Below are 56,941 nucleotides of genomic sequence, written 5' to 3'. Positions count from 1 at the left end.
TGCGGAACCGGTGTCCCGCAGCTACTCGATCTCCTCGGCGCCGACCGAGCCGTGGACATTCTCGATCACCATCAAACGGGATCCCCAGGGGAAGGTCTCGCAGTGGGCGCACGCGAACATCAGGCCCGGCACGACGCTGGACATGCTCGGGCCGGTCGGTGCCTTCCACCTCGCCGACTACGATCGCCGGGCCCGTCTCCTGCTCTTGGCGGCCGGAGCCGGCATCACCCCGCTGATGTCGATGATCCGCACCGTGCATTCGCTGCCCGGCCAGGCCGATGTCGTCCTCGTCTACCATGGTGCGGCACCGGACTCCTTCGCCTTCTCCGACGAGCTCGACTTCCTCGCCACGGTGGACTTCCGGATCAAGGTCGTCTACTGCCTCGGCGATCGGGAGTGCGACGAGGAGTGGCCGGGTCGGACCGGTCGGCTGTCGGCATCGCTGCTCGATGACCTCGTCCCCGACGCGAACGGCCGGCAGGTCTTCGCCTGCGGCCCGGAGGGGTATCTCAACTCGGCGACCGACCTGCTGCGCGCCGTCGGAGTCGATGACACCTCGGTGTTCATGGAGTTCTTCTCCGGCGACCGCGAGATCCGGGCCGAATACGCCGAAGAGGTCGCCATCGCCGGTGAGATCGCCGAGGAGATCGCGGCGTCGACCGAGGAATACTACGAGTCCCAGCCGGCCGCGCTTGACATGTACGAGCCCGAGTACGACGCCGACGGTCCGATCGAAGCCACGGGTGCGCCGATCGAAGCCGTCGATGCCGAGGCGGTCGTGCCCGACGAGGAGCCGAGCCCCGCCTCGGCGACGGATTCGAACGAAGATGACGAAACCGCCGTCGTCGACCCCGCCGTCCTGCCTACTGTGGGGGAGGGGGAGCACACGATGTCGTTCGTGCGCTCGGGTCTCAACGTCCGCATCGGGGATGAGGAGACCGTGCTCCAGGCCGCGCGGAAGGCGGGAGTGAAGATTCCCGCGAACTGTCAGGAGGGCATGTGCGGCTCCTGCAAGTCCATCAAGCTCGACGGTGACGTCGAGATGAATCATCAGGGCGGCATCCGCGCCAGAGAGATCGACGCGGGCAAGTTCCTGCCGTGCTGCTCGACGGCGAAGTCCGACCTCGTCATCGACGCCTGAACCGGTCGGTTCGGGCACAGTCGCCGAGTGAGTCGAAGGAGACCACATGACACAGCAGAAGGACATCGATGGCATCGACCCCGTCCGCCCCGATGTCTCCGCTCGCCGAATCGGTGAGGGGAGCATCTCGGTCGACGAAGCTCCACTGAACCGACTCGTCATCGTCGTGGCGATCGCGGCTTTCGGTGGTATCTTCATCGACGGCTACATCCTCGGCGTCATCGGCGGAGCGGTCGGTCCGGCGGCGGCCGAACTGGAGCTCTCGGCACTCGGCCAGGGGCTCATTGCGGCCAGCGCACTCATCGGCATCTTCATCAGCGGACTGTTCTTCGGGCGCATCGCCGACCGTTACGGACGCAAACGGGTGTTCTTCTGGAACCTCGTCGGCTTCGTCCTCGTCTCACTGGCTCAACTCTTCGTCGTCGGCACGTGGGATCTCGTGGCGATGCGGCTGCTGCTCGGTCTGCTCATCGGCGTCGAGTATGCGGTCGGCACGGCACTGCTCGCGGAGTTCACTCCGCGTCGTCACCGCAGCGTCCTGCTCGGCTCGATTGCCGCCTTCTGGTTCATCGGCTTCATCTCAGCCTTCGTCGTCGCCCACCTCTCGAGCCCCGACTCCTGGCGTCTGCTGTTGGCAAGCAGCGCGCTGCCGGCGTTCGTGGTGCTCATCGTGCGGATGGCACTGCCCGAGTCTCCGCGGTGGCTGCAGGCGCAGGGGCGCACGGAGGAAGCACAGGCGATCATCTCCGCGCACTATGGGCCGCAGTACGCGCTGCCACCTGCCCCCGCAGAGGTCGTCAAGACTCGGCTGCGCGACTTCTTCGCTGAGAACGACACCCGCACCATCGTGTATTCCGGACTGTTCTGGTTCTGTCAGGTGGGACCGTTGTTCGCGATCTTCACGTTCATCGTTCCTGTCCTCGGCGACCTCGGCCTGAATAACGGATTCTCGACGGATCTGCTCATGAACGGGCTCCAGCTCCTCGGCGCCGGTGTGGGACTGTGGCTTCTGTGGCTGCTGCCACGCCGCACCTTCGTGAACTGGACCTTCGCTCTCATGGTGGTTCTGCTCGTCTTCCTCGGCGGGTGGACGGAACTGCCGCCGCTGGTGACTCTCATGGTCTTCGGAGCCTTCGTGCTCATCATCACCGCTTCGAACAGCATCCAGTACGTCTACCCGCCGGAGATGTTCGTGACTCGCTTCCGCAGCACCGGCGTCGGCTATGCCGCGGCATTCAGCCGTGTCGGGGCCGCTGGAGCCACTTATCTCTTCCCGGTCACGCTCGACCACCTCGGGGTATCGAGCACCCTGCTCATCGCGGCGATCTTCCCACTCATCGGGTTCATCGCTTCGATCTTCTGGGCACCGGAAACCAAATACTCCGCATTGGACGCCTGAGCGCTGCTCGAGAGCCCACTGCGACATCACCCTCCACCACCCTCACCAACAAGGAGTACTCTGTGCCGAACGCATCACCACGAGTCGTCATCATCGGAGCCGGCATCGTCGGCGCCAATCTCGCCGACGAACTCGCGCAGTTGGGCTGGACCAATACGCTCGTCGTCGAGCAGGGCCCGCTGGCGATTCCCGGCGGATCGACCTCGCACGCGCCGGGACTCGTCTTCTCCTCGAACCCCTCGAAGTCGATGACTGAGTTCGCGCAGTACACGATCGAGAAACTCACGTCTCTCACCGGCCCCGACGGTCGCGGCTCGTTCCTGCCCGTCGGCGGACTCGAGGTCGCCACGACCGGAGAGCGGCTGCAGGATCTGCACCGACGGGCCGGTTGGAATCGGTCCTACGGCGTCGAAGCCCATGTCATCGACGCAGATGAGTGCGCGAAGCTCTTCCCCATGCTCGACCGGGAGATGGTCCTCGGAGGGCTGCTCACCCCCGGCGACGGACTCGCTCTGGCCGCGAAGGGCACCCAGCTCGTCATTGACCGCGCCCGAGCCGCAGGAGTCGAATTCCGCGACCGGACCACGGTCACCGACATCGAAACGACCGGCGGCAGGGTCAGCGCAGTCATCGCCGGTGAGGATCGGATTCCTGCCGACATCGTCGTCTCCTGCGCCGGTTTCTGGGGCCCGAAGATCGGGGAGATGGTCGGAACGACGATTCCCCTGCTGCCCTTGGGCCACCAGTTCGCGTGGACGACCGAGGTGCCGTCCCTCGTGGGGAAGAACGAGCTGCCGGCCGGAGCTCAGGCTCCGATCCTGCGCTACCAGGACAAAGACCTCTACTTCCGCGAATGGGGCGAGCGGATCGGCATCGGCTCCTATGCCCACCGGCCGATGCCCGTCGACCTCGACACTCTGCGCACCTACTCGCCCGAGGAGATCACGGAGGAGGTCATGCCCTCGAGCCTCGACTTCACCCCGGAGGACTTCGTCCGCGAATGGGAGGCCAGCCAGGAGCTGCTGCCGGAGCTCGCGCAGACACAGGTCCAGCGCGGCTTCAACGGCATCTTCTCCTTCACCCCCGACGGCGGATCGCTCGTGGGCCAGTCGCGGGAGGTCGACGGGTTCTTCGTCGCCGAGGCGGTCTGGGTCACCCATGGTGCCGGCATCGCGAAGGCCGTGGCCGAACTCATCGCCCTCGGACGCTCGAACACCGACCTGTCCGGCATCGACCTCAACCGCTTCGAGGACGCGCTGACGACACCCGAGTACGTCAGCGAGACCTCGCAGCAGAACTTCGTCGAAATCTACGACGTCATCCACCCGCTGCAGCCGCGCGTATCACCGCGTGACCTGCGGCTCAGCCCGTTCAACGAACAGCAGAAGGCCCTCGGCGCGTTCTTCCTCGAGACGAACGGGTGGGAGCGCCCGCACTGGTACGAAGCCAATGCCGCTCTGCTGAACGAGCTGCCGGAGGAGTGGAAGGCACCGCCGCGGGACGAATGGGCCGACAGGTTCCACTCGCCGATCGCAGCGGTCGAAGCCTGGAAGACGCGGACGAATGTCGCCATGTACGACATGACCGCGCTCAAGCGCTTCGAGGTCAAAGGCCCGGGCGCCGGCGAGCTGCTCCACGGACTGACGACCTCGTCGATGCTGCGCAAACCCGGCGCCGTCAGCTACACCCTGCTGCTCGACGAGGCCGGCGGCATCACGAGCGACATCACCGTCGCGATCCTCGACGAAGAGACCTACCAGGTGGGAGCGAACTCGAACATCGACTTCGCCTCCATCACCCGGGCGGCCAAGCACCAGAGCGCGGCCGACCCGAGCAAGTGGGCCACCGTGCGAGAGACGACCCCGGGCACCTGCTGCATCGGACTGTGGGGACCGCTCGCCCGCGAAGTCATCTCTGAGGTCAGCGACGACGACCTCAGCAACGACGGACTCAAGTACTTCCGCACCAAGCAGATCACCCTCGGCGGCATCCCCGTCACAGCGATGCGCCTGTCCTATGTGGGAGAGCTGGGATGGGAGCTCTACACCTCCGCTGACCTGGGGCATCGCCTGTGGGACGTACTGTGGGAAGCCGGTCGGGACTACGGCCTCATCGCCGCAGGACGCGAGGCCTTCAACTCGCTGCGCCTGGAGAAGGGGTTCCGGTCCTTCGGCTCCGATATGACCAGCGAACACGAACCGATGCAGGCAGGACTCGGCTTCGCGGTCAAGGCTTCGAAGACCGATGACTTCCGCGGAAAGGCCGCCCTCGCGGACCGGGCTGCGGCGGCCACGCAGAAGCTGACATGCCTGACGCTCGATCGGCGCGAGGACGTCGTGCTGGGCAGTGAGCCCGTGTACCTGATGGCGAGCTCCGCGGGGACGGCCGATGCGGAGGTGGGCACCGCCTCGGCGACGGGGCGGACGCCTGCCTCGACGGGCGGTGCGGACGGCTATGTCACCTCGGCGGCCTATGGGTACTCGATCGGGAAGTCGATCGCCTACGCCTGGCTGCCGAACACACTGAGCGTCGGGGACGGCGTCGAGATCGAGTACCTCGGGCGCCGTCTGCCGGCCACCGTCACGGCCGAACCCATCTTCGACCCGGAGATGACGCGCCTCAAAGGTTAGGTGGGCAGGCACTCCGGCTGCAGGGGCCGGAATTCATCGAAAAACGCATTGAGTGTCGAGAAACGGGTGTGCGCACGCGTGTCTCGGCACTCCGCGCGTGTCTCGGCGGGCACGTGCTGAGCTGCGGCGGCGAGGGGAGACGGAGGGACTGCCACGACACCGATGTTCCATATCGTGGATTTTCTTTGACCATCTGATGGGACCGGGAAAGTATGAGGGACAGTGCTCGTCCCGCAGAGCCCGGTACCCGAAGGAGTGTCCATGTCAACGCCTGCAATCATCGGCTGGTCCCACGGCAGGTTCGGCCGGTCCGAGTCACCGCTGCCGCAGATGATGGCCGACGTCGCCCGTGATGCCATCGCCGATGCTGGCCTCGAGCCGACCGATATCGACGTCATCCACGTCGGCGTATTCAACAACGGACTCTCCCGCCAGGGCTTCGAAGCCGCACTGCCGGGCACCGTGTTCCCCGAACTCGCCCGCATCCCGGCCCACCGGCACGAGAACGCCTGTGCCACCGGATCCGCCGCGATCTTCGCCGCCCACGACACGATCGCCGCCGGCCGCCACCGCACCGCGCTGGTCATCGGCGCCGAACGCATGACCCAGGCCTCGGGCCACGACGTCAACGAAGTGCTGCTCAGCGCGAGTTTTCGCGAAGAGGAAGAGCACCTGAAGTCCTTCGCCGGAGTATTCGGCGAGATCGCCCGACAATACTTCGACCGCTATGGCGATCATTCCGAGGCCCTGGCGAAGATCGCCGCGAAGAACCACGCCAACGGCGCACAGAACCCATTGGCCCACATGCAGAAGGACCTCGGCTTCGACTTCTGCAACACCGTCGGTGCCACCAACCCCTACGTCGCCGAACCCCTGCGCCGCACCGACTGCTCGATGGTCTCCGACGGTGCCGTCGCCCTGGTCATGGGCGCCGAGGAGGTCGCCGCCTCCGCCCCGCAGGCCGTGACCTGGCGCGGAATGGGCAACGCCAACGACGTGATGCCGCTGTCACAGCGTGATCCGCTGGAGATGGCCGGCGCCCGCGCGGCCATGGACCAAGCGCTGCAGTCCGCCGGCATCAGCATCGATGCCCTCGACCTCCTTGAGACCCACGACTGCTTCACAATCGCCGAACTCCTCGAATACGAAGCCTTCGGACTCGCCGCCCCAGGTCAGGGCCACACCCTCCTCGACGAAGGTGCGACCGCCATCGACGGCCGCCTGCCCGTCAACCCCTCCGGCGGGCTCAAAGCCAAGGGGCACCCCATCGGCGCCACCGGAGTGTCCATGCACGCCCTGGCCGCCGCCCAGCTGACCGGCCGCTCGCCCGGCATCCAGATCGAGGACCCGGAACTCGCGGGAGTCTTCAACATGGGCGGCGCCGCCGTGTCGAACTTCGCCTCCGTGCTCGAGCGCGTTCGCTGATGCGCACAATCTCCCAGACCTCCCCGGCCAAGGACTTCACGCCCACACCTCGGCGCGGGGTCAACGTCTCCCACTTCCTCACACAGACCGCCCGACGCCTGCCCGAGCGGCTTGCCGTCGTCGACGACGATCACGGGCAGCGCTGGACCTGGGCCGAACTCGACGCCCGCGCCGAGGCGCTCGCCGCCGCCCTCCAAGCAGGCGGGGTCGGCCGTCGCGACACCGTCCTCCTGCTCTCGGCCAACCACGCCGAGGTGATCCAGTCCTTCTGGGGGATCCTCCGTGCCGGAGGCGTCATCGCCCCACCGAACGCGGCCTTGTCGACCGAGGAGCTGCTGGGCATCAGCGCCGAGGTGGCCCCCGCCGCCGTCATCGCCGACCGTGCCCACTCCGACTTCGTCACCGCGCTGGTGGCCGAAGGCTTCACCGGCCCCGTCCTGTGGATCGGCGAGCTGCCCTCATCGAGCGGACCACTTCGCGCCGAGGGGACCGGCTCCAACGAGTCCTCTCGACGCGAAGCGGTCCGCTCGGCGCACGCCCCCGCGGCCGTCGACTCCACCGTCGACGAAGACGACCCCTGCTGGTACTTCTTCACCTCCGGATCGACCGGCCGGCCCAAGGCCGCGACGTTCACGCACCGCCACCTCGGCGCGGTGCTGGCGAACCATCGCTGCGACCTCTTCCCCAACGAGGACGAGACCGGAGCTTCCCTCGTGCTCGCGCCGCTGTCGCACGGGGCGGGCATCCACATGCTCGCGCAGGTCTTCGGCGGCACCCCGTCGATCATCCACCCTGGCGGCAAGCCCAGCCAGGAGTCGCTGTGGCCGGCCATCGACGCCTACGGCATCACGAACGCCTTCACCGTGCCGACGATCCTCAACCGCATCGTTGCCGGCTGCCCGGCCGGACGCGGACCCGAGGACCACACCTTGGAGCGCATCATCTACGCCGGTGCCCCGATGCTCGCCGCCGACCAGGCACGTGCTCTCGAGCGTCTCGGCCCCTATCTCGTCCAGTACTTCGGGCTCGCCGAGGTGACCGGAGCGATCACGGTCCTCGGTCCCGACGACCACGGCCGGATCCCCGTCGACTCCGCTGGCATCGGCACCTGCGGGCGTGCCCGCACCGGAGTCGAGATCATCATCCTGAACGACACAGGCGCGGAACTGCCCGTCGGCGTTCAGGGCGAAGTCTGCGTGGCCGGGCCGACCGTGTGCGCCGGCTACCTCGGCCGTCCCGATGCGAACGCCGAATCCTTCGCAGGAGGCGTCTTCCACACCGGCGACATCGGCTACCTCGACGCGGCCGGCTACCTGTTCCTCACCGGCCGGAAGTCGGATATGTACATCTCCGGGGGATCGAACGTCTATCCGCGTGAGATCGAAGAACTCCTCCTCACCGACACCGAGGTGGCCCAAGCCGTCGTCGTCGGCGTGCCCGATCCGCAGTGGGGAGAGATCGGCGTGGCCGTCATCGAACGGACGGTCCCCGCCGCTGCCGATGACCTGGAGGAACGACTGGATCGGCTGTGCCGATCAAGGCTCGCCGCATACAAAGTGCCCAAGGAGATCCACTTCGTCGAGACCATGCCGGTCACGGCGTACGGCAAGCTCGCCCGCAAGGAGATCAAGGCCGAATATTCGCAGGGACGGGGCAGCGCACGATGAACACGGCAGGCAGGCTGGCGGGCACGACGATCATGGCGATCGGGTGCGGCACCCCGGACGGGGAGGTCAACAACGGCTTCGCCGCAGCGATCGCGTTCCTGCGCGAGGGTGCGCGCGTGTGCATCGTCGACCGCGATCCGAACGCCCTCGACCAGGCACAGCGCGCCCTCGCCGAGGCGGCCGCCCGGCCCGAGACCGACCGCGGTGGCCACGGCGGGCAGGGCCGCCTCGGCGGGGTCGATCTGGAATCCCACCTGACCACGGCCGTCGCCGATGTCGCCGACGAGGACTCCCTGGCCGCGGCCTTCGCCCACTGCGCCGAGCGCCTCGGCGGACCGTCCGTGCTCCACTTCAACGTCGGCGTCGTCGTCAACGGGGGAGTCGACGAACTTCCCAGCGAGGGTTTCCGCCGGGCACTCGACATCAACCTCACCGGCGCGTTCACCGCGATCAAACACGCGCTGCCGCACATGCGTGCCGCGGGCACCGGGTCGATCATCACGGTGTCCTCGATCGGCGGGATGCGCTACATGGGGTATGACTACCCGGCGTATGCGGCCTCGAAGGCCGGGCTCATCGAACTGACGAAAGTCGTCGGCGCGCAGTACGCGGGCGAGGACATCCGCGCGAACTCGATCGCCCCGGGCCTCATCGAAACCCCGCTCATCCACCGTTCGATCACGGGCCACTACGACTCGGTCGAGGACATGCTCGCCGCCCGGCACGCGCAGTCGCCGACGGGGGCGATGGGCCGGCCCGAAGACGTCGCGGATCTCGCGGTGTTCCTCGCCTCGGACGAATCGGCCTACATCAATTCCACGCTCATCCCCGTCGACGGGGGACTGACCCACTGGGCGGGGATGCCGAAGCGGTGACCGGCGGGGCCGCCTCGGGGCAGCAGCGCGCCGAGAGACCACGAATGTGACAGGGAAATAGGGAGATGAAGGAGGCAATGGTGCCGAGAACACGGACGACGAGAACCATGCTCGTGTGGTCCGCCGTGCTGATGGTGTGCGCCCTGCTGCTGGCGGGGTGCGGAACGAACTTCGGCACCACGGACGACGGCAAGCAGCGCTACCGGTGGAAGATGACGGTGACGACCGGGTCGACCTCGACGTGGTACCTCGCGGCGGAGAAGTTCGCGAAGGATCTCGAGGCGGAGACCGACGGGCGGATCACCATGAAGGTCTTCGGCAATGAACGGCTCTCCGCCGGTGAAGCCACCGCCGGTGTCGAACAGCTCATGGACGGGGCGAAGGACTTCTCCTACAACTCGCCGATCATCTACGCCGGCGTCGACCCGCGCTTCGGTGCCGTGACCGCGCCGTTCATCTTCGACACCGTCGAGGACGGGCAGAAGGCGCTCGCCGGCGAAGGCGGGGACGTCTACGGCGATTACCTCGCCGAACGCGGAGTGCACCTGCTCGGCTTCGGCGAATCCGGGATGCGGCAGCTGACGAACACGCACCGGCCCATCCACACCCCCGAGGACATGCGGGGCATGAAGTTCCGCATTCCCGGCTTCGGCATGTACACCGACCTCTACCGGCAGATCGGGGCGAACCCGACGACGATGCCCTTCGGCGAGGTCTTCACCGCCCTGCAGCAGGGAGCGATCGACGGGCAGGAGAACCCGATCGACGTCATCTACTCGGCGAACCTGCAGGAGGTCCAGCCGTACCTGACACTGTGGAACTACTCCTACGATCCGCTCATCCTCGGCGTGAACAAGGACCTCTTCGACTCCCTGACGCCGGAGGATCAGAAGCTTGTCACCCGCCTCGCCGGTGACGCCAACGAGTTCCAGATCGAGAAGAACCGCGACGGCGAAGAGAAGCTCATCGCAGAACTCAAGGACTCCGGCATGGAGGTCAACGAACTCAGCGATGAGGAGAAGGACGCCTTCCGCACGAAGCTGAGTCCGATCTACAGCGAATACCGCAAGGTCTGGGGACCGGACATGGCCCAGGCGTTCATTCCGAAAGGACTGTGAGATGAGAGCCATCAGATTCTTCGAGGACTGGGTCGTCATCGCCTCGTTCATGGTGATCGTCCTCGTCACCTTCGTCAACGTCCTCTCCCGTTACATCTTCAAGGCCTCACTGGCCTTCTCCGAGGAGATCACCATCAACCTCCTCGTCGTGCTCACGATGATGGGAGCCGTCGTCGGGATCCGCCTCGGCGCGCATCTCGGGTTCACCTACCTCGTCGAGCACGCGAAGGGCCAGGTCCGCCGCTTCCTGCTCATCGCCGGCACCGTGCTCATCGTCGCCTTCCTCGCCGTGCTGCTGATCTGGGGCGGCGAGATGACGATCGCGCAGGGTCTGCGCGGCCGGGCCACCCCGTCGCTGGGGATCCCGCAATGGCTGTTCACCCTGTCCATCCCGCTGGCCGGTGCGCTCGGAGTGCTGCGCAGCATCCAAGCCCTGCGGACGGCTCTGCATGAGGACACCTCCGCCGAGGCGGTCATCGAGCGCCTCGCCGTCGAAGCCGCCCCGGTCATCGACGCTGACGAATTCCAGGGAGGCCGGAAATGATCACGCTCCTGCTCTTCGGCAGCTTCTTCCTCTTCCTCGGCCTCGGGATCCCGGTGGCCTTCTCCCTCGGCCTGGCCGCCGTCGTCACCCTCGTGACCACCGACGGCATTCAGGTCCTCGATGTCGTGCCCTCGGTGATGTTCCCGTCGATGAGTTCGGGCACGCTGCTGGCGATCCCGTTCTTCATCCTCGCCGGCATCGTCATGCAGTACACGGGCATCTCGCAGCGGCTCGTCGACCTTGCGTTCCTCATCTTCGGCCGCCTGCGCCACGGCCTGGCCGCGGTGACGATCATCTCCGCGTTCTTCTTCTCCGCGATCTCCGGATCAGGGCCTGCCACCGTGGCGGCGATCGGTGCGATCCTCATCCCGGCGCTCGTGCGCAACGGGTACCAGAAGAAGCACGCGGTCTCCCTCGTCGCGGCCTCCGGATCGATGGGCATCGTCGTGCCGCCGTCGATCGCGTTCATCATCTTCGCCGTCGTCGCCGCCGAGTTCGGATCGATCTCGATCTCCCGGCTCTTCATCGCCGGCATCGTGCCCGGCATCATCATGGCTCTCGCCTTCTTCATCGCCGCCCTGTTCGTGCCCCGGGTGCGTGAACTGGCCGGCCTGCCGGTGAAGGCGAAGACCGACACCGAGGCGGCCGCCGGGTCCGGTGCGACCGGACCGGCAACCGGCGCCTCCACGTCGGCAAATGCTGCGTCCGGGTCGGCGAACGGTGCGTCCGGAACCGGCGGTTCGGGTGACAGCGCGGCAGGGTCGAAGACGCAGCTGCTGACGACGAACGGGAAGGCCGCCTCGGCGAGTTCCGGGGTCTCCGGTTCAGGACCGGTCGGGTCTGGGGACCCGACTGCCACGGTCGATCCCGAGGGCGGGTTCGGGGAGATCCTCACCGCTCTGGTCAAGGCGATCCCCGGTCTGCTCATCCCGGTGATCATCCTCGGCGGGATCTACGGCGGCATCTTCACCCCCACCGAGGCGGGAGCCGTCGCATCCGTGTACGCGCTCATCGTCGGGGTGTTCGTCTACCGGGAACTGACCTGGAAGGACATGCCGAAGGTGTTCCTCGAATCCGGGGTCTCGACCGCGGTCATCATGTTCATCGTCGGCGTGGCCAGCCTGTTCTCCTACGTCATCACCGTCGAAGGGGTGGCCGATCGGATCTCGTCCGCGGTGCTGTCGGTGACGGACAACAAGTACCTCATCCTCGCGGCGATCACGATCATCCTGCTCATCGTCGGCGCCTTCGTCGACGCGATCAGCGCGTTCTACCTGTTCATCCCGATCCTCGTGCCGATCCTCATCGGCGTCGGTGTGGATATGACGACGATCGGTGTGTTCATGACCGTCAACCTCGCCATCGGTCTATTCACCCCGCCGGTGGGACTCAACCTCTACGTGGGCGCGGGCATCGGGAAGATCAAGCTCGAGGAAGTGGTGCGCGGGATCGTGCCGTTCCTCATCTGCGCGATCATCGCCCTGCTGCTCATCACCTACATCCCGGCGCTGTCGAACTGGCTGCCCGATCTGCTCGGGGTCGGGTAGACGGGGCTGCCGCCGCGGCATCGGCGCCTTCGGGTGCCGGTGCCGGGTGAGTTCGACCGGGCGCCGGACGGCGCTTCACTCAATTCTTCTCAAAGGAGAGTCATGGAACCGTATCTGCTCACGAACAAGACCGCGCTGGTCACGGGTGCCGCCCAGGGCATCGGTCTGGCCATTGCCACGGCGTTGGCCGACAGGGGCGCCTCGGTCGGTATCGTCGACCTCAAGGGTGCCGAGGATGCGGCGGCGGGCCTGGCGCAGACGTACCCCGAGCAGCGGTTCGCCGCGTTCTCCCTCGATGTCCGTGACGTCGACGAGGTGACCGCCGCGGTGGGGTCGTTCGTCGAGACCTTCGGCTGCCTCGACATCCTCGTCAACAACGCGGGCACGGCCGCGCGCATCGGCATCGACGAGATCACCGCCGAACAGTGGCAGCGCGACATCGAGACCAACCTCGGCGGGACGTTCAATTTCATCAAGGCCGCCGTCCACCCGCACATGGCCGAGGCCGGTTGCGGGTCGATCATCAACATCTCCTCGATCTCGGGCATCAACGGCGGAGCGGTCTCCGACGGGGAGGCCGGTGCCCGGTCCGGCCCTGCCTATGCGGCGAGCAAGGGCGGGATCATCGCCCTGACGAAGTGGGTGGCCAAGGAATACGGCCGGCAGGGCATCCGCTGCAATTCGGTGGCGCCCGGCCCGGTCGAGTCCGCGCTCACTGTCGGGCAGACGTACGACACCTCGGGGCAGGCGCTCGACCGCATGGGTCAGCCGAATGAGATCGCCGAGGCGGTCGCCTACCTCGCCACCGACGGTGCCGCGTTCACGACCGGACAGATCCTGCGTGTGGACGGTGGGGCCGTGATGTCGTGAGCTGAGTCTGAGCCTCTGCGGGGACGCCCCGGTGTACGAAGGTGCCGGGGCGCCTTTATGAGCTGGTCAGCGGGTGCGTTTCAGGCCGTGCGGCGAACGAAGAGTTCGAAGGTCACGGCCACGGGATTGGCGCCGGGTTCGAGGGTGCCTCGGGTGACCTGGCCCGCGACGTCGACGACTTCTCCGGTGAGGACGACCTGCGGGGCTGCGTCCTGCGCGCCGGTCGGGCTCGACCCGAGTGAGGTCGCCGTGGTTGAAATCGCCCCGGTCGAGGTCGCTCCGGTCACGGTGCCGCTCAGGTGCGTGAACTCGACGGCTGGCCACGGAGCAGAGCCGTCGACGAAGACCGCTCCGGTCGTGCTTCCGAGGCTCGCGGTCACCTCGGCGGAGTCGAAGCCGGCGCTCCGGCAGACGGCGAGCACCGCCTCGTCGAGGATCTCACCGGGACGAATGCGCGAGACCACGGCATCGGGTGGGCCCGGGGTCAGGCGGTCCGACTCGGATGGAGTCGGTGCGGCCGTCGGGCTGGGGGAGGCCGGTTCGTCCGGGTGAGGAGCGAAGGCGGAGAACCCGGTTTCGGCATCGACATCGCTGATCAGCCGGGCATCGGGCAGCGCGAACACGCGGACCCGCAGACCCTCCGGCCCGGCAAGGGTGCCCGGCAGCAAGTGGCCGCCCTTGATTGTGCCGTCGGCTTGTGTCCACGAGGCATGGATGTGGCAGAAAGGTGTGCCGTCGCGGAACCCGACGGTGGCGGCGGCATGGGCCAGCCGCGCGGGGTGGTCGACTGTGAAGGCTTCGGTGAAGGACATCGGGTGCGCGGCGTCGGGGCCGTAGGCGGGGTGGACGAAGGCGATGGGCCCGAACTGACCGGACACGAACTCGGCGGTGAGACCCTCGACGGCGAAGTCGGCCAGCGCCTGCTCGAGGGCGGCGAAGACATCTGTGCCTTCGGTGAGGTCGATGATGTGCTCCGTGAATCGGGTGGGCACGGAGACGATGCGCGGGTGCTGAGGCGGCCCGGCGTGGACGACGGCGGTTCCCGGTGTCTGGAGGGGAAAGGTCGGCTGCGGCAGATTCCGCGTCTCGGCTCCGTTGCTCATGTCTCGATTATCGTCGGCGGCGCTCGCCGGTGTCGCCGAGGATCCATCTTGTGGAACAACAGGACGTCGCGGCCGCGCTGAGGAGGCGCGAGGGATGATCAGGCGTTCGATGGGACGGTGGCGGCCGCCTCGGCGTGAGCGCGCTTCTGACCGCGGTGGCCGATGATGGTTGCGATGGCGATCATGACGGCGACGAGGGCGATGCCGATCCACTGATTGAGCGCCAGCGTCGCGGCTCCGGCGAGGGCGCCGACGAGAATGAGGATGACGGCCAGCAGGCGCCGGACCCAGCGGACGCTGCTGCCGCCGGCCAAACGGGAATCGGAGGCGAGCCCGACGATCGTCGAGGTCACGACGACGGTGGTGACGTCGGCGATCTTCATCTTCCTCGCCGCCGCGGCCTGCGCGCCCATGAGAGCCGAGAGCGCGGAGGTGAAGATCGTGCCGGCGAGGCCGATCTCGGGATCGGGTACGAGGCCGACGTAGAGCGAGAGGCCCGCGCAGCCAGCGGCGACGATGCCGAAGATCAGCGTCGTCCGGCGGTGCCAGGCTTCGCCGATGTCGCCGAGGATCCGGCCGGACAGGGCGGCGCCGATCATGAAGAAGACGAGTGCGAGGGCGGGGCGCAGAACCGGAACGTCTTCGGCGCCGGCCAGGCCCATGCCGAGGATGACGACGTTGCCGGTCATGTTTCCGGTGAAGACCTTGTCGAAGCCGAGGTAGCCGATGGCATCGACCATGCCGGTCGAGAAGGTCAGCAACAGAAGCATGGCCAGGTCGAGTCGACGTGTCATAGGTGCCCTTTCGGTCATTTTGTATACAAAACGATAAGCAGTGCCGCAATTGTGTGCAACTATGAAGAGGGCAAGCAGTTCCGTCCAGCCCTCGAGAACTCTCCGAAGGATCCGATCGATGCCATTCACGCCTCCCGCTGAATTCACCACTCGCCCGACCCTCGAAGGTCACTTCGGCATGGCCGCCTCGACGCATTGGCTCGCCACCGCCGCGTCACAGGCTGTACTCGAGCGAGGTGGGAACGCGTTCGATGCCGCGGTGGCGGGTGCCTTTCTGCTTCATGTCGTCGAACCGCATCTCAACGGCCCTGCCGGAGACATGACCGGAATCTTCGCGACCGCCGCGGATCCCGGTGCTCCGCAGGTCATGATGGGCCAGGGGCCAGCTCCTGCGGCGGCCACGATCGAGCACTACCGCGGCGAGGGGCTCGACATGGTCCCCGGTGCCGGTGCGCTTGCGGCAGCAGTTCCCGGCGCAGTCGATTCCTGGCTCAACCTGCTCGAACACCATGGCACCTGGGAACTGGCCGAGGCCCTCGAGTTCGCGATCGACTATGCCGACAACGGTCATCCGATCCTCGAGCGAGCGGCGGGCACCATCGCCAAGGTCCGCGAACTCTTCACCGAGCACTGGCCGACATCGGCGGCCCTGTGGATGCCCCGAGGAGAGGTCCCCGAGGCCGGCGAAACGGTGTGCAATCACGCCTATGCTGATGTGCTGCGCAGACTCATCGCTGCCGGTGAGGCAGCGGATTCGCGGGAAGAGCGGATCCGTGCGGCACGACGGGAGTGGAAGTCCGGCTTCGTCGCCGAGGCGATTGCGGAGTTCATCGTCACCCCGCACCGCCATTCGACGGGCGGCGATCATGCGGGAGTCATGACGGTCGAGGACATCGCCGGCTTCGATGCCCACTTCGAACCGCCGGTGACCATCGAGTTCCGGGGATTCGAGATCGCGAAGATCGGTGCGTGGGGCCAAGGTCCTGTGCTGCTCCAGGCGCTGAAGATCCTCGACGGCTTCGATGACGAGCGCCTCGACCCGTCGAACGAACTCGGAGCGCACACGATCCTCGAAGCGCTCAAGCTGGCGATGGCTGACCGTGATACCTATTACGGCGACGGCGATGTCGACCTCGACTGGCTGCTCAGCGACGAGTACGCCGCATCTCGTCGGAGGCTCATCACCGATGTCGCATCACCCGAGTTCCGGCCCGGCGAGACCCGGGCAGGCCAGCGCTCGGCGTTCACGCCTCCGCTCCTCCTCGAAGGCGCCGATCGCGAAGAGCTCATCAGAGCAGGCATCGGTGAGCCCACGGTGCAGAAGAACGGTGTGAACAACGGAGACACCTGCCACATCGACGTCGTCGACCGATGGGGCAACATGATCTCGGCGACACCGTCGGGCGGCTGGCTGCAGTCCTCACCGACCATCCCGCAGCTCGGATTCTGCCTCGGAACCCGTCTGCAGATGACGTGGCTCGATGAGAAGGCGCCATCGGCGCTGGCGCCCGGCAAGCGCCCGCGGACGACTCTGACCCCGACGCTGATCTCGAAGGACGGCGATCCTGTCATCGCACTCGGATCTCCGGGCGGCGACCAGCAGGAACAGTGGCAGCTTCTCCTGATCCTGCGTCTGCTCGTCGGCGGCTACGAAGCGCAGCAGGCCATTGACGCACCGGCCCTGCACACCACATCGTTGGCGGCCTCATTCTGGCCGCGCACCTGGGTCCCGGGTGGCGCCGTGGTCGAGGACCGCCTCGGCGAGGATGTCATCAACGGGTTGATCGCCCGTGGACACGTTGTGACACGGGCGGGGGACTGGGAGTTGGGGCGGCTGTCCTGCGTGACCCGCGATCCCGGGACCGGACGAATCACTGCTGGAGCGAATCCGCGTGGCGCACAGGGATACGCGGCGGGCAGATAGGGCGGCCGCGAGGTGAGGTCCTGCAGCTGCCGCGGGCCTGAGACGATGGTGATGTGTTGGACTGCAGAAGGACAGAGCGATGAGTACCGCGGAATGGGGCAGAGTCGATGGCTGAGGATACGAGTCACAGTCGTGCGGATGCCTCCGGGGTCTCGAGCAGTCTTGCCGTCGGGGCGCAGATCCGCAGCGACATCATCAGGGGAGTGCACTCTCCCGGTGCCAAACTTCGGGAAGTGGCGTTGGCCAAGCAATACGCGGTCTCGCGGATCCCGATCCGGGAGGCGCTGCGCGCGTTGGAGGCCGAGGGGCTCGTCGAATCCCGCGCCTACAGCGGTTCGATGGTCGCGCCCTCACCGGTCGAGGACGCCGACGACCTGTTCGAGATCCGCATCGTGCTCGAGGCTGCGACCGCCAAGCGTGCGGCGAGACGAGTGGCCGAACTCGGAGCCGAGGACGCGCCGGACAACCAGTGGCAGCGGCTGCGTGAGGAGATCGATGAGATCCTCGCAACCGGCGATATCGTCATCCGGCAACAGCGCTTTGACGACCTCGCCGCACTGAATACGCGGTTCCACTTCGCCGTCGCGGGCCTCAGCGGCAGTCTGTCCCTCATCAGCCTTCTGCGTCAGATCTCGGGCAAGATCGAGTGGCTGTATTCTCTCAACCTCATGCGCCGAGGGCCTCAGGCCTGGCCCGAACACCGGGAGATCATCGCGGCCATCGACGCCGGCCAGGAGGAGAAGGCGGCCGAGGTCATGGCACGCCACGTCCGCCGCAGTCGGGATTCCTACTTCGCCATGATGTCCGAACTCCCCAGCGCTACCTGACGGCGGCGCAGCAACTTCGCGCGAGGTTGCTGCGCCGCCGTCAGGTGGCAATTGGGTCAGGATTCGCCAAGAAGCCTGTCGAGCTTGTTGTAGCCCTCGACAATGCCGTGCTCCATGCCCGAGGCGACCATGCCGTCACGGGACTCGAGTGAATCGAAGACCGACGTCGCGGTCAGTCGCGTCCGCTCGTCGCCGAGGTCGGTCAGAGTGAGGATCTCGAGGTTGACCGCATCCGGGAAGCCTTCGAAGGTGAAGGTCTGGACGATGCGTTCGTTCTCCCGCACCTCGTGGAACGAGCCGAAGAACGCGTACTCGCCGCGATCATCGGTCGACACGTAGCTCCAGTTTCCGCCCGTACGAGGATTCCATTCGCGGATCGTGTTCGTGATCGTGTCCGGCCCGCACCACTGGACGAAGAGCTCGGGGTCGATATGGGCCCGGAACACCTGATCCGGGGTGGCCGCGAAATCGCGGGTGATCGACACGGTCTGCACCCCCTCGGGGACGTCGAGCTTGAGCGTCGAATAGTCGGCTGCGGTGTCGCTGGTGGTCGTCATGTCATGCTCCTTTGCGTGATTTTCCGTGGGATGAAGTGTCCTCGGACCGCTTCGCCGAGGCGGCGCTCGCATCCGAGTCGCGCGTTGCCTCGTCCGCGTCCATCTGTGCGAGGACGGCATCGAGACGTTGATAGCGGTCTTCTGCCTGCTGGCGGTATCTTTCGATCCACTTCGTCATCAGATCGAACACGTTGTCTTCGAGGTGGACCGGTCTGCGCTGGGCTTCACGGGTGCGGGAGACCAGTCCGGAGTCCTCGAGCACCTTGAGATGTTTCGACACGGCCTGCACGCTCATGTCGTAGGGTTCGGCGAGCTCATTCACCGTCGCGTTCGCAACACTGAGCCGTGCCACCATGTCCCGCCGAGTCGGGTCGGCCAGCGCTGCAAAGATCTTGGACAGCTGATCGGCCATGGAACCCCCGTGCATCGACGTCGAAATCAGTATTCAACCAAGTGGTTGATTTAAGGGTACCGCCGTCCGGCACAGTATTCAACCGTTTCATTGAATAAGGAATCGGTTGCCGCGGGTTCCCGCTGTCACCTGGACTGATGCAGTCAACGGTGGGGCCGCCTCGGTGGTCGTCGACTGATTTCGTACCGAAGATTTCCCGCGGGTATTGAACCTTCCGGCGAAGTCTGTCGTATTGTCACAATAGCGGCGAGCCGGAAACGCATCTGCCGGATGTGCGGCCGGGTTCGTCGGCGGTCGTACTGACAAGGATGTCTGGAGAAGATGATGCCCACCCTGCGACAGCAGCTGTTTCGGATCAAACCGGTGCCTCGGCAGAAGGAAGATGTCGAGACCGACCTCAAGCGCACGATCGGACTGTTCTCACTGACGATGGTCGGCGTCGGCTCGACGATCGGCACCGGCATCTTCTTCATCCTCTCCGAATCCGTGCCCGTGGCGGGGCCGGCCGTGATCTGGTCGTTCGTCATCGCCGGAGTCGTCGCCGGCCTCGCCGTCATCTGCTACGCCGAGCTCGCCGGGTCCGTTCCCGTCTCCGGATCCTCCTACTCCTATGCCTATGCGACGCTGGGCGAACTGCCGGCGATGGGCGTGGCCGCCTGTCTGCTCCTCGAATACGGCGTCGCCGGAGCCGCCGTCGCCGTCGGCTGGTCGCAGTACGTCAACCAGCTGCTGTTCAATCTCTTCGGCTTCCAGATCCCGCACGCTCTGGCCTACGCGCCCGAGGAGGGCGGCATCGTCAACCTCCCGGCGATCCTCCTGCTCGCGATGTGCTGCTTCCTGCTGGTCCGCGGCACCGGCGAATCCATCGTCGTCAACGCGATCATGGTGTGCCTGAAGATCGGCGTCCTCATCTTCTTCGTCTGCGTCGGCGTCACCGGTTGGAACACTGACAACTTCTCCGACTTCGCTCCCTTCGGCATCTCCGGGGTCGTCGCCGGGTCCGGACTGATCTTCTTCAGCTACGTCGGCATGGACGCCGTCGCCACGGCCGGAGATGAGACGAAGAACCCGAAGAAGACGATGCCCCGGGCCCTCATCTCCGCTCTCATCATCGTCACCAGCGTCTACGTCCTCGTCGCCGTCGCCGCCCTCTCCGCCCAGCCGTGGGAGAAGTTCGAGGGCCAGACGGCAGGCCTGTCGGCCATCCTCGAGGGCATCGTCGGTTCCCAATGGCCGGGCACCGTCGTCGCCGCCGGTGCAGTGATCTCGATCTTCTCCGTCACTCTCGTGTCGATCTACGGCCAATCGCGGATCCTGTTCACGATGGCCGGCGACGGCATGATGCCCAAGCTCTTCCGTGAGGTCAATCCCCGCACCCTCACCCCGGTCAAGGGCACGATCGTCGTCACCGTCGTCATCGCGATCCTCGCCGGGTTCATCCCGCTCAACTTCCTTGCTGAGATGACCTCGATCGGCACCCTCGTCGCCTTCGTCGTCGTGTCCCTGGCCGTGATCATCCTCCGCGTGCGCGAACCCAACCTCGAACGCGGTTTCAAGGTCCCGTTCTATCCAGTGCTGCCGGTGCTCTCGATCATCGGCTGCTTCTGGATCATCTCGAGCCTGCAGCTGATCACCATCGTCGTCTTCGTCATCTGGACCGGACTCATCCTCTGCCTCTACCTCATCTTCGGCCGCAAATCCTCCGTCCTCGGTCGTCAGCTCGCCGAGGCGGGACCCGCCACCTCTGACTCCGCAGGAGGAGACAAATGAGCATCGTTGTCGGCATCGCCCCAGGTCAGGACAATCGCGCGGCGGTCGAGCTCGGCATCGTCCTCGCCCGCACCTACGGTCACCGGATCGTTGCAACCGCGATCAACTCCGCCGCCTTCCCGATGGCGCCCGTGCACTTCGAGGGACAGTACGAGAAGAAATACCGCAAGATCGCCGAGGCGGCCCTCGACGAGGCGCGAGCGCTCATTCCCGGCGACATCGAGTCCGAGGTCGTCCTCCACACCGCGCGGTCATCCCGGCGTGGTCTGCTCGAGATGTGTGAGACGGCCGATGCGTACCGGCTCGTCATCGGCCCCTCCGCCGACGGTGAGCCCGGCCGGATCGGTCTCGGCTCGGTGTCGAATGGGCTGCTCCACAGTGCCCGACTGCCGGTGGCGCTGGCTCCGGCGGACTTCCGTGCCCCGGAGGGGGCGCGGCTGGAGCGGATCACGGCCGCGTATTCCGGGTCGACCACCTCGGCGAATCTCATCCTCGGTGCCGCGATGGTCTCCGCGCAGTCGGATGTGCCTTTCCGCATCGCCTCCTTCGCTCCGCGCTCGCGGGTGGTCGCGACCGCCGGGGTCGGCTTCGATATGGAGTCGAGTGTCGTCGACGAGTGGACGAAGGTCGTCCGGCGCGACACCGACAGGATCCTGTGTTCGATCGATCAGCTGCACATCAAGCCTGGTGAGACCGATGTCGTTGTGGGCACTGGCCGGGATTGGGCTGCGGCGCTGACCGCCGTCGAGTGGAAGCATCCGGAGCTGATGATGCTCGGGTCGTCCGGGCTGGGCGCGCTCAAACGGGTGTCTTTGGGCAGCCATGCGATGCGGATCCTGCAGAACTCCCCGGTGCCGATCGTCGTCGTGCCCCGCCGCGCGAAGGCCGACTACATCCGCCAGCAGACCGTCTGAGGGCTGCATTCGCAGCGGCACGGCGCCGAGGGTGTCCAATACTTGAACGGTTCCAATGTAGCGCGTCCGGTTTCGTTAGCGTGGCCGCAGGTCACAATGACGTGGCCGACACAGAGTAGAGAGGAACCGCATGGAACTGCTGCGCCTGGGACCGATCGGCCACGAGATTCCGGTGGTCGGCAGCGACGGAGTCTGCTTCGACCTCCGCCCACTGACTGACGACATCGACCCGAACTTCTTCGCCTCCGACGGCATCGAACGCGTCCGCGCCGCGCTCGACTCCGGTGAGCTCGCACCGTTGGCCGGTGCCGAGGAGATGCGCATCGGCGCACCTCTGACCAAGCCATCGTCCATCGTGTGCGTCGGCATGAACTACGCCGCGCACGCCCGAGAGGCCGGCGCCGAGCCGCCCGAGCGTCCCGTCATCTTCTTCAAGATGCCCTCGACGATCTCCGGGCCCAATGACCCCATCGAGCTCCCACTGTATGCGAAGAAGGCCGACTGGGAGGTCGAACTGGGGGTCGTCATCGGTTCCCGGGCCTTCCGGGTCGCCTCGGCGGAGGAGGCCTATTCCCACGTGGCCGGCTACGTGCTCGCCAACGATCTGTCCGAGCGTCGCCTGCAGATCGAGGAATCCGGCGGTCAGTGGTCGAAGGGGAAGAACCTGCCCGGCTTCACTCCGCTCGGTCCATGGATCAGGCCCGCCACCGAGGTGGACCCCGGGGACCTGCGACTGCGCAGCTGGGTCAACGGCGAGGCGAGGCAGGATTCGACGACTGCCGACCTCATCTTCTCCGTCGGGGACATCATCCACCAGCTCAGCCAGGCGATGGTCTTCGAGCCCGGTGACCTCATCCTCACCGGCACTCCGCAGGGCGTGGCGATGTCCGGACAGTACCCGTTCCTGGCCGATGGAGACACGGTCGAGCTTGAGCTCGAAGGTCTCGGTCGGCACCGTCAGGTCGTGACCGTCACGGGCTGAGCCTCAGTCTGCCCAGTCTTCCCAGTCCTCGGGAAGATCGTCCCAGTACGTGTCGCGGTCGGCGACGGTGCGCTGCCGCCTCCGCGAGATGAGGTATCTCGGGTCGCCGAGGACGACTTGGGGTTCATCGAGCTCGAAACCGGCGGCGCGCAACATCTTCTCGGCATGCGCCTTCGGCGAGGTCGAGACGCCGAGGTGGCGCTGCAGCTCTCCAATCGTCATGTCGCTCTCGCTGCCCCATTGGCTCGAGAAGAGGTTGTTGTCCTTCCCGACGATCCAGAACAGTGCCGCGAGCAGACTCCGGTCGGCGATGCGACGGCGGAAGATCGCGGGGTCGCCTCGTCCGATCGTTGTGAGGAACCGCAGTGCGGCCGTCGCGAGCTCCGGCTCGTCGAACACCTCGTCCGCGATCCGCCAGATCTCCGGCACCAACGAGTTGAGGCGGTCGACAACGTCTTCGGCCACGCCGCCAGTGTCGAGGCCTTCGGCGGGCAGCGGCTCCTCGGTCAGTGCCTTCAGAGCCTCGATGCCGCCGACCGCTTCGGCTCCGCTGCCGACGAAGATCTCGGCCAGCTTCGAAGCGTGATCGCTGAGGAAGGACTCGTCTGCGATCACGTCGTCGAAGTCCGAGGAGAAGATTGAGTCGTCGTTGTCTCTGCCGGTGAGGAGCCGTGTGAAGAGGTCCATCGTGCTTTCGCCGCCGAGGTGGTCCCCGCGGACTCGGGCCGTGTATTCCTCTCGGTTGTCCTCGATCGCGGTAAGAGCATTGTCCGTGAAAGAGCGATCGACTCCGCTGCGATCGTTGGCATAGCGGACGAGCGCGGCCAGGGCGCTCGGCATGGTGAGCAGATTGTCCTCGGGCGCCATCACTTTGCGCGGGTAGAGGTCGCACATGAGACGCTCGACGAAAGTGCCTGACCACCTCAGCGGATCATTGTTGCCGTAGTTGCATTGGAAGTCGAAGAGCAGGTGGGCGTGCTCGATCTCCTCTTCGGTCAGTTCTTCAGCGAAGCGTGAGGCGCGGAAGTCCTTGACGAGTTCATCGATCTCCTCCGGTTCCCACATTCTGATCTCGTAACCGGTGCCGCTGTCGGGAAGCTTCCGCAGCATCCATTCGAGCAGCGGTCGGGTGCCCGGCCAGCTTTCGGTCTCAATCGGTGGAAGCATGTGGGTGCTCATCTCCAGGGCCTCACTCAGCCTGGCGGCGGCATCGGGCAGGCTGAGGGTGACGACGTCGACGGGTGCCGGAAGGTCGGTGCGGCTGAACTCGACAAGACTCGACAGAGGTCCAGCGGCGAGGTAGGCGTCTTCGAGATAGGGTGAGCCGGTGCGATCCACGGCGACAGCCAGAGTGGCTGATCGGCCGGCCGTGGAGATTTCGAGCAGGATCGTCTCTTCGATCTTCACCGGCGACACGAGGGCAGCGGCGCGGAAGGGCCTGATCTCATCGGCGCGGCGGATCCATTCCGGCAGGCGTTTGGTGTTCGGGGTCGGGAGCATTTTGGCGATCCGACGGCCGAAGAGCATATCGTCGAGCATCTGCGCCCAGATCCTCACCAGCGGTTCGGTCTCTTCGGGTGTTGCCTCGAGCATCTGCAGGGCGAGCTCCGAAATCGGGGGCAGCTCTTCTGCCTCCTCGTCATCGTCGTCGTCCGGGCCGAAGGCGGCCAGCATGGTGCTGGCGATGTCGAGCAGCATGACCGGACTCTCGCTGTGGGAGGCCTCCTCGAGCAGGTCGAGAAGCTCGGGCTCGTCAGCGTGAGAGGGATCGAATGAACCGGGTGGAGGAGTCATGGGCTCTACGCTACTGCGTGTGTTCTCTGGCGCACAGTCGTGGGGCGTGGGACTGCGCCGACAGCGTGTATTCGAGATGGCCGGCGCCAGCTTCTGCAGATGGTTGGTGGGGTCGGGCAAGGCCGCAATCGTGGCACCATGGAGAGGATCAGCCACGACGAAGGAGCATCGCAATGAGCACGCGCCGACTTCCCCTCACCGGTGTGCGAGTCCTCGAACTCGGCAACTACATCGCCGCGCCCACAGCAGGCAGGATGCTCGCGGACTTCGGCGCCGAGGTGATCAAGGTCGAACGCCCGGAGACCGGTGACGAGCTGCGCAATTGGCGCCTCAAGGCCGGCACCACCTCGATGCTCTACCGCACGATCAACCGCAACAAGAAGTCCGTCGTCCTCGACCTGCGCAGCGAGGAGGGGCGGACCGCTGCTCTCGAGCTCGTCCGCCGCTCGGACATCGTGTTGGAGAACTTCCGACCCGGCACGCTCGAGAAGTGGGGGCTCGGACCGGACGTCCTCGAAGAGGCCAATGCCGACCTTGTACTCGTGCGCATCTCCGCGTTCGGGCAGACCGGCCCGATGTCGGCCCGTCCCGGCTTCGCCGCCGTGGCCGAAGGCTACTCGGGCTTCCGCGAGCTCGTCGGCGACCCCGACCGCCCGCCCGTGCGGGTGGGGATCTCCATCGGCGATTCGATCGCCGGCATGCAGGCGGCCTTCGGCGCGGTGATGATGCTCTTCGACCGTCAGCGGCAGAAGATCGCCGGAGCCGCCGAGGCGGTCGTCGGCTCCGCACACAGCTTCGAAGGGGAGGGCCCGCTGTCGGAGCGGACCGTCGACGTCGCGCTCAATGAGGCGATGTTCTCCGTGATGGAATCGCTGGTCCCCGACTATTCGGCCTTCGGTGAGGTCCGCACCCGCACCGGGGGTCGGATGGAGGGCATCGCGCCCTCGAACGGCTACCTCTGCGCCGGTGGGAAGTCCGTCGTCATCGCCGGTAACGGGGACGGAATCTTCACCAGGCTGATGACCGCGATCGAGCGGCCCGACCTCGCCGAGGATGCCGAACTGCAGACGAACGCCGGACGGTGGGACCGGCGCGAGGAGCTCGATGAGGCGATCGGGGCCTGGTGCGCCGAACGCTCGGTCGAAGACGTCATCGAGACCCTCGAGGACGCCGGGGTGCCGGCCGGACCGATCTACACCGCCGAGGATCTCGTCGCCGATGAGCAGCTGGCCGCCCGCGGCATGATCCAGAGCCTCGATGTCTCCACCGGCGAAGAGGTCCTCGAGAACGTCGCCTTCCCCGGCATCACCCCAGTCGTCGGTGGCGAATCGGTCGCCATCGACCACCTCGGTCCGGATCTGGGTGAGCACACCGACGAGGTGCTGCGATGGCTGGGACTGGCCGAGCCTGGGAGCGCTCGAGGCGCCGAGACCGGCAAGGGCTCCGAAGCTGGCGAAGGCTGAGCGGATGGCGACGACTCCGAGCGGTGACCTGCCCGCGCTGAGCATTCGGCCCGCGTATGGCGCCGTCGAATATCCGGCGCTCACGAGGATCTGGCGCAGTGCCGTCGATGCCACGCACGACTTTCTCGCTGCAGTCGACCGCAGGGAGATCGAGAGCCAGTTGCAGTCGGACTATTTCCCGGCCGTCACACTCTCGGTCGCCGAGGTCGGTGCTCGCCCAGTGGGGTTTTCGGGAGTTTTCGACGGCAACCTTGAGATGCTCTTCGTCGATGCCACCCGGCGATCTGGCGGAATCGGCTCCGCACTTCTGACCCACGCGATCGGAGAACTCGCTGTGAACCGTGTCGACGTCAATGAGCAGAACGAGGCGGCACCTGGCTTCTATATCCACCACGGATTCGATGTCGTCGGCCGCAGCGAGACCGATGAGGCGGGGCGGCCGTACCCACTGTTGCACATGAGGTTGAGGGATGAGTCCTAACTGTGTTCGGCGACAAGCGGTCGTCGGTAGTGGAGCACCTCGACTTCGACCTGTGAAGGGGCCCGATCGACGTCTCTGCCGATGAGAGCGAAGCCTGAGCGCTCGAGGTTTCTCTGCGAGGCTTCGTTTTCCGGTGCGGTGCGAGCTCGAAGTTCTTTCAGGCCGCACATTTCGGCCCATTCGGATGCAAGGTCGAGAGCTCCCCGAGCATGAGAGTATCCTCTCGCGTCTGGATGCAGCCAGAAGCCCACCTCGGCGGAGAAGTCTGTGATGTCGAATACGACGAGGCTGCCGAGGAACCGATCGTCAGGGTCGACGATGCTCAGCAACGCCAGGCTGCCGTCCTTGAAGCCGGAGACGGCAACGGTCTGTGCCAATCGTTCGACCGATTCGACTGTGTAGACAGGTTCCGGGAGGTGCCCGAACTCTCTGACGAGTCCGTCGCGCGTGCCTTCGGCGAACCTGGGTGCGTCCTGCGGCTGCAGGGCCCGAAGCGTTCTCTTTTCATCAGTGACCGGCAGTAGCTGGGAATCAATCATATGATTAAACTAACATTGATCGCTTAAGAGGAGAAATGATGAATTATTGGTCGACTGCACGGCCCGTGCGCCGCAATCGCGCGGTCAGCCCCGAAATGATCGCGCGCAGTGCCGCTGCTCTTCTGGATGAGGAAGGATATGGGAACGTCTCACTCCGCTTGCTCGCTGACCGTTTGGGCGCAGCGCCTGCGAGCCTATATTCGAGAATCAGCAGTCTCTCAGATGCTCATGACCTGGCCCTCGACTACGTGCTTTCGGTTGATCGAGTAGTGCAGCGGGCGGTGAGTGACGGCGGCGTCATCGACATTCTTCTCGGCCTGTACCGGCATCTGCTCTCCCACCCGTGGGCGATCCAAATCCTGGCTGCCAGGCCTCCCCGTGGGCCCTTTTATCTCGAGGCTTCAGAAGCACTGCTGATGAGACTGCAGCAGACAGGTATCGCAAACCCGCTTGCGAGTGGATATGCGGCCACCAATCTCGTGATCGGAAGTGCTCTCACGCAACAGGCCGCGGATCGGGAGCCGCGAGAATTCGTCGACGGGCAAGTGGCGCCGATGTACAAGTCGCTGCATTTCACAGCCGAACTCCACCCAGAAACGGTGTTGCGTGACACGTTGACCTGTCTCCTCGGGGCGATGGGCGGCACACCAGCGGAAGAGTGATGCTGCGTGCCGCGCGAGCGTATTTCCCAGTAAACGGGACAATCAGCCGCCAATTCGCCTTGACCTCTCACATGCCGAACAATGTCTGTTCCGCGCGCTGAGCGCGATGTATAACGAAGGTGACGCCGCACACCGGAGCGCGGCGACGATTCGTTTCCCGTTGTCCGGGAGCCGGCGAAAAGGAGTCCCATGGCCAGGCCGACCACCGTCGACATCCTCGACACCACCCTGCGCGACGGTCTGCAGATCGAGAAGGCGATCGTCCCCACCGACGTCAAGGTCGCTCTGGCGAAGAAGTTCATCGCCGCAGGACTGACCCAGATCGAAGTCGGTTCCTTCGTCAACCCGAAGAAGGTCCCGCAGATGGCCGACACCGACGAACTCCTGCGCCGCCTGGCTCCGTACGAGGCCGATGGTGTTGAGTTCTACGCCCTCGTGTTCAACCTCAAGGGAGCTCAGCGGGCCGTCGATGCCGGGGCGAAGAACATCAAACTCGTCCTCTCCGCCTCTGAAGGCCATTCGAAGGCGAACTCCGACGCCTCCATCGCCGAGGCTTCCGACCGTCTCATGGACGCCGCCGTCTACGCCCGTGACCAGGGGCTGCGCTTCGACATCACGACGGCCGTGAGCTTCATCTGCCCCTTCGACGGCATCACCGAGCCCGACCACCTCGTCGAGGTACTCCGCCCGTTCGTCGACGCCGGGTCCCACGGAATCGGAGTCGCCGACACCATCGGCAACGCCAGTCCCTCGCTCGTGCGGCGGAACACTGCGGCCGTGCTCGCGGCCTTCCCCGACAAACCGGTCAACCTCCACCTCCACGACACGTACAACTTCGGCATGGCCAATGTCATCGCCGCCCTCGACCTCGGCATCGCGCACTTCGATGCGGCCATGGGCGGACTCGGCGGCTGTCCCTTCGCCCCGGGTGCGGCCGGCAACATCGGCACCGACGACCTCGTCCACCTCCTCCACCGCGAGGGTGTGGCCACCGGCATCGATGTCGAAGCCCTCGCCGAGGTCCGGGAACCGCTCATCGCCGCCGTCGGACACCCGCTGACGTCGAGCCTGTCGGACATCCCCGCAGTGCCCGCAGCCTTCGACGGCCGCTTCGCCCCCGCCTCGGTGAGGGATTGAGATGAGCACCGAGGCGACCGACACCGCGACCGATTCCGCGACTGGAACCGCGGATCACGCGCGGGCGACCGAACCGCTGCCGCTCGAAGGCATCCGCGTCATCGAGTTCTCGCACATGGTCATGGGGCCGAGCTGCGGGATGATCCTGGCCGACCTCGGCGCCGAGGTCATCAAGGTCGAGCCCCGCGGGGCCGGCGACAAGACCCGCTACCTGCCCGGCTCCGGCTCCGGACTGTTCCCCGCGTTCAACCGCAACAAGCACAGCGTGCAGCTCGATATCGCCGAGGCGGCCGACCGTGACCGTGTCCTCGACCTCATCGATTCCGCCGACGTCCTGCTCGAGAACTTCCGTGTCGGGAAGATGGAGTCGATGGGGTACGGATACGAGGAGCTCTCCGCCCGCAACCCGCGCCTCATCTACTGCTCGCTCAAGGGATTCCTGTCGGGGCCGTACGGCAACCGGGCGGCGCTCGACGAGGTCGTGCAGATGCTCGGAGGACTCGCCTATATGACCGGCCCGCCCGGGCAGCCGCTGCGCGCCGGGGCCAGCGTCAACGACATCATGGGCGGAATGTTCGGCGTCATCGGCATCCAGTCGGCCCTGCGGGTCCGCGAGACCACCGGGCGCGGAAAACTCATCAACTCCGCACTGTTCGAGAACAATGCGTTCCTCGTCGGCACCCACATGGCCCAATCCCAGATCAGCGGCGAACCGCCCCGCCCGATGCCGACCAGGCAGGCGACCTGGGCCGTCTACGACATCTTCCGCGATGCCGCGGACAATCAGGTCTTCATCGCCGCGGTCTCCGACGGACAGTGGCGCGACCTCTGCGACGAGTTCGGGCTGACGGGACTGGCCATGGACCCGGACATGCTGACCAACCAGGGGCGGGTCGATCAGCGTGAGCGCATCCACCGCGAACTCCAGGCGGCGCTGTCGCAGCTGAGGCTGACCGAGATCGAGGAGAAATGCACCCGCCGCGGCCTGCCCGTCGCCCCGGTCAACACTCCGGCCGATCTCAATTCCGACCCCCATCTTGTCGCCTCCGGGGCATTGGCACACACCGGGCTGCCGACCGGCAACAGCGTCGATGTGCCGCTGCTACCGCTGACCTTCGACGGTCGCAGGCTCGGTCTGCGCAGCGATGTGCCCGAGCCGGGACACCACAACGCCCATTACCGGGACGGCCCCGCCGTACCGAACGGGCCACCCGATCACACCACCTGACCGCTCCGCCGGACCACAGCACCGGACCATTCGCTCATCAGATCACAGCACCACGAGAACTCAGCACCACGAGAACTCAGCACCACCGGACCATACGGCGATCACCGAACACACAAGGGGACAACTCATGCGATCAACGACGATCACACGCACGGCCACCTCGGCGAAAGCGAACACGACACCCACCGGCAAGCGCGCCGCGAAGATCGGCGCGGTCCTCGCCACGGTCGCCCTCGTCACCACCGCCTGTGGAAACAAGGCGCAGCCCCCGGGCGAAGGCGGGGACTACCCGAAGGGGCCGGTCACGGTCACGGCCCCGGCCGAACCCGGATCCGGCTGGGACACCACCGCCCGCGCGATGGTCGAAGCGCTGCAGAAGGACGACCTCGTCTCCACCCCGCTGCCGGTGCAGAACAAACCCGGCGGCACCGGCTGCTCCTGGCTGACGTCGATGATGCAGCAGGAGAAGGGCAAGGACGACCAGATCGCCGTCACCTCCCTGGCCAGCCAGACGATGAACGCCCGCGGCCTGTGCGAATTCGGCCCCGAGGATGCCACCCTCATCGCCACCCTCTACGTCGAGGACTTCATGGTCGTCACGCCCAAGGGCGGGGACTTCAAGGACCTCGACGCCCTGGTCAAAGCGCTCAAGGACGACCCGCAGAAGGTCACCGTCGCCGCCGCGGGAGACGACACCCTGCCGTTCGCGCTGTTCGCGAAGGAAGCCGGCATCGACCCGGGCGACATCAACTTCGTCAACTACGACGGCGGCGGCGAGCAGACCACGGCCATGCTCAACGGGGATGCGAAGGTCGCGATCGCCGGCATGAGCGAGTTCCGTTCGGTGCTCGAATCAGGAGACATCGAGCCGCTCGTGACCTTCGCCGAGGAGCCCCTGGCCGCGCCCTTCGACACGGTGCCCACCGCCAAGGACTCCGGCTTTGACGTGACCCTGGGCAACTGGCGCGGCATCTACGGACCCGCCGAGATGCCGGACTCGGCCGTGGAGTTCTGGGCCGAGAAGCTCACGGACATGAGCAAGACCGATCCGTGGCAGGAGACGTTGAAGAACAACCAGTGGTCCGAGGAGCTGCTCACCGGCGATGACGCCCAGTCCTATGTCGAAGAGGCGGCGAAGACGGTTGAGGAAGGCGTCAAGGAGACCGACCTGGGCAACAGCAAATGACCGCTCACCGCACCGACCTCATCACTGGCGGCGCGATCGCCGCCATCGGCCTGGTCTACTACATCGCGACGTTCGCCATCCAGGAGACCGCGAACATCGTCACCCCGCGCACCTTCCCCGCGATCGTCGGCATCGCTCTCACCCTCCTCGGCCTCTTCCTCGCCGGGCAGTCCGTGTACCACCACCGGAAGGCCACCCTCGCCGAGGCGGAGCCTGAGTCTGCGAGACCCGAGTCTGCGCGGTCCGGTTCCGCGGGGTCTACCGATGTGGGTGCAGGGTCCGCAGAGTCGGATGAAGGCGGCAGCGGGGTCGTCCTCGAGGCACCGCCGGAGCCGCCGGCGCGGAAGATCGTCTTCCAGTTCGCGCTGTTCTTCGTCTACCTGGCGATCCTCATCCCCGTCGGCTTCCTGCTGTCCACGGCGGCGTTCCTCATGGGACTGACGAGCATCTACGCGCCGGAGAAGTGGATCCGCAACCTCATCTTCTCCCTCGTCTTCGCCGTCGTCGTCTACGCGGCGTTCGTCTACGGACTCGCCGTGTACCTGCCGGTCGGAATCCTGGGTTAAGGGGGCGGACATGGACACTCTCATCGACCTGGGAGGCGGCTTCGCCTCGGCGCTGGAGCCGGCCAGCCTCGCCTTCGCCCTCCTCGGCGTGCTGCTCGGAACCGTCGTCGGCGTCCTGCCGGGCATCGGCCCGATCTCGGCGATCGCGATCCTCATCCCGGTGTCCTTCGGGATGGAGCCCGTGCACGGGCTCATCCTGCTCTGCGGCATCTACTACGGTTCGATGTACGGCGGTTCGATCACCGCCACACTCATCAAAACCCCCGGTGAGGTGGCCAGCGCGGTGACCGCGATCGAAGGTTACGCGATGGCTCGCCGAGGTCGCGGCAAAGCGGCCCTGGCGACCGCGGCGATCGGGTCGTTCCTCGCCGGGACGCTGGCGATCATCGGGCTGACGTTCCTGTCGCCCGTGCTCGTCAAGCTCGCGAGCGTCTTCGGCGCCACCGAGTACTTCCTGCTCATGGCCACGGCTCTGCTGCTGGCGTCGACGATGTCGGCGGGCTCGCGGACCAAGGCGCTCATCTCGATCTTCATCGGTCTGGCCGTCGGGCTCATCGGCCTCGACTTCCAGACCGGGCTGCCCCGGCAGACGTTCGGCATCGATCTGCTCTCCGACGGGGTCGACTTCACGATCTTCGCAATGGCCCTCTTCGCCATCCCCGAGGCGATCCGCAACCTCGCGCTCGGACGCGGGGCGAAAGATGAGATCCAGAGCTTCGGCGACGACAAGTGGATGACGAAACAGGACTGGCAGCGATCGGCCGGACCGTGGGCGCGCGGATCAGTGCTCGGCTTCATCATCGGCATCCTGCCCGGCGTCGGGCCGTCCCTGGCATCCTTCATGTCCTACATCATGGAGAAGCGCATCTCGAAGCGGAAGGACGAATTCGGTCACGGCGCCATCGAAGGCGTGGCCGGTCCCGAAGCGGCGAACAATGCCGGCGTCGGCGGTGCGATGATTCCGCTGTTCAGCCTCGGCATTCCCGGATCGGCGACCACAGCACTGCTGCTGTTCGTGTTCACGATGTACGGTCTTCAGCCGGGACCGCTGATCTTCCGCGACGAGACCGGGCTGATCTGGACGATCATCGCGAGCATGTACATCGGCAACATCGCGCTCATCATCCTCAACCTGCCGCTGGTCGGTGTCTTCGTCAAGCTGCTGAAGATGCCCAAGGAGATCCTGTTCTCGGCGATCCTCGTGCTCGTCGTCATCGGTGCCTACGCCATCGAGTTCAGTCTCTTCGGACTCATGATGCTCGGCATCTTCGGCGTCATCGGCTACCTCATGGAGAAGGGCGGCATCCCCCTGGCGCCGGCGATCCTCGCCCTCGTGCTCGTTCCGCTGCTCGAAGACAACTTCCGCCGGATGCTCCAGATCTCTGGGGGATCGTTCGCCCCGCTGGTCACCCGGCCGATCTCACTGTCGATCATCATCCTCATGGTGTTGGGGATCGTCGGACCGGTCCTCTTCCGCTGGTGGGTGAGCCGGCGCAAGCTGCTCGCCGATGTGACGATGGCCTGAGGAGCACAAGTGACGAGTTCGATGAAGAGTTCAGCACAGAGCAGCGCCGGGCGCGCGGCGCAGTCCCCGACCGCGGAGGTCGGCGTCCTCGACCGCAGTGCCGCGATCCTCACCGCGCTCCAGGACGAACCGATGACCGCCGCCGAGGTGTGTCGTCGGCTCGGCTATTCGAAGTCGACGACCTACCGGCTGCTGGCCGATCTGCGCACCCACCGGTTCATCGTCCGTGACACCTCGGGCACCCTGCGTCTGGGGCCGTTCCCGGGACGGCGCAGCATCGCCACGACGAACTCGGTGCTCGAACATCTGCGGTCGATGACAGGGGAGTCCGTGCAGCTGTGGATCCGCGTCGGTGAAGACCGGGTGTGCGTGCGCAACGTCGAAGCCGACCAGGAGCTGCGGGTCTCCCGCGGAGTCGGCACCGTCCTCTCGCTCGTCGACGGCGGTTCGGCCGCGCTGGCGCTGTGTGGGCCGGGCAACCCGGCCGAGTTCTACGCGACGAAGCAGGCGCGGGTGGCCGGCACCGCCTCGGCGAGTGCGGCGTTCACGGTCGGAGCGGTCGTGCTCGCGATCTGCGTGTCCTACCCGCTGACCCGGGAGCCGGAGAACGTCGCCGGCACCTACCGCACCCTGCTGTCGCAGGCGGCCGTCGAGCTGCGCACACTCCTCGACGGCAGCGAAGAGCTCGGAGTGCTGCGCGATATCGCCCGCCTGGCCCTGGGCGCGAAGAAACAGGCGGGGGAGTAGGGCGCACAAGACCTCGTCGCGCAGGTCGGGGTGGACGGAATGAAGAGATGCGTCGAACACCCGGCCGTCAGCTGCCGAGGCGGAATAGTGTGAGCAGCATCGGAGCCGCCACACGCCGGCACCGTGGAGATCACACAACGCCGAACGGGAGAACCCCATATGACCACCCGCATCGCCGTCGTCGTCGGCAACCCGAGCCCCACATCGCGGACCCGCCAAGTGGCCGAAGACCTCGCCGCCAACATCGCCGAGATCACCGGATCCGAGATCGACGAAACCATCGAACTCGCCGAGGTGACCGACGAGATCTTCGCATGGAAGTCCGACCGCCTCGACACGCTCACCCAACGTCTGGCCACTGCCGACTATGCGGTCATCGCCACACCGACGTACAAAGCCAGCTACACCGGACTGCTCAAAGCATTCCTCGACCGGTACGACGCTGACGGCCTGCACGGACTGACCGCGATCCCCGTTTTCACAATCGGGTCCCCGGCGCACACCCTGGCCGTCGAAACGACGCTGCGGCCCCTCCTCGTCGAACTCGGTGCGAGCGTACCGACGAAAGGACTCGCTTTCCCAACGGCGAAGTTCGACGAGCGCGCGGCAATCCTCGACGACTGGATCGAGAGTCAGGGTGGATATCTCGCGCCTGCGCGCTGAGGTTTGTCTGCCGCCAGGAGAGTCGACATCAGTCCGGTCGAGCGCCGAGCCGATGTCGGTCCGCCAAGCTGCTGAGCGGGTCAGTAGGATGCTGGTGACCGCAAACGTGATCTGCCGCCTGCCTTCACCGTGGTGAAGGCGGGCGCGGGTCGAGGAGGACATCGCATCGTGCCACGCACCGTCTACTACACCGCGACCACCCTCGACGGGTTCATCGCCGATCCCGAGGACTCGCTCGAATGGCTGCTGCGCCAGACCGAGGAACCGCCGGACGATGGGTTCATCGACGGAGTCGGAGCGATCGTCATGGGCGCGACGACGTACGAGTGGGTGCTGCGCAACCTCGACGGGCCCTGGCCCTACAGCGTTCCCGCCTGGGTGATGACCCACCGGAAGCTCCCGCTTCCGGACGCCGGGGAGGACGGGAAGACGCCCGACATCCGGTTCGCGAAGGGCTCAGTCTCCGACCGCTACTTCGAAATGTGCACGGCAACCGGCGACCGCGATCTGTGGGTGATGGGCGGCGGCGACCTCGCCGGACAGTTCGCCGACGAGGGATTCCTCGACGAGATCATCACCTGGACGGCTCCCGTCGTGCTCGGCAAGGGCCGTCCGCTGCTGCCGCGCCGCCTCGACCTCGAACTCATCGAAGTCGGACACAGCGATCCCTTCGTCATCGCGCGCCACCGGGTCGTCGGTCCCCTCCGCGAGGACGGCTGACCAGCTCGTCGCCCCGAGCGATTCCCTGCGCCGAGGCGGACTGAGGTTCCGTGCGGACGGGCACGGCCGCCTCGGCGAGGTTCATCCGGATATCGGGCACCTCTGGTGCCGGCGGACGGTTCCGTGATTCGATGCAGGCATGACTGCTGCGATTGAGAATCATCGGGCCCGCCTGCACGCGGGGGAGATCTACAACGGACTGTGGATGATGTCGACGAGCCCGGAGCTGGCGAAGATCGGGTCGGCCGCCGGCTTCGACTATGTCTGCCTCGACCTGCAGCACGGTCTTGTCCGCCCCACCGACGTCCTGCGACTGACCGATGCCGTGCGCGCCAGCGGGCCCGCGCTCGTGACCGCGCGGGTCGCGGCGAACCGGTTCACCGAGATCGGGGCGCTCGCCGACGCCGGCGTCGAAGCGATCATCGTGCCGTTGGTGTCGTCTGTGGCTGAGGCGAAGCAGGCCGTGGCCGCGCTTGACTATCCCAGCCGCGGGGGCGATCGCTCGTGGGGACCGACGGCCGAGATCATGCACGATGCCGTGCAGGATACCCGGGATGAGCGGCCGCTGCTGTTCGTCATGATCGAGAACAAGGAGGGCCTGGCCGCGGTCGAGGACATCTGCGCCGTGCCCGGTGTTGACGGGGTCTACGTCGGTCCGGCTGATCTCGCGTTCGCCGTCGGTGCCCTGCCCGGACAGCCGAATGAGGCCCACGCCGAGGCGCTCGTGCGGATCCGCTCGGCCGCCGATGCGCTCGTGCGGATCCGCTCGGCCGCCGATGCCGCCGGGGTGGTTCCGGGAATCCATTGCGGCGACGGCGCGGAAGCCAAGCTGCGCAAGGACCAGGGTTTCCGCTTCATCACCTCGGCCGGCGACATCGGCGCGGCTGGCCGAGCGCTGCGGGAGGACCTCGCAGCCGCCCGCAACTGACCCCAATTGCTACTTGACGGCGGCCCAGCAACCTCGCGCAAGGTTGCTGGGCCGCCGTCAAGTAGCAATTAGGGGGTGGTGGGCAGACTGCGGCCCTGCTTTGCGGGCACCCCCGTGAGTCTCGTCGACTGGTGGAGGACTCTCTCGGGGTCAACTACGTTGATCTTCCATGACGACGAAGCAGCCTCTGCGCGCCGTGGGCGCTATGGCACTGTGCCTGCTTCTTGTTGCGGTTGCCGCATGTACGAACACCTCCGACGAGCCGCTCGAGTACGCGGACGCCGCCGTGCTGACCGGTGCCGATGTCGGGGCCGATGACCTCTCCGGTGTGAAGCTGATCGGTGACATCGGGCTGGTGGCAACCACCGACCATTCCGGTGGCAGGCTTGCCGCCATCGATCTGAAATCCGGGCGCACGATCTGGAGCGCTGACGATGGGGACCCCATCCTCGGCGGCGACTCTGCTGTTGTCGATCTCAGCAGTCCGCATGATGCCGCCGAACCTGTCGTCCGCGACCTCGGCAAGGACGAGTTCGAGGTTCTCGTGCCCTACCGGACGGTCTCCCACGTCGATGCCGGCGGGACGGACGAGACTGTGAGCCTCGGTGTGGCGTCCCTGTCCGGTTCCGACGGCCGGGCCGAGTGGCTGAGCGAACCGCTCATCACCGATGACGAACACGCGGACAAGCTCATGGCTCGTCCGGTAGTCGCAACCGGCGACACCGTTATGGCGGCCGCTGCCCAGCGGAACAAAGCAGGTTCGCTGACAACGTGGGCAATCGACGGGAAATCGGGAAGCACCCGCTGGACGCAGGACGATGTGTGGCCGGCCGCACTGAGCATGGATACGGTCGTTGTGGAGGAGTCGAGCGATGTCGGCCTGCTGTACACGGTCGAAGGCCCGGAGCGGAAGGAGGGCGCGGCGCCCAGAGCCGTCGATGCCCAGAAGGGGAAGCCAGTCTGGGACCTCGCAGACCGATTCGACAGCGCCAGAGTTCAGGCGGCAGCGGGAGACTATGCCGTTGTCCATGCCGATGGAGGAGACGACGCGGACGGAGCCGCGTCGGATGACGCCTCAGTCGGTCCCACGACTGAGCTGATCGACATCGATGACGGCTCGACAGCAGAAGATCTCGGCGATTTCGCCACCTGTGCGTCGAGTTCAACCATGATCGCGTGTGCTGACGATGGTCAGCTCACGACAGTAGGGGCCTCCGACGGACGCATCGAGCGCTCCTCGCCCTATGGGTCAGGCAAGGACAGCAGGGACTGGGAGCTCTTCGACGTCTTCGCTGACACGGTGATCGCCAAGGACGAGACCGACGACAACGACCGCTTCCAAGCCCTGGACCGCTCGGGCAAGGTTCGTGCGGAGGACATCCCGGGTTCTCCGCACGCAATGAATGAGGACTATCTCGTCTCGTGCGCCGAAGAACGGGCGAAATGCGGGTTCCATGCCGCCGAATCGGAAGCCGGCCCGGACAGTCCCACGGCGACGGGCGCCCATCCGCTCAGCCTGAGCGATCCCCTCTCGTCGAGCGCTGCGGAATCGACCGGATTCGATACCCTCGATCTCCGCCGCGTCAATGGAGTCGCGTTGGCGGACGAATCGGTCATCATCGGCGGTTCGAGAAAGGGGTATGAAGACCCGGTGGTTGCAGCGATCGAGGCTGATACGGCAGATCCGATCTGGACTCTTGACCAGTCCACGGAGCTGACAACCACAGCGGGAGAGCACGTCGCTCCAGTCTTCCGGCTCTACGGCGATCCGTCGATCATCGACACCTCCGACGGGTTTTCGCTTCTTATGGCGGCGAAGTCCGGAGGCAAGATCGGAGCCGCGGCTGTCGACGGGAAGACCGGCGACCTCGAGTCGTTTCACCCCCTCGGTGGCGAGGATGGTCATGTCGACCTGCACGTCCGGAGCAGCACGCATGCAGCAATCGACGTCAGTGACGACGACTCCCAGCAAACCGTTCTCGTCGACTATTCCTCACCGACGAGCCCGAAGAACGTGTGGACTCAGCACGGAGTCACCCCGGTCGCTCTTGGCGAGGATAGCGTGGTGGTGCGCAGGGCCAGCGGAAGCAGAGGCGAAAGGGAACTCAAAGACGTTCAGCTGCTCGACCTCGGCGAGGGCAAGGACGTCATCTGGGATTCTGCCGATGTGAGGGAGGACGAACATCCCGGAACCGTCATGCTCGAGGCCGGCATGCTCATCGTCAACTGGAGCGACGGCACCGAGATCCTCGACGCTGACAGCGGCACGATCTTGGGCACGATCGGCAAGCGGCTCAGCCAGTGCACTGCAGAGGGGGCCACAGTGATGTGCGACAGTACTCCCGACCCTGACAGCCAGAGGTTCGGGTCCCCCATCGTGTTCGAACGCACGAAGTCCGGAGTCGACGTCGCCGAGGTGCGGAACCGTTTCATCAACGGGATATCCGGGGCGTATGACGGTCGGTTCTTCGTCGACGCTGCAGGGGGCGCGACGTCGATAGACAGCCGCGGGGTGGTGATCGATTCCGACTTGAGCGGTCGGCTCCATCACGTCAGCGACGAAGGATACGCGCTGTTCATGACCTGCCACCCGAGCACCTGCTCGACGAGTTCCAGCTGGGATATTCGGCGCGTCGGTTAGGACGAGGAACACCGACTCGTGGTCCGTGCTCCAGCCCCGGCCCTCGGCTAGACATCTCGGCACCTCAGAGCGGGTGTTTCGCGCGATGCTGGCGACTGCCCGGAATGACGCGCTTCGGAGCGGATGCCAGCAGAGAATCGAGCGGGCCGACACCGGCGCCGCAGTCCGAAGGCAACTGCGATACAACTCACAGGAACTGCTAAGATTGGGGAGTAATCCATTTTGAGCTCGATGTGGTGCAGCGGTGCACTGCGAAGGGAGGAGCCTTATGGGTTCCCTGATCATCATGCTTATCGGACTGGCGATTTTCGTCGCCGGTTACCTCCTGTATTCGAAGTTCCTCGGCCGTAAGATCTTCCAGCTCAAGGACTCGTTCGTCACTCCCTCGCACGAGCTCAATGACGGTGTCGACTACGTCCCCACGAACAAGTACATCCTCTGGGGGCACCACTTCACCTCGGTGGCCGGTGCTGCACCGATCGTCGGTCCCGCCATCGCCGTCATCTGGGGCTGGCTGCCGGCCCTGCTGTGGGTGACCATCGGAACGGTCTTCTTCGCCGGAATGCACGATTTCGGAACTCTGTGGGCCTCGGCGCGGAACAAGGGCCGGTCGATCGGCGCCCTGTCCGCCCGCTATATCGGCAAGCGCGGGGCGAACCTCTTCCTCATCGTCATCTTCCTGCTGCTGCTCATGGTCATCGCGGCCTTCGCAGTCGTCATCAAAAACCTCCTCATCAGCACGCCCACCGCGGTCATTCCGACCTGGGGTGCGATCGGAGTGGCGCTGCTCGTCGGTCTCTGCGTCTACCGTCTGCGGATTCCGCTGATCCCCGTCACCGTCGTCGGAGTCATCCTCCTCTACGGACTCATCGTCCTCGGCAACAGTGTCCCCGTGGTCCTGCCCGAGTCGTTCTTGGGCATGAGCCCCGCGACCTTCTGGATCGTCACCCTCTTCGTCTACGGCGCCATCGCCTCGCTGCTGCCGGTGTGGGTGCTGCTGCAGCCGCGTGACTACATCAACGGCGTCCAGCTGTTCATCGGCCTCATCCTGCTCTTCGGCTCGGTGCTCACGGCTACGCTCTTCTCCGCGATCAAGCCCGAGATCGTCGCACCCGCCATCAACACCAACGTTCCCGACGGCACGCCGAGCATGGTTCCGCTGCTGTTCGTCACCATCGCCTGCGGTGCCATCTCCGGCTTCCACGGCATGGTCGCCTCGGGAACGAGTTCGAAGCAGCTCGACAAGGAAACCGACGCTCGCTTCGTCGGCTACTTCGGTGCAGTCGGCGAAGGCCTGCTGTCCCTGGGCACGATCCTCGCGGTCATCGGCGGCATCAAGTCGACCGCCGCTTGGAAGGAGATCTACTCGGCCTTCGGTGAAGGCGGCGTGGAAGCCTTCGTGCAGGGCGGAGGCGCCCTGATGGAGAACGGCCTCGGACTGCCCGCCTCCCTGTCGGCGACGGTCCTGGCGACCATGGCGGTGCTGTTCGCGGCCACAACCATGGACACGGGCATGCGTCTGCTGCGCTTCGTCATCCAGGAGATCGGCGAGACCGTCAAACTGCGCATCAGCAACGTGCCCGCGACTCTGCTCGTCGTCGTCATCGGCCTCGGATTGACGTTCTCGCAGGGCCTCGGCGGTGAGGGCGGTCTGCGCATCTGGCCGTTGTTCGGCACGACCAACCAGCTCATGGCCTCGCTGTCGCTGGCGATCATCGCCGTCATCCTCATCCGCAAGCGACGCAATCCTGCTCCGGCGATGATTCCTCTGGTCCTCGTCTTCGTGATGTCGTTCTGGGCGGCCATCGATCAGCTCATCAGCTTCGCCACTCCGGGCTCCACGGACTGGCTGCTCTTTGCCCTCGACGTGGTCATCATCATCGCCAGCATCTGGGTCGCTGTCGAGACCATCCTCGCGATGCGTCGGGCCTACCAGGAACCCCAGGAGGAGCCCGATGCGGATGAGAAGCTGACGGCGACGCGAGAGAACGTCTGAGCTTTCCCATGTCAGGGGAGACTACAGGGCCGATTGCGCGCCGGCTCAGGGCGCTGCCCGAGAAGTGGGCGGCTTTCCGGGCAGGCCTGCTCGAGTTCTACGTCGGTCCCTACCGACAGACGCTCAAGCGCGAGCAGCAGGCCGAGGACGACTTCTTCTCCGTCGTCGTCCTCGGCGAGGCCCTCGGTGTTCCCGACCCCGCCGCCTACTACACGGCTGAGCTCATACCCGCGCTGTGGGATGACTTCCATGCCTGGCACCGGCGCATGGGGCTGCCGCGCTCACCCCTGGACCACATCGCATGCTGTTAGACATCGCACGCTCCCGCCGACTGCTCTTCGTCGGCGGCAAGGGCGGAACGGGTAAGACCTCGGTGTCCTCCGGTTTGGCGATGGCCCGAGCCCTCGACGGCGGACGTGTGCTGCTGGTTTCGACGGACCCGGCGCACAACCTCGGCGATATCTGGCGCACACAGCTGGCCGACGAGGCTCGGCGCGTCTTTACGGCGGAGGCCGGGACCGTCGACGAGGCGGTTCCCGGTTTCGTCGACGCCATCGAGGTTGATCCGCAGGCGACGATCGACGCACACTTCGCCACGGTCGAAGCGATGATGCGGCGGATGCTGCCCGAACGTACCCACGCAGCGGCCAGGGATCATCTGCGCACGGCGAAGACGGCGCCGGGCAGCCACGAGTCCGCCGTCCTCGAGCGGATCGCGGAGATCTGCGAAGAGGCGTTGGGTGCCTATGATCTCGTGATCTTCGATACGGCACCGACCGGGCACACCGTCCATCTGCTGTCTCTGCCGGAGCGCCTGACCGGGTGGGCTGAGTCGCTGGTGGCCAACCGCGACCGCTCGGAGCGCTTCGCGGCTGCCGCTCGCTCCCTGGTCAGCCCGAAGGAGGAGACTCCCGGCCCCGATGCCCAGATGCGTCGGACCCTGCTGGCCCGCCGTGACCGCTTCGCTCTGCTGCGCAGCACCATCGCCGATGCTCAGCAGACCGGTTTCCTCATCACCACACTGGCCGAGAGACTGCCGGTGGCCGAGACTCTCGGATTGGTGCGGCAGCTGCGTGAGATCGACGTCGACCTCACCGGCGTCATCGTCAATCGTCTGTCTCCGGCCGATTCGGGAGAGTTCCTTGCCGCCCGCCGGATCTTGGAAGACGAGCAACTCTCACACCTACACGCCGCCGTTGATCCGCTGCCCGTGGCCCAGCTGCCGTTGCTGGCTGGTGAGCTCACCGGCGTCGAGGCGGTGCGTCGGCTGGCCGATCTCCTCGTCGACAGCGTCCCGACGCGCAAAAGCTGAGGCGGTCAGCGGAGGCTCTGCGGTGCGTTCGCCTTATTTCAGCCGCATACGGGCGGGCACTGCGATTCAGCTGGCGTCGCGCAGATATGCCGGGTGGCGGCGGAGCCGGTTTCTGATCTGGAGCGCCTTGAGCGCTCCGTGCGCGTACGTGAGGCCGGCGATGCTGTGGCGATTCGACACCCAGGCCCGGACCTCGGTGCCCTCGTCGCGTTCGCACATGGTGACCGAGACGATGAGCATGCGTCGACTGTTGTTCACTCGGGCCTTGTTGATGAGTCCAGGACCGGCGGTGTTCGCCCAGGTCACCCGCAGGAAGCACGGCTCGACGGCGGCAACGGCCTCTGCGGCGGGGACATCGAGCACGACACCGTAGGTGCGCTTCGAGACGATGGAGCGGTGGATGAGCAGGGCGAGGAAAAGGCACACGACCGCCGAGACCACTGCACCGCTCATCGTCCGTCCTCTCGATGGACCGTTTGAGCCCAGAGTACCGCCCGCCTCACCCCAGCCACAGCGCCAGCGTCGTCACGGGTACGAGTACGAGAGCCAGGCCCAACCCGAGCATGGCGAACTTCCGCCACGAGATCTCGACGCCCATCGCTGTCAGCCTCTGATGCCACAGCAGGGTGGCAAGCGACCCCCACGGGGTGATGATCGGAGCGAGGTTCACCCCGATGAGCAGAGCGCCGAGCCGCAGAGGAGTGTCCGTGAACGCCGAGAGGCTGAGAAAGGCCGGCAGGTTGTTGACCGCGTTCGCGCCGAGGGCACCGATGGTCGCGATCCGCAGCAGGTCGACCAGGCCCTCACCGTGACCGGCTGCGGCGCCGAGTGCCGCGTCATAGCCCTGCACGTGGATCGCCTCGACGATGACGAACAGGCTCGCCGCGATTGCGATCGTCCGCCACGGAACAAGCCGAAGAGAGAGGACCTTGCGTCTGAGGACGGCGAAGACTGACAGGAGCACGAGTGCCGCGACACCGGCGACGAGCACGACCGGCACCCCGGAGACGAGCATCGGCAACAGCACGGCGACGACCACGGCCGTGATGACGAGCAGACGCCGGTCCGGAATCACCGTGGTCTCAGCGAGTTCGTATCGGCCCGCCAGACTCCTGCGGTGGATGAGAGTGAGCGCACCGATCGTGATGAGCACTGCTGCGAGCGCGGGAGCCCAGAACTCGGCGAGGAAGCCCAGTGGAGCACTCCCGAGTGCATCGGCGGCCAGCAGATTGGTCAGGTTCGACACCGGCAGGAACAGTGAAGCGGTGTTGGCCAGCCAGACGGTGGCGAGTGCGAACGGGAGCGGAGAGACCCTGACGTGCCGGGCGAGGACGACGATGACCGGGGTGATGAGCACCGCCGTTGTGTCCAAGGACATGAACGCCGTGCTCAGTGTGATCATGACGAGGACGAAGCCCCACAGCAGCGCTCGCCGCCCCCGTCCCCAGACGGCCAGGCGTTCGGCAACGACCGAGAACACGCCCGCGACACTGGCGAGCTCGGCGACGATCGTCATCGCGATGACGAATACGAGGACGGGCCCAGTCGTCTCGGCGAGTGCGGCGAGGTCGTCGCCCGGCAGGCGTCCGGTGACGACCGTGAGAACCGCGACCGCGATGAGCGCCCACGGCACGATGACGTTCCACCGCAGAGAGGCGAGATTCCACTGGCTTTCGCGCACACCTGCAGAGTACGGCACGAACGCCCCCGCCCCCTGGCCACATCACCTCGGCGATCATAGGGTGGTGTCATGGCGACCTCAGCGAACACTTCAGCACAGAACTCACCGATCCCCACCCTCGACCTCAACGACGGGCGTGCGATCCCGCAGCTCGGCCTCGGCATCTATGCGATGAAGGGCGAAGCCGGCGTCGACGCGATCGTGGGCGCCGTCGACACCGTCGGCTACCGTCTGCTCGACACCGCGGTGAACTACGAGAACGAACGCGAAGTCGGCGAGGCGATCGCGAACTGCTCCGTCGCCCGCGAGGACCTCTTCGTCACGTCCAAGATCCCCGGCCGCCACCACGGCTTCGACGAGGCCATCGCCAGCACCGAGGAGTCCCTGGCCAGGCTCGGCCTCGACTACCTCGACCTGCACCTCATCCACTGGCCCAACCCCAGCGTCGGGAAGTACATCGACACCTGGCGCGGTCTCATCGAGCTGCGCGAACGCGGGCTCGTGAAATCGATCGGGGTCTCGAACTTCACCGAGGCGATGCTCACCGAGCTCGTCGACGCCACCGGGGTCACGCCCGCGGTCAACCAGGTCGAGCTCCACCCCTATTTCCCGCAAGCCGAGCTCATCGCCTTCCACCGCTCGATCGGCGTGCAGACCGAATCCTGGTCCCCGCTCTACCGTGACCAGGGACTGTTCGACGAAGCCCCCATCACCGAGGCGGCCGACCACCACGACGTGACCCCGGCCCAGGTCGTCCTGCGCTGGCACATCGAAGTCGGCAGCGTCCCGATCCCGAAGTCGGCGAACCCCGAGCGACAGCGACTCAACGCCGATGTCTTCGACTTCGAACTCACCCCCGCCGAGGTGGACGCGATCTCCGGACTCGAGCGCGGTCGGATGAAGGATCGGGACCCGCTGACGCACGAAGAGATGTGAGGGGCAACGACGAGACGGTCAGCGAGATGATGTCCGCTTCCGACATCAACCGACTGCCGGCGGCGTGATCAGCCCTCGCCGGTGTAGAGGTCGCCGATGCCCATTCGGCTCGGAGGCGGAAGGCTGATCTGAGCCCGCGCTGCCTCCGTTCCGAAGGCAATGAGGAGGAACGCGACCAAACGGCGGGAGAGTTCGTGTGCATGGTCGCTCGAGGCCGTCCCCACACCGGAATTGGCCAACATGACCATCGTCAGGTCACTGACCGTGAAATCCGCACGGAGCATCCCCGCCCGCTGCGCACGTTCGATGAGGAGTGAAAGCTCCACTTCGGCCTGCCGTCGTCTCTCACCGATCCTGTCCCCTGCCCCGCGTGTGGAGCGATCGTCTGCCGCGGCGCGCGTCGAGAGGAAGGCGTCGGTGAATCCGCGGTCCTCGATCTGCATGCGGCAGATCTCCTCGAGGAATCGGCGGAAGCCGCGCCAGGGGTCGGGGTCGGCCACCGCATCTGCGAGCACCGCCTCGCAATGGTCGAGCTGCGTGTCGAAGGTTTCCCTGACGAGGCTGCTCCGATCGGGAAACCGTCGGAACACCGTAGCTACACCGACTCCTGCCCGACGGGCGATTGCGCTCATCGGCACGTCGAGTCCCCGCTGCGCGAAGAGTTCTGCCGCCGCGTCGAGGATGCGTCGGCGGTTGAGTGCCGCATCCGAGCGGAGTCGGGTGCTGTCCGTGCCCTCGATCTGAGTCGGTTCGGTCATGACTTTCTCTCACTTCTGCGAAAACGGAATGATGCGACCACTTCGACTCTTAGTCTAAGTGGAAAGCCTCGTCCACTACGGGGCGATCGAGTCACGATCCGGTGCGATGCCGGAGAAGAGAGAAGCAGATGAAGATTCTCATGTTCGGGCGCGGAGTGATCGCGACGCAGTACGGCTGGGCCCTGGAGAAGGCCGGCCACGATGTCGACTTCTATGTCCGGCCCGGGCGGATCTCCGACTTCGGCCCGCACGTCGATCTTGAGATCAGGGACGGACGCGAACGACGGCGCAATCGGCAGGTCAGGCAGCGCTGGACGATCACGATGCGCGAGGAACTCGCATCCGACCACGACTACGACCTCATCATCCTCAGCGTCAATCATGACCAGCTGGCCGGCGCTGTCGAGTTCCTCACTCCGCGCCTCGGGGATGCGACGGTGCTCGTCTTCAACAACATCTGGGTCGAGCCCATGGAGGCGGTGGCCGGCTTCCCGAAAGATCAGATCGTATGGGGATTCCCCGGTGCCGGCGGCGGCTTCTTCGGCAGCACTCTGCGCGGCGGAATGGTCAGGAATGTCTTCCTCGGGCTCATCGACTCCGAGGAGCCCTCCGCGCGACACAAGGCGGTGCACGGGCTCTTCGAAGGAGCCGGCTTCTCGGTCTCAGAGGTGGCGGACTTCAGAAGCTGGCTGTGGTTCCACTTCATCCTCGACGCTGCCATCATGGTCGGAATCCTCCGCCTGGGCGGCTTCAGAGAATACGCACGATCGCGGTCGGCGCTGAAGGACTCGGTGCTGCACATCCGTGAGATGACCGCCGTCCTCGAAGCCAAAGGCGGGACTCCGAGGCTTGGCGCGGCCGCCATCCGCCGCTTGCCGGCAGGCCTCATCGCCTTCGGTCTGCAGAAGGTGCTCGGCGGAGACAATGACTACAGCTACCTCATGGAGCAGGTGATCGACAGCGGTCACGGCAGCTACGACATGACGAGCATCTATCCGCGCGAGGTGCTTGCGGATGCGAGGCGTCTCGGGGTGAGCGTTCCCCGCGTGGAGGCGCTGGAGTCGGTATTCAGATGACAGCAACGAGGATGCCCGGCCCCTCGTCCGGGCGGCCCCCACGTCCGGGCGGCCCCCACGTCCGGGCGGCCCCCACGTCCGGGCGGCCCCCACATCCGGGCCGCCCGGAGGCCCCTCGGGCCCTGGCGGATCAGCTCGGTGAGAACGAACCGATGAGTTCGTTGACACCGAGGACGAGGAAGATCGCGGCGATCACTCCGAGGATGATGTTGAGCACCCAGCCGTTGCGCCACTGTGTCGGCATGTGACGACCGTTGAGGAGGAAGAGCAGTGTGATGGCCAGGAAGGGCATGAACAGAGAGCCGAGCACGCCATAGGCGATGATGATGGTCACCGGTTTGCCGAGCAGGAGGAGCAGCATCGGAGGGAAGGTGAGCCAGAGGACGTAGAACTTATAGTACTTTCCACCGGAGCGGCGGTCCGGGTGATCCTCGGGCTTCTTGCGCAGCCGGCCCCAGAAATCGGCGAACATGATGGAGACGCCGTTCCACACGCCGAGGACGGAGGAGAACGACGCCGCCCAGAACCCGACGAGGAAGAGGTTGCCGACGAAGGCACCGTAGCGGTCGGCGAGGACGCCGGAGAGTTCGACGAGTCCCTCATCGCCGGATTCGATGGCGATGTTCGCCGAATACAGCAGCTCGGCGCCGATGATGAGCATCGCGATGACGAAGACGCCGGAGATGACATAGGCGACAGAGTTGTCGATGCGCATCACCCGCATCCACTTCGGCTGATACCACCCCTTCTCCTTGAGCCAATAGCCGTAGGCGGCGAGGGTGATCGTGCCGCCGACCCCGCCGGCGATGCTCAGGGTATTGATGAGACCGCCCTCGGGGATGAGTGGAATGAGGCCCTTGACGGCGTCGAGGAGATTCGGCGCGGCGAACGCGGCCGATCCCACCACTGTGAGGAACATCAGCCCGACGAAGACGGCGACGAGCTTCTCCAGCGTGTGGTACTTGCCGAGCCAGACGAGGCCCGCGCCGACGAGTCCGGAGAAGATCGCGTAGGCGATGAACGGGATCTGCGGGAAGGCGGCGTAGATCGGCAGGGCGGAGGCCGACATCGCGGTGGCCCCGTAGACGAATCCCCAGATGAGGATGTAGGGGCCGAAGTAGATCGACGTCCATACGCCGAGTCTGCGCCAGCCTTCGAAGATCGAATGCCCCGTCGCCAGCGACCACCGTCCGGCACCCTCGACGAGGAAGATCTTGATGACCACGCCCGCGATGACCGCCCAGAGCAGGGCGTAGCCGAATTTCGATCCGGCGACGAGGGTGGCGACCAGGTCTCCCGCGCCGATGCCGGTGGCGGCGACGACGAGTCCGGGGCCCAGGAGCTTCCAGCGGGGAGGGGCCTCGTTCGCCGCGGTGCCCTCAGCGGGGGATTCGTTCGAGCGGTCGTTCGGGATCTGATCGTCGTCCATGAGACTCATCCTCGAGGTCTGTGATCACAGTCACGGTCTGATGCCGACTACTCTACATGGGAGTCCTGCGGCTCGGGCGCCTGAATCTCGGCAGCCGGCAGCTCGATGAGGTTCTCTGCGACCCCGGACAGGAACGCTCGGCCGAGCGTCGTCAGCGAGAGTTCTTTGCGCTTGGCTCCGGTCCGTGGGGCGCTGGTGTCGGTGCTGGCCAGGAGCCCTGAGTCCTGGAGCCGTTTGATCGTGCGGTAGAGGCCGCGTTCCGTGATCTGCCAGCCTGTTCTCCGGGTGAGTTCGGTGAGGATCGTGGTGATCCCGGTCGGCTGGTGGCGTGCGACGAGGTGGAGGACGGCGGGGGTGAGCATCGACTTCTTGTAGGTTTCGACCCAGGAATCGATCCGATCGGACAGCCATTCCTGCTCCTCTGTGGGGTGTTCCTCGCCGAGGCGGTCTTCGCCGAGGCGGTCCCCGTGAGTCTCGGCCGCGTGCTCCGTCGCGGCGCCCTTCCTGCTGGGGCTCATCACGCTCAGTCTTCCCAGCCGCGTCCGAGGACGGTGCCGATGAGATGGATGAGCAGACCGAGGCCCCACAGTGCGCTCATGACGAGGGTGGCGCCGAACCATGAGCCGCCGAGGAGGGCGGCGCCGATCGCACCGCTCGCGTCCCCTCCGGAGCCCAAGGCGATGACTCGAATGACCAGATGGAGAGTGAACGACGTCGTCACCGTCACATAGGCGAGGGTGTGGGCGATGACGACTCCGAAGCGCACGCGTCGCAGCTGCTTCCGGTTCCGGCGCAGCCACACGACGATGCCGAGGGCGACGACCGCCGTGAGCGCCCCGGCCAGGACGGTGACCCGTCCGCCGGTGACGGCGATGACGACGTGGACGATGGCCATCGCGATGATGAGCCCGAGGGCATAGGGGAGGAGCAGAGAGCGCGAATTCACGGACGGAGTCTTCTGCGGGGTCTCAGACATAAAGGTACTGTACCAATGGTTCAATACCGTGATCAAGAGCCACACGCACCCACCCGCACCAAGGCGGAGCCGAGGAACCCTCGGACGCGGACGAAGCACCGCCTCGGTGAGGGCGGCTGTGTGAGAATGGTCGGGTGAATATGGGGGCCAGGCATCGGCGTGCTCTGCGGGGCAGCGCCGCCGCGACGGCGGCGACCTTCGTCGCTCTGGCTTCGCACATCCTCGGTGGGGGAGCCTTTCCGACGGCCATGGGCGTCATCGTGCCGCTGGCGCTGTCGAGTCTCGTCTGCGTTCTGCTCGCCGGGCATCGACTGTCGCTGGCGCGGCTGACGATCTCGGTCGGGATCAGCCAGGCGATCTTCCACTTCCTCTTCTCCGTGTTCGCGCACACCACCTCGGCGTCGGGCGGTCTCCGGGCCCTCCTCGGCGCGCATGACCACACCGGGTCGACTCAGACGGCTCATCACGCGGCAGCGCAGGTGGGCCATGGTTCCGCGTCGATGCCGGCCATGGACGGGGCTGTGACCATGGCCCCCGAAATGCATGCGCACGCCGGCCCGGGGATGCTCCTGGCCCACGTCGCAGCGGGGATCGTGACGGTCGCGATGATCTACTGGGCCGAGCATCTTCCGGTCATGCTCTGCGAATTCGCTCGCCTCATCATCCGGGCGGTCATCCCGCGGCTGATCCTCCCGCGGACACCCATCGACGGGCCGAGAACTCCGGTCAACGCCGCCCCCGTGATTCCGCGAACCCTCGGTGTTCTCCGGTCGCCGGTGCTGCGGCGCGGGCCCCCGCAGGCTGCTTTCTGACACTCATCACACCCGCACATCGGCTCCGGCGAGCCGGTGCGGTCTCTGCTGACCACTTCTGACAGAAAGCATCATCATGACAACACCGTCATCAACCGTGCCCGAAAATTCGGGCGACCGTCCGACCGATCGTCCATCCGACAGGCGCCCCGATCAAGCAGACAGGCAGCCCGCCCGGCCCAGCGCGTGGTTCGGTCCGCTCCTGCGCCGCCTCCACTTCTATGCGGGAATCCTCGTCGGTCCGTTCATCCTCATCGCCGCGCTCAGCGGGGCGCTCTATGCGATCAGTCCGACGCTGGAGAAGGTGGTCTACGCCGAACAGCTCAGCGTCCCGCCGACCGATGACCCGCTTCCCCTGGCCGCACAGGTCGAAGCGGCGAACGCGGTGATCGGCGGCGAGGCGACGCCCTCGGCCGTCCGACCGGGGCCCGAGCCCGGAGACACCACCCGAGTGATGTACTCAGACCCGAGCCTGGGCGAGAGCGAATCCCGCGCAATCTTCATCGACCCCGCCACCGCTGAGGTGACAGGTGACCTCACCGTCTACGGAACCTCAGGTGCCCTGCCGCTGCGGACCTGGATCGATCAGCTGCACCGCAGTCTCCACCTCGGCGATTTCGGGCGTCTCTACAGCGAACTCGCCGCCTCGTGGCTGGGAATCGTCGCGGCCGCCGGCCTGGTCCTGTGGATCATCCGGGCCCGGAAGACGCGCCGAGCCGCCGCGATGCTGCGACCGAACCACAAGCACACGGGGCTGCGACGCACCTTCTCCTGGCACGCCTCGGTGGGGGTGTGGGCGGCCCTCGGTATGCTGTTCCTCTCCGCCACCGGCATCACATGGTCCCAACTGGGAGGGGAGAACGTGACGAAGCTGCGGGCGGCCCTGAGCTGGGAGACCCCCGCGATCTCCACGGAGCTCGGCCAAGGGTCCTCGCCCGCGGACGAGCATGCCCACCACCACGGTGACGGCCCGTCCTCCGCGGGAACTTCCGGAACGTCCGCCGGGAGGTCCGGAACGTCCGCTGAGGCGGCCGACCCCGGCATCGACCCGAGCAGCATCGACCCGGCCGACTTCGACATGATGCTGTCGATGGCTGAGCAGGTCAACGTCAACACCGGACTCGTCGAGATCCTGCCGCCGGCTGATGAGCACTCGGCCTGGGTCGTCCAGGAGATCCAGCGCAGCTTCCCCACCGAGGTCGACGCCGTCGCCTTCGACCCGGACACGATGGAGGTCACCGACCGTGTCGACTTCGCCGACTACGGGGTGGCGGCCAAGCTCGCCCGCTGGGGCATCGACGTGCATATGGGGTCGATGTTCGGACTCGCGAACCAGATCGTGCTCTTCATCCTGGCGATCGGCATCGCAGCGATGGTCGTGTGGGGATATGTCATGTGGTGGCAGCGTCGGCCGACACACGATCCGGGGCTGCGGCTCGGAATCGTCCCTGCCCGGGGCGCTCTTGCCGGGGCCCCGTGGTGGGGAGCTGCAACCGTGGCGCTCGCCGCGATCGGCATCGGCGTGTTGCTGCCATTGGTGGGGCTGAGTCTCCTCGTGTTCCTCAGTGCCGATGTGCTGCTGGGGAGGAGGGAGCGGCGGCGGGCTCAGTCGAATCGCACCGAGTCCCGCGTCGCCGTGTCGACCCTGAGCTCGAAGACATCGGGACGCGAATAGTGGCCCACGGGGTCGAAATCGAGATGTGACCGGGTCTTAGTGTCGGGGTCGATCTCGGCGTAGAGGATCGCCTCTTCGTCGTAGATCGGCCCCGCGAGCACCTCGCCGGTGGGCGCGACGATGATGCTTCCTCCGCGGATTGCGGTCTCGCCGTAGGGCAGGTCCTCATCGAACGGGTGGTCATCGGGGAAGTCGCTCTTCGTGATGAACTGGCATGCAGAGAGCACATGGACCCGCCCCTCCATGGCAATGTGGGTCATGGACGAGGACCACGTCGGTCGGTCGTCGACGGTCGGCGCACAGTAGAGTTCGACGCCCTTGGCGTACATCGTCTGTCGGAGCAGCGGCATGTAGTTCTCCCAGCAGATGACCGTGCCGACCCTGCCCACTGGAGTGTCCATGGTGTCGAGGGTCGACCCGTCGCCGAAGCCCCAGATGACACGCTCGGTGCCGGTGGGCATGAGCTTGCGATGGGCGCCGACGATACCGTGCTCGGGATCGATCATCAGCGCAGTGCAGTAGAGCGTGTTCCCGGATTCTTCGATGATGCCGATGACGGTGAAGAGCCCATGCTCACGGGCGGCCTCGCCGAGGCGGGTGACCTCGGGGCCGTCGACGCTGACCGCACCGTCGAAGTACCGCTGGAACTCATGCCGCCCGCGGGCGGTGCGCATCCCCACCGGGGCACCGAAGGTGCTGCCCTTCGGATAGCCGCCGATGAACGCTTCAGGAAAGACCGCCAGTTCCGCACCGTTGTTCGCAGCCTCAGCCATGAGCCCGATCGCCTTATCGATCGACGCCTCGGCATCGAAGGGAACGGAACCGGCCTGGACGACTGCAACACTGTTCATGGGGACTGACCTTCCTCGCTCGTGGACCACGTGTGCCTTCACTCTTCGCTCTCAGCATCGCCAGGTCAAGAGGATGCAGCTCGTGATCAGGGTGGAGCGCACGCGCCTGATGAGTGCGTGCGCTCCACATCGCAGTCCGGCTCAGGGCCGCTGAGAGCTCACCCCCAGTGCGACAACGACCTCTGTCGCATGCTCTCCCGGAACTGGCCTGTCGACTTCTCGAGCAGTTCCCCGGTTCCCCAGTCGAGGACGACCCCGTACTGGCGAACGACGTCGTGGACGGTGATGTCACCTTCTCGGTAACGGCGGGCGACCTCGGCTGGATCTGCATCGAGCCATGCGACGCGTTCGGCGCGGATCCGTGTACGTTCTGCTCTGGTCGCAGCCTCGTCGATCTCGTACTCGTCGAGCTCAGCATCGATCTCGTTGATGACGACTCCGTAGTCCTTGGCTGCGCGGTCGATGGAGACATACCCATCGATGACGTCTTCGAGAACCTCCGCCGTGGTGCGTTCGAGCGGATCTCCGAAACCGCCGCCTCCGGCGCTCGGACGTTCGAAGGTGTCGCCTGGGCTGATGGAGACGTTCGAGAACGTCGCGCCCAGGTAGGTTGAGCCCCCGGAAGACGGGTTGAGCCAGACACCGTGTGGGATTGACGGCAGTCCGCCGTTGATGCCCCAAGTCGTCGAGCGGCCGCGATCGCAGCAGTAGCTCATCACAGCTCCTGATGCGTCGGTGAGTATGCCGCCCTTGTTGACCCCGCAGCCTCCGCGGAAGCGGCCCGGACCACCAGAGTCGGTATTGATCGAGTGCTGGGTAGTGATGACGGGCGTGAGACGCTCCTGTCCTTCGACCGGTTGCACGGCGAGACCGGTGCCGAAGACGGGGGAGGTCGCCGATGATCCGTCCTTCGTGGATCGGCCGCCCCAACCTCCGGCCATCCAGTCGTACCACATGAAATAGCTGCTCGATTTGGTGCGACTGTCATGCCCGCCGACCAGCAGATACTCGAGGTTGAACGCACATGCCATCGCCCTCTCCGGCATGATGTGCGACCACAGCTCGAAGATCGCATTCATCACCTTCTCGTATGGACCGGAGCAGAATCCCGTGACCGCGTGGGGCCAGCCGGCGTTGACGACGGTGCCTTCCTCACCGATATCCGCTGTGACAGCCTCATAGAAGCCGGAATTCAGTGGGACTTCGGGGAAGAATGTTTTCGTGCCCGCGTAGATGGCGGAGAATGTTGTGCCGTAACCGGAGTTGAGGAAGGTGGAGACCGCCTCGGCAGCACCGGTGAGGTCGTAATGGATGCCCGAGCCGTCCAGCGTGAGTTTGACGCGGATCGGAGCCAGCCCTTCGCCCTTGGCGGGATCTCCGTCGAGGAAGTCGACGGTCTCCCATTCGCCCCGCGGAAGATCTCCGAGGCTGGCTAGCACTGTTCGGCAGACGTAGTCCTGAGTCTCCTGCATCGCATCGAGCACAGTCCCTTTCGAGTACTTGTCGACGAGGCGGAGAACCTCGCGTTCGCACACTGCGGTCGCTTCGGCCTGAGCATTGAGATCGCCAAGCGCCTGATCCGGTGCTCTGGTGTTCGAGACGAGAAGTTGTGCGACATCATGGAGGAAACGGCCCTTGTGCCAGACCCTCAGGGGAGTGATGCGCAGCCCCTCCCCGAAGTGCTCACTGGCGGAGACGTCGAAGGAACCAGGGACAGAGCCTCCGATGTCGGCCCAGTGCCCTTTGTTCTGAGCAAAGCCGATGATTTCATCTTCTGCGAAGATCGGACGGATGAAGCTGACATCGTTGAAATGAGTGCCGCCTCGATAGGGATCGTTGATGAGGAAGACATCTCCGGGATTGATGTCCTCACCGAACTCGTCCATCACGGCCTTGCACTGGAAGTGGAGCGTGCCGACGTGCACCGCGATATCCGCGCTTCCCTGCATGACCGTGTTGCCGAACTTATCGCACAGCGCAGACGAGAAGTCGCGGGAATAGATGACGAACGAATAGCAGGTTCGCAGAATCTGCTCACTCATGAGGTCGACGCTGGTGGCGAAGGCGTTCTTGAGTACTTCGAATGTCACCGGATCGAGGGCGGTCGTCGGTATTGTCGATGTTGTGGTGGTCATTGCTGTCTCCTCACAGAGCGTTCTGCGTCGAGCCCTCGGCGGCAGACGCCGGGACATTCTCGTGCGGCTCGGTTGTCAGTGCGATGCGGATGTTGAACCACTCGTCGATCACTGCCGAAGAGTTCGGTGGGATCACAGTGGTCGAATCGATTTGATTGAGGATCGCCGGGCCGATGAACGCGGCCCCGGACGGCAAGTTCTCTCGCTGATACACCGGAGTAGGCACCCACTGACCGTCGAAGAAGACGTCCCGGACCTCGATCGGCTCTCCGGGTTCGCCGTTGCCGACAGGCGAAGGTTTGAAACTGGGTTTCGGTGTCCTGCCGAGAGCTTTGAGATGCAGCTGGTAGATCTCAACCGGAGTCTCGTCCTGCCGGAAGGCATACTGCTTCTCATGCTCCTCGTGGAAGAGCTGCACGGCCTGCCGAAGAGCATCAGGGTCGGTGCCCATCTTGACCTGCAGAGACCGCCACTGGCCCTGGTAGCGCATTGAGATGCCACGTTCGAACACTGCATCTTCATCCGCGACCTTCTCATGCCGCAATCTGTCGCGGCCTTCGAGCTCGAGCTCCTTGAAGTGCTGCTCGACGACCTCGGCATCGGCGGAGTCAGCAGCCCCGGTGAACATCTGGGAGAGATCGTGCTGGATGTCGACGAGGAGACAGCCCAACGCGGAGGTGACTCCGGGGCTCGGCGGCACGACGACGGAGGGGATATTGAGCTCTCGCGCTACGTCCGCACCATGCAACGCCCCGGCGCCACCGAAGGCGATGAGGGCGAAGTCACGAGGATCGAGCCCACGCCGAATCGAGACGAGCCGGACAGCGTCGGCCATGTTCGCATTGGCGACCTTGATGATGGAATCTGCTGCAGTGTCGACATCGAGCCCGAGAGGACTGGCGATCTTCTCCTCGATGACCGTCTTGGCGCTAGCCCGGTCCAAGGTCATCTCGCCGTCGGCTAGATCGGTGCCCAGCCTGTTGAGCCAAAGGTTCGCATCAGTGTTCGTCGGTTCCGCACCACCGCGTCGATAGCAGGCCGGGCCCGGATCGGCTCCTGCCGATTGAGGCCCGTTGCGAAGTGAGCCGGCGATGTCGATATGCGCCAGAGAACCGCCGCCTGCGCCGATGGTGAGCACCTCGATGCTCGGGAAGACGATGGGGTGGCCGTATTCGACCTCCCATTCATTGGTTTCGCGCAGCTCGCCGTCAGCAATGAGCGAGATGTCGGTGGAAGTCCCGCCCATGTCGAGTCCGACGGCATTTGCGTGGCCGCACTGCTCGGCCACGTGCTGAGCAGCGATGGCACCGGCCGCGATTCCCGAGGCAGCGAGTCGGACGGGAAAGCGTTTGACCACTTCCGATGTCATAGATCCTCCGCCGGAGTGGAGGAGCAGAAGCTCGCCAGTATAGCCGTCTCGAGTGAGACTGCTGTCGAGCTCTTCGACATACCCCGAGACCAGAGGGCCGAGAACCGCGTTTGCCACAGTGGTGTTGAAGCGGTTGTGCTCGAAGATTTCTGGCAGAACTTCGGCAGAGGTGGAGACGCTTGCCTCGGGGAGCTCCTCTGCGAGGATCTCGCGCATGCGGATCTCATGAGAGGCATTGGCATAGGAATTGATGAAGCAGACAGCTACGGTGTCGACGCCGCGCTTCTTCAGCAGCCGCGCGACTCTGCGCGCTTCGTCTTCGTCAAGAGCTGAGACCACGTTGCCTGCGTAGTCGATTCGCTCAGGAACCTCGAATCGGTCGCGACGGCGGATATAGGGACCGGAGACATCCGAGTAGGCGTCCCACAAGTCGTCTTTGGTGCCATCTCTGATCTCGATGACGTCGCGGAATCCTTTGCTCGTAACCATCGCAGATTTGGGAAATCTACGAGTGATCAGGGCATTGGTCGCCACGGTGGTTCCGTGAGAGAAGAGTTCGACTCGGCTGAGATCGATGTTCGCTCTCTTTACGCCGTTGAGCACAGCCTCCATGGGGTTGTCCGGAGTAGACGGGACCTTCGTCACCCGCATTCTCTGGGCGGATTCGTCGAAAATGCAGATATCGGTGAATGTGCCGCCGACGTCAACGGCGACTCTCAGATCGGCCACGGGAATCTCCTTCGATTGTGGTGTGCCCCCTAGCTTGGATGGGACGGACAGGCTGGTCAATGGAGCAGGTGAAGGAAAAATGCGCTAGCTTTGTGGAAATTACAACACTCGTGCGTCGATGCTGGTGATGATTGGGGGAAGCGATTGAGAGCGCGCAATGATGAACAGTCGAGGGAGCGAATCTTCGATGAGCTGCTAAGTTCGCTGAATTCTGCTGACCCGCTCGAATCGGTGTTGTCCCGGGTTGCGAGGATCTGCAGCGGGGCAGGACTGGCTGTCAACGAATTGGGCGAGGTCATCCGAGCAGTTGGATCGGCCCCGAGCCATCTCATCTCTCAGTGGGTACGCGATGACGTGATGTCTGGTGAGGCAACTTCGCCGGGGGAGATCGAGATCGTCCACGGGAAGATCGGCAGATGGCTGGTCG

Annotated in this window: 50 protein-coding genes (1 of these 50 running past the window's edge); 35 read left to right on the top strand and 15 right to left on the bottom strand. The window is 65.6% G+C overall.

All coding sequences use genetic code 11. From position 1 onward, the window contains the following. The 10 genes from ACQE2J_RS18845 to ACQE2J_RS18800 all read left to right on the top strand — a co-directional run. On the top strand, nt 1–1,141 hold the 3' portion of the coding sequence (locus ACQE2J_RS18845; protein ID WP_135537547.1) for an iron-sulfur cluster-binding domain-containing protein. Its footprint begins 275 nt before the window's first position; only the last 1,141 of its 1,416 coding nucleotides appear in the window; its start codon lies beyond the left edge, outside the window; the stop codon is at nt 1,139–1,141. A gap of 46 nt (nt 1,142–1,187) precedes the next feature. After that, a complete protein-coding gene (locus tag ACQE2J_RS18840; RefSeq protein ID WP_135537546.1) occupies nt 1,188–2,540 on the top strand; it encodes an MFS transporter in 1,353 nt (450 codons plus the stop codon). 62 nt (nt 2,541–2,602) lie between these two features. Then, nucleotides 2,603–5,170, top strand: a complete 2,568-nt coding sequence (locus ACQE2J_RS18835) for a GcvT family protein (protein WP_426936840.1) — start codon at nt 2,603–2,605, stop codon at nt 5,168–5,170. Between the two features lie 261 nt (nt 5,171–5,431). Beyond that, nucleotides 5,432–6,595 (top strand): thiolase domain-containing protein, encoded by a 1,164-nt coding sequence (locus ACQE2J_RS18830; RefSeq protein WP_135537544.1) that lies wholly within the window; start codon nt 5,432–5,434, stop codon nt 6,593–6,595. After that, the gene (locus tag ACQE2J_RS18825) at nt 6,595–8,262 is read left to right on the top strand and encodes an AMP-binding protein (protein ID WP_135537543.1); all 1,668 of its coding nucleotides are present in this window, start codon (nt 6,595–6,597) and stop codon (nt 8,260–8,262) included. Before ACQE2J_RS18830 ends, ACQE2J_RS18825 begins: the two co-directional genes overlap by 1 nt. Further along, the gene (locus ACQE2J_RS18820) at nt 8,259–9,137 is read left to right on the top strand and encodes an SDR family NAD(P)-dependent oxidoreductase (RefSeq protein ID WP_205683279.1); all 879 of its coding nucleotides are present in this window, start codon (nt 8,259–8,261) and stop codon (nt 9,135–9,137) included. Before ACQE2J_RS18825 ends, ACQE2J_RS18820 begins: the two co-directional genes overlap by 4 nt. Nucleotides 9,138–9,214: 77 nt before the next feature. Next, on the top strand, nt 9,215–10,255 hold the full coding sequence (locus ACQE2J_RS18815; RefSeq protein WP_240689553.1) for a DctP family TRAP transporter solute-binding subunit: 1,041 nt from the start codon (nt 9,215–9,217) through the stop codon (nt 10,253–10,255). A gap of 1 nt (nt 10,256) precedes the next feature. Then, nucleotides 10,257–10,799 carry a TRAP transporter small permease gene (locus ACQE2J_RS18810; protein ID WP_135537542.1) on the top strand — a complete coding sequence of 181 codons (543 nt, stop codon included), beginning with the start codon at nt 10,257–10,259 and terminating at the stop codon, nt 10,797–10,799. Next, nucleotides 10,796–12,346 (top strand): TRAP transporter large permease, encoded by a 1,551-nt coding sequence (locus ACQE2J_RS18805; RefSeq protein WP_135537541.1) that lies wholly within the window; start codon nt 10,796–10,798, stop codon nt 12,344–12,346. The genes ACQE2J_RS18810 and ACQE2J_RS18805 overlap by 4 nt, the downstream gene beginning before the upstream one ends. Nucleotides 12,347–12,448: 102 nt before the next feature. Next, the gene (locus ACQE2J_RS18800) at nt 12,449–13,216 is read left to right on the top strand and encodes an SDR family NAD(P)-dependent oxidoreductase (RefSeq protein ID WP_135537540.1); all 768 of its coding nucleotides are present in this window, start codon (nt 12,449–12,451) and stop codon (nt 13,214–13,216) included. 80 nt (nt 13,217–13,296) lie between these two features. Here ACQE2J_RS18800 and ACQE2J_RS18795 read toward each other — a convergent pair whose 3' ends face one another. Together ACQE2J_RS18795 and ACQE2J_RS18790 are read right to left on the bottom strand one after the other, a co-directional pair. Continuing rightward, nucleotides 13,297–14,319, bottom strand: a complete 1,023-nt coding sequence (locus tag ACQE2J_RS18795; protein ID WP_135537539.1) for a PCC domain-containing protein — start codon at nt 14,317–14,319, stop codon at nt 13,297–13,299. Nucleotides 14,320–14,417: 98 nt separating this feature from the next. Further along, nucleotides 14,418–15,113 carry a YoaK family protein gene (locus ACQE2J_RS18790; RefSeq protein WP_135537538.1) on the bottom strand — a complete coding sequence of 232 codons (696 nt, stop codon included), beginning with the start codon at nt 15,111–15,113 and terminating at the stop codon, nt 14,418–14,420. Between the two features lie 118 nt (nt 15,114–15,231). Here ACQE2J_RS18790 and ACQE2J_RS18785 point away from each other — a divergent pair, with 118 nt between their 5' ends. Then, entirely contained in the window at nt 15,232–17,037 is a 1,806-nt protein-coding gene (locus ACQE2J_RS18785; protein WP_135537537.1) for a gamma-glutamyltransferase family protein, read from the top strand. 107 nt (nt 17,038–17,144) lie between these two features. Continuing rightward, nucleotides 17,145–17,864: a GntR family transcriptional regulator gene (locus tag ACQE2J_RS18780; RefSeq protein ID WP_135537536.1), complete on the top strand. Its 720-nt coding sequence runs from the start codon at nt 17,145–17,147 to the stop codon at nt 17,862–17,864. A 56-nt stretch (nt 17,865–17,920) separates the two neighbouring features. On the opposite strand, the gene ACQE2J_RS18775 is transcribed toward ACQE2J_RS18780, so the two are convergent. Together ACQE2J_RS18775 and ACQE2J_RS18770 are read right to left on the bottom strand one after the other, a co-directional pair. Beyond that, the gene (locus tag ACQE2J_RS18775) at nt 17,921–18,421 is read right to left on the bottom strand and encodes an SRPBCC family protein (RefSeq protein ID WP_135537535.1); all 501 of its coding nucleotides are present in this window, start codon (nt 18,419–18,421) and stop codon (nt 17,921–17,923) included. A gap of 1 nt (nt 18,422) precedes the next feature. Then, nucleotides 18,423–18,833: an ArsR/SmtB family transcription factor gene (locus tag ACQE2J_RS18770; RefSeq protein WP_135537534.1), complete on the bottom strand. Its 411-nt coding sequence runs from the start codon at nt 18,831–18,833 to the stop codon at nt 18,423–18,425. Between the two features lie 324 nt (nt 18,834–19,157). Here ACQE2J_RS18770 and ACQE2J_RS18765 point away from each other — a divergent pair, with 324 nt between their 5' ends. From ACQE2J_RS18765 to ACQE2J_RS18755, 3 genes are all read left to right on the top strand, one after another. Beyond that, complete coding sequence (locus ACQE2J_RS18765; RefSeq protein WP_135537840.1) at nt 19,158–20,603, top strand: APC family permease; 1,446 nt, start codon at nt 19,158–19,160, stop codon at nt 20,601–20,603. Beyond that, nucleotides 20,600–21,517, top strand: a complete 918-nt coding sequence (locus tag ACQE2J_RS18760; RefSeq protein WP_135537533.1) for a universal stress protein — start codon at nt 20,600–20,602, stop codon at nt 21,515–21,517. Before ACQE2J_RS18765 ends, ACQE2J_RS18760 begins: the two co-directional genes overlap by 4 nt. Before the next feature lie 130 nt (nt 21,518–21,647). Further along, nucleotides 21,648–22,499 (top strand): fumarylacetoacetate hydrolase family protein, encoded by an 852-nt coding sequence (locus ACQE2J_RS18755; protein ID WP_426936839.1) that lies wholly within the window; start codon nt 21,648–21,650, stop codon nt 22,497–22,499. A 3-nt stretch (nt 22,500–22,502) separates the two neighbouring features. Here ACQE2J_RS18755 and ACQE2J_RS18750 read toward each other — a convergent pair whose 3' ends face one another. Beyond that, a complete protein-coding gene (locus ACQE2J_RS18750; protein WP_425119204.1) occupies nt 22,503–24,293 on the bottom strand; it encodes a hypothetical protein in 1,791 nt (596 codons plus the stop codon). A gap of 173 nt (nt 24,294–24,466) precedes the next feature. On the opposite strand from ACQE2J_RS18750, the gene ACQE2J_RS18745 reads away from it, so the two are divergent. Beyond that, nucleotides 24,467–25,756 (top strand): CaiB/BaiF CoA transferase family protein, encoded by a 1,290-nt coding sequence (locus ACQE2J_RS18745; RefSeq protein WP_425119205.1) that lies wholly within the window; start codon nt 24,467–24,469, stop codon nt 25,754–25,756. A gap of 4 nt (nt 25,757–25,760) precedes the next feature. Then, nucleotides 25,761–26,237 carry an acetyltransferase gene (locus ACQE2J_RS18740; RefSeq protein ID WP_425119206.1) on the top strand — a complete coding sequence of 159 codons (477 nt, stop codon included), beginning with the start codon at nt 25,761–25,763 and terminating at the stop codon, nt 26,235–26,237. On the opposite strand, the gene ACQE2J_RS18735 is transcribed toward ACQE2J_RS18740, so the two are convergent. Continuing rightward, nucleotides 26,234–26,776 carry a GNAT family N-acetyltransferase gene (locus ACQE2J_RS18735; RefSeq protein WP_426936838.1) on the bottom strand — a complete coding sequence of 181 codons (543 nt, stop codon included), beginning with the start codon at nt 26,774–26,776 and terminating at the stop codon, nt 26,234–26,236. The two genes, ACQE2J_RS18740 and ACQE2J_RS18735, sit on opposite strands and share 4 nt — an antisense overlap. 35 nt (nt 26,777–26,811) lie before the next feature. Between ACQE2J_RS18735 and ACQE2J_RS18730 the strand changes: the two genes are divergently transcribed. From ACQE2J_RS18730 to ACQE2J_RS18665, 14 genes are all read left to right on the top strand, one after another. After that, the gene (locus tag ACQE2J_RS18730; protein WP_425119208.1) at nt 26,812–27,438 is read left to right on the top strand and encodes a TetR/AcrR family transcriptional regulator; all 627 of its coding nucleotides are present in this window, start codon (nt 26,812–26,814) and stop codon (nt 27,436–27,438) included. Between the two features lie 189 nt (nt 27,439–27,627). Continuing rightward, nucleotides 27,628–28,575 carry a hydroxymethylglutaryl-CoA lyase gene (locus ACQE2J_RS18725; protein WP_425119209.1) on the top strand — a complete coding sequence of 316 codons (948 nt, stop codon included), beginning with the start codon at nt 27,628–27,630 and terminating at the stop codon, nt 28,573–28,575. Between the two features lies 1 nt (nt 28,576). Beyond that, entirely contained in the window at nt 28,577–29,803 is a 1,227-nt protein-coding gene (locus tag ACQE2J_RS18720) for a CaiB/BaiF CoA transferase family protein (RefSeq protein ID WP_425119210.1), read from the top strand. A 127-nt stretch (nt 29,804–29,930) separates the two neighbouring features. After that, nucleotides 29,931–30,989 carry a Bug family tripartite tricarboxylate transporter substrate binding protein gene (locus ACQE2J_RS18715; protein ID WP_425119211.1) on the top strand — a complete coding sequence of 353 codons (1,059 nt, stop codon included), beginning with the start codon at nt 29,931–29,933 and terminating at the stop codon, nt 30,987–30,989. Beyond that, nucleotides 30,986–31,555: a tripartite tricarboxylate transporter TctB family protein gene (locus tag ACQE2J_RS18710; RefSeq protein ID WP_425119212.1), complete on the top strand. Its 570-nt coding sequence runs from the start codon at nt 30,986–30,988 to the stop codon at nt 31,553–31,555. The genes ACQE2J_RS18715 and ACQE2J_RS18710 overlap by 4 nt, the downstream gene beginning before the upstream one ends. A 10-nt stretch (nt 31,556–31,565) precedes the next feature. Next, nucleotides 31,566–33,080 (top strand): tripartite tricarboxylate transporter permease, encoded by a 1,515-nt coding sequence (locus tag ACQE2J_RS18705; RefSeq protein WP_425119213.1) that lies wholly within the window; start codon nt 31,566–31,568, stop codon nt 33,078–33,080. 9 nt (nt 33,081–33,089) lie between these two features. Beyond that, entirely contained in the window at nt 33,090–33,827 is a 738-nt protein-coding gene (locus tag ACQE2J_RS18700) for a helix-turn-helix domain-containing protein (protein ID WP_425119214.1), read from the top strand. A 159-nt stretch (nt 33,828–33,986) separates the two neighbouring features. Then, nucleotides 33,987–34,490: an NADPH-dependent FMN reductase gene (locus ACQE2J_RS18695; protein ID WP_425119215.1), complete on the top strand. Its 504-nt coding sequence runs from the start codon at nt 33,987–33,989 to the stop codon at nt 34,488–34,490. A 168-nt stretch (nt 34,491–34,658) separates the two neighbouring features. Next, complete coding sequence (locus ACQE2J_RS18690; protein ID WP_426936837.1) at nt 34,659–35,210, top strand: dihydrofolate reductase family protein; 552 nt, start codon at nt 34,659–34,661, stop codon at nt 35,208–35,210. Nucleotides 35,211–35,349: 139 nt separating this feature from the next. Continuing rightward, complete coding sequence (locus tag ACQE2J_RS18685) at nt 35,350–36,138, top strand: HpcH/HpaI aldolase family protein (RefSeq protein WP_425119218.1); 789 nt, start codon at nt 35,350–35,352, stop codon at nt 36,136–36,138. Nucleotides 36,139–36,307: 169 nt separating this feature from the next. Beyond that, nucleotides 36,308–38,779 (top strand): hypothetical protein, encoded by a 2,472-nt coding sequence (locus ACQE2J_RS18680; protein WP_425119219.1) that lies wholly within the window; start codon nt 36,308–36,310, stop codon nt 38,777–38,779. 268 nt (nt 38,780–39,047) lie between these two features. Beyond that, nucleotides 39,048–40,775: a carbon starvation CstA family protein gene (locus ACQE2J_RS18675; protein WP_425119220.1), complete on the top strand. Its 1,728-nt coding sequence runs from the start codon at nt 39,048–39,050 to the stop codon at nt 40,773–40,775. An 8-nt stretch (nt 40,776–40,783) separates the two neighbouring features. After that, a complete protein-coding gene (locus tag ACQE2J_RS18670; RefSeq protein WP_425119221.1) occupies nt 40,784–41,086 on the top strand; it encodes a cory-CC-star protein in 303 nt (100 codons plus the stop codon). Further along, nucleotides 41,077–42,087, top strand: a complete 1,011-nt coding sequence (locus ACQE2J_RS18665; protein WP_425119222.1) for an ArsA family ATPase — start codon at nt 41,077–41,079, stop codon at nt 42,085–42,087. The genes ACQE2J_RS18670 and ACQE2J_RS18665 overlap by 10 nt, the downstream gene beginning before the upstream one ends. A gap of 66 nt (nt 42,088–42,153) precedes the next feature. Here the strand turns inward: ACQE2J_RS18665 and ACQE2J_RS18660 are convergent, their stop codons facing one another. Beyond that, nucleotides 42,154–42,540, bottom strand: a complete 387-nt coding sequence (locus ACQE2J_RS18660; protein ID WP_425119223.1) for a hypothetical protein — start codon at nt 42,538–42,540, stop codon at nt 42,154–42,156. Nucleotides 42,541–42,586: 46 nt separating this feature from the next. Continuing rightward, complete coding sequence (locus tag ACQE2J_RS18655; RefSeq protein WP_425119224.1) at nt 42,587–43,768, bottom strand: SLC13 family permease; 1,182 nt, start codon at nt 43,766–43,768, stop codon at nt 42,587–42,589. A gap of 69 nt (nt 43,769–43,837) precedes the next feature. On the opposite strand from ACQE2J_RS18655, the gene ACQE2J_RS18650 reads away from it, so the two are divergent. Continuing rightward, nucleotides 43,838–44,704 carry an aldo/keto reductase gene (locus ACQE2J_RS18650; protein ID WP_425119225.1) on the top strand — a complete coding sequence of 289 codons (867 nt, stop codon included), beginning with the start codon at nt 43,838–43,840 and terminating at the stop codon, nt 44,702–44,704. Between the two features lie 68 nt (nt 44,705–44,772). Here the strand turns inward: ACQE2J_RS18650 and ACQE2J_RS18645 are convergent, their stop codons facing one another. Next, nucleotides 44,773–45,462, bottom strand: a complete 690-nt coding sequence (locus tag ACQE2J_RS18645; RefSeq protein WP_425119226.1) for a TetR family transcriptional regulator — start codon at nt 45,460–45,462, stop codon at nt 44,773–44,775. A 128-nt stretch (nt 45,463–45,590) separates the two neighbouring features. Here ACQE2J_RS18645 and ACQE2J_RS18640 point away from each other — a divergent pair, with 128 nt between their 5' ends. Then, nucleotides 45,591–46,538: a ketopantoate reductase family protein gene (locus tag ACQE2J_RS18640; protein ID WP_426936836.1), complete on the top strand. Its 948-nt coding sequence runs from the start codon at nt 45,591–45,593 to the stop codon at nt 46,536–46,538. A 130-nt stretch (nt 46,539–46,668) separates the two neighbouring features. Here the strand turns inward: ACQE2J_RS18640 and ACQE2J_RS18635 are convergent, their stop codons facing one another. Genes ACQE2J_RS18635 through ACQE2J_RS18625 form a run of 3 tightly spaced genes read right to left on the bottom strand, consistent with a single transcriptional unit; the run spans nt 46,669 to nt 48,943 of the window. Continuing rightward, nucleotides 46,669–47,967: an Nramp family divalent metal transporter gene (locus tag ACQE2J_RS18635; RefSeq protein WP_425119228.1), complete on the bottom strand. Its 1,299-nt coding sequence runs from the start codon at nt 47,965–47,967 to the stop codon at nt 46,669–46,671. Nucleotides 47,968–48,014: 47 nt separating this feature from the next. After that, entirely contained in the window at nt 48,015–48,485 is a 471-nt protein-coding gene (locus ACQE2J_RS18630; RefSeq protein WP_426936835.1) for a PadR family transcriptional regulator, read from the bottom strand. 5 nt (nt 48,486–48,490) lie between these two features. Continuing rightward, nucleotides 48,491–48,943, bottom strand: coding sequence for a hypothetical protein (locus ACQE2J_RS18625; protein ID WP_426936834.1), 453 nt, complete (start codon nt 48,941–48,943; stop codon nt 48,491–48,493). A 140-nt stretch (nt 48,944–49,083) separates the two neighbouring features. Here ACQE2J_RS18625 and ACQE2J_RS18620 point away from each other — a divergent pair, with 140 nt between their 5' ends. After that, nucleotides 49,084–49,755, top strand: a complete 672-nt coding sequence (locus ACQE2J_RS18620) for a hypothetical protein (RefSeq protein ID WP_426937532.1) — start codon at nt 49,084–49,086, stop codon at nt 49,753–49,755. Nucleotides 49,756–49,831: 76 nt separating this feature from the next. Then, on the top strand, nt 49,832–51,430 hold the full coding sequence (locus ACQE2J_RS18615) for a PepSY-associated TM helix domain-containing protein (RefSeq protein WP_426936833.1): 1,599 nt from the start codon (nt 49,832–49,834) through the stop codon (nt 51,428–51,430). On the opposite strand, the gene ACQE2J_RS18610 is transcribed toward ACQE2J_RS18615, so the two are convergent. The 3 genes from ACQE2J_RS18610 to ACQE2J_RS18600 form a co-directional block, all read right to left on the bottom strand. Continuing rightward, on the bottom strand, nt 51,361–52,281 hold the full coding sequence (locus ACQE2J_RS18610; RefSeq protein ID WP_426936832.1) for a carbon-nitrogen hydrolase family protein: 921 nt from the start codon (nt 52,279–52,281) through the stop codon (nt 51,361–51,363). The genes ACQE2J_RS18615 and ACQE2J_RS18610 overlap by 70 nt on opposite strands. Before the next feature lie 158 nt (nt 52,282–52,439). Beyond that, complete coding sequence (locus ACQE2J_RS18605; RefSeq protein WP_425119233.1) at nt 52,440–54,416, bottom strand: hydantoinase B/oxoprolinase family protein; 1,977 nt, start codon at nt 54,414–54,416, stop codon at nt 52,440–52,442. A 10-nt stretch (nt 54,417–54,426) separates the two neighbouring features. Next, complete coding sequence (locus ACQE2J_RS18600; RefSeq protein WP_425119234.1) at nt 54,427–56,514, bottom strand: hydantoinase/oxoprolinase family protein; 2,088 nt, start codon at nt 56,512–56,514, stop codon at nt 54,427–54,429. Nucleotides 56,515–56,941 lie beyond the last annotated feature (427 nt).

The organism is Brevibacterium sp. LE-L, from assembly GCF_050214925.1.
GTDB lineage: Bacteria > Actinomycetota > Actinomycetes > Actinomycetales > Brevibacteriaceae > Brevibacterium.
The sequence above is the reverse complement of the archived record's forward strand: the minus strand, read 5'-3'. Positions and strand labels throughout refer to the sequence as shown.

Excerpts from the sequence above, each read along its gene's own strand:
- ACQE2J_RS18780 (WP_135537536.1), top strand. The coding sequence starts at position 17,145 with ATGGCTGAGGATACGAGTCACAGTCGTGCGGATGCCTCCGGGGTCTCG.
- ACQE2J_RS18670 (WP_425119221.1), top strand. The coding sequence starts at position 40,784 with ATGTCAGGGGAGACTACAGGGCCGATTGCGCGCCGGCTCAGGGCGCTG.
- ACQE2J_RS18810 (WP_135537542.1), top strand. The coding sequence starts at position 10,257 with ATGAGAGCCATCAGATTCTTCGAGGACTGGGTCGTCATCGCCTCGTTC.
- ACQE2J_RS18755 (WP_426936839.1), top strand. The coding sequence starts at position 21,648 with ATGGAACTGCTGCGCCTGGGACCGATCGGCCACGAGATTCCGGTGGTC.
- ACQE2J_RS18790 (WP_135537538.1), bottom strand. The coding sequence starts at position 15,113 with ATGACACGTCGACTCGACCTGGCCATGCTTCTGTTGCTGACCTTCTCG.
- ACQE2J_RS18795 (WP_135537539.1), bottom strand. The coding sequence starts at position 14,319 with ATGAGCAACGGAGCCGAGACGCGGAATCTGCCGCAGCCGACCTTTCCC.
- ACQE2J_RS18770 (WP_135537534.1), bottom strand. The coding sequence starts at position 18,833 with ATGGCCGATCAGCTGTCCAAGATCTTTGCAGCGCTGGCCGACCCGACT.
- ACQE2J_RS18785 (WP_135537537.1), top strand. The coding sequence starts at position 15,232 with ATGCCATTCACGCCTCCCGCTGAATTCACCACTCGCCCGACCCTCGAA.
- ACQE2J_RS18775 (WP_135537535.1), bottom strand. The coding sequence starts at position 18,421 with ATGACGACCACCAGCGACACCGCAGCCGACTATTCGACGCTCAAGCTC.
- ACQE2J_RS18675 (WP_425119220.1), top strand. The coding sequence starts at position 39,048 with ATGGGTTCCCTGATCATCATGCTTATCGGACTGGCGATTTTCGTCGCC.
- ACQE2J_RS18740 (WP_425119206.1), top strand. The coding sequence starts at position 25,761 with ATGGCGACGACTCCGAGCGGTGACCTGCCCGCGCTGAGCATTCGGCCC.
- ACQE2J_RS18815 (WP_240689553.1), top strand. The coding sequence starts at position 9,215 with ATGGTGCCGAGAACACGGACGACGAGAACCATGCTCGTGTGGTCCGCC.
- ACQE2J_RS18665 (WP_425119222.1), top strand. The coding sequence starts at position 41,077 with ATGCTGTTAGACATCGCACGCTCCCGCCGACTGCTCTTCGTCGGCGGC.
- ACQE2J_RS18725 (WP_425119209.1), top strand. The coding sequence starts at position 27,628 with ATGGCCAGGCCGACCACCGTCGACATCCTCGACACCACCCTGCGCGAC.
- ACQE2J_RS18645 (WP_425119226.1), bottom strand. The coding sequence starts at position 45,462 with ATGACCGAACCGACTCAGATCGAGGGCACGGACAGCACCCGACTCCGC.
- ACQE2J_RS18760 (WP_135537533.1), top strand. The coding sequence starts at position 20,600 with ATGAGCATCGTTGTCGGCATCGCCCCAGGTCAGGACAATCGCGCGGCG.
- ACQE2J_RS18610 (WP_426936832.1), bottom strand. The coding sequence starts at position 52,281 with ATGAACAGTGTTGCAGTCGTCCAGGCCGGTTCCGTTCCCTTCGATGCC.
- ACQE2J_RS18705 (WP_425119213.1), top strand. The coding sequence starts at position 31,566 with ATGGACACTCTCATCGACCTGGGAGGCGGCTTCGCCTCGGCGCTGGAG.
- ACQE2J_RS18650 (WP_425119225.1), top strand. The coding sequence starts at position 43,838 with ATGGCGACCTCAGCGAACACTTCAGCACAGAACTCACCGATCCCCACC.
- ACQE2J_RS18635 (WP_425119228.1), bottom strand. The coding sequence starts at position 47,967 with ATGGACGACGATCAGATCCCGAACGACCGCTCGAACGAATCCCCCGCT.
- ACQE2J_RS18750 (WP_425119204.1), bottom strand. The coding sequence starts at position 24,293 with ATGACTCCTCCACCCGGTTCATTCGATCCCTCTCACGCTGACGAGCCC.
- ACQE2J_RS18680 (WP_425119219.1), top strand. The coding sequence starts at position 36,308 with ATGACGACGAAGCAGCCTCTGCGCGCCGTGGGCGCTATGGCACTGTGC.
- ACQE2J_RS18630 (WP_426936835.1), bottom strand. The coding sequence starts at position 48,485 with ATGAGCCCCAGCAGGAAGGGCGCCGCGACGGAGCACGCGGCCGAGACT.
- ACQE2J_RS18660 (WP_425119223.1), bottom strand. The coding sequence starts at position 42,540 with ATGAGCGGTGCAGTGGTCTCGGCGGTCGTGTGCCTTTTCCTCGCCCTG.
- ACQE2J_RS18720 (WP_425119210.1), top strand. The coding sequence starts at position 28,577 with ATGAGCACCGAGGCGACCGACACCGCGACCGATTCCGCGACTGGAACC.
- ACQE2J_RS18615 (WP_426936833.1), top strand. The coding sequence starts at position 49,832 with ATGACAACACCGTCATCAACCGTGCCCGAAAATTCGGGCGACCGTCCG.
- ACQE2J_RS18825 (WP_135537543.1), top strand. The coding sequence starts at position 6,595 with ATGCGCACAATCTCCCAGACCTCCCCGGCCAAGGACTTCACGCCCACA.
- ACQE2J_RS18820 (WP_205683279.1), top strand. The coding sequence starts at position 8,259 with ATGAACACGGCAGGCAGGCTGGCGGGCACGACGATCATGGCGATCGGG.
- ACQE2J_RS18805 (WP_135537541.1), top strand. The coding sequence starts at position 10,796 with ATGATCACGCTCCTGCTCTTCGGCAGCTTCTTCCTCTTCCTCGGCCTC.
- ACQE2J_RS18625 (WP_426936834.1), bottom strand. The coding sequence starts at position 48,943 with ATGTCTGAGACCCCGCAGAAGACTCCGTCCGTGAATTCGCGCTCTCTG.
- ACQE2J_RS18800 (WP_135537540.1), top strand. The coding sequence starts at position 12,449 with ATGGAACCGTATCTGCTCACGAACAAGACCGCGCTGGTCACGGGTGCC.
- ACQE2J_RS18840 (WP_135537546.1), top strand. The coding sequence starts at position 1,188 with ATGACACAGCAGAAGGACATCGATGGCATCGACCCCGTCCGCCCCGAT.
- ACQE2J_RS18695 (WP_425119215.1), top strand. The coding sequence starts at position 33,987 with ATGACCACCCGCATCGCCGTCGTCGTCGGCAACCCGAGCCCCACATCG.
- ACQE2J_RS18715 (WP_425119211.1), top strand. The coding sequence starts at position 29,931 with ATGCGATCAACGACGATCACACGCACGGCCACCTCGGCGAAAGCGAAC.
- ACQE2J_RS18685 (WP_425119218.1), top strand. The coding sequence starts at position 35,350 with ATGACTGCTGCGATTGAGAATCATCGGGCCCGCCTGCACGCGGGGGAG.
- ACQE2J_RS18830 (WP_135537544.1), top strand. The coding sequence starts at position 5,432 with ATGTCAACGCCTGCAATCATCGGCTGGTCCCACGGCAGGTTCGGCCGG.
- ACQE2J_RS18620 (WP_426937532.1), top strand. The coding sequence starts at position 49,084 with ATGGGGGCCAGGCATCGGCGTGCTCTGCGGGGCAGCGCCGCCGCGACG.
- ACQE2J_RS18710 (WP_425119212.1), top strand. The coding sequence starts at position 30,986 with ATGACCGCTCACCGCACCGACCTCATCACTGGCGGCGCGATCGCCGCC.
- ACQE2J_RS18765 (WP_135537840.1), top strand. The coding sequence starts at position 19,158 with ATGCCCACCCTGCGACAGCAGCTGTTTCGGATCAAACCGGTGCCTCGG.
- ACQE2J_RS18730 (WP_425119208.1), top strand. The coding sequence starts at position 26,812 with ATGATGAATTATTGGTCGACTGCACGGCCCGTGCGCCGCAATCGCGCG.
- ACQE2J_RS18640 (WP_426936836.1), top strand. The coding sequence starts at position 45,591 with ATGAAGATTCTCATGTTCGGGCGCGGAGTGATCGCGACGCAGTACGGC.
- ACQE2J_RS18605 (WP_425119233.1), bottom strand. The coding sequence starts at position 54,416 with ATGACCACCACAACATCGACAATACCGACGACCGCCCTCGATCCGGTG.
- ACQE2J_RS18745 (WP_425119205.1), top strand. The coding sequence starts at position 24,467 with ATGAGCACGCGCCGACTTCCCCTCACCGGTGTGCGAGTCCTCGAACTC.
- ACQE2J_RS18735 (WP_426936838.1), bottom strand. The coding sequence starts at position 26,776 with ATGATTGATTCCCAGCTACTGCCGGTCACTGATGAAAAGAGAACGCTT.